Source organism: Mesorhizobium shangrilense (assembly GCF_040537815.1).
GTDB classification, from domain to species: Bacteria; Pseudomonadota; Alphaproteobacteria; order Rhizobiales; family Rhizobiaceae; genus Mesorhizobium; species Mesorhizobium shangrilense.
This window is the reverse complement of sequence record NZ_JBEWSZ010000001.1, coordinates 4,914,250-4,969,734: the sequence shown is the minus strand read 5'-3', so window position 1 is coordinate 4,969,734 and position 55,485 is coordinate 4,914,250. Positions and strand designations below refer to the sequence as shown.

The window sequence follows — 55,485 nt, the reverse complement described above, 5'->3', positions numbered from 1 at the left end:
GCTCAAGGCGCTGCGGGCCACGGAAGCCACGGCGAAACTCAATGACGCGGACAAGGCCAAGGTTTCGGATCTCGAAACCAAGGGCATCGAGCGCTGCAACGCCGACGACGACAAGCGCGCCGACGACTTTTTCGCACAGGCCATGAAGGTCATGGGCAAGTAAGCCCGCTCAATATCCTCGAAGACAGGACATCGGCCATGCTCTCATCCACCCAACGTATCGCACCCGCTCTCAACCGGGTGCCGAATGTCACCGTCGATTTCTGGCTGATCAAGCTCATGGCCGTGACCATGGGGGAAACGGCGGCGGACTACCTCGCTGTCAATCTTGGTCTTGGCCTGACAGTCACATCGCTGATCATGACCGGTGTCCTGATCGTCGCGCTCGTCCTTCAATTCGCCCAGAAGCGTTACATACCCTGGGCTTACTGGCTGGCTGTCGTATTGGTAAGTATCGTCGGCACCCTGATCACCGACAATCTCGTCGATAATTTCGGCGTACGCCTGCAGACCACGACGATCGTGTTCAGCGTCTTGCTCGCCGCCACATTCGCGCTCTGGTACGCCAGCGAAAGAACGCTGTCGATCCACACCATTTACACGACGAGACGCGAAATCTTCTACTGGCTGGCGATCCTCTTCACCTTCTCGCTGGGGACCGCCGCCGGCGATCTGGTCGCGGAAAGCTTCGACATGGGCTATCTGACCACCGGCCTTCTGTTTGGCGGCGTGATCGCGCTCATTGCCCTTGCCTACTATGTCCTCAAGATCAACGGCATCCTCGCCTTCTGGCTTGCCTATATCCTGACCCGGCCGCTTGGCGCCTCGTTCGGCGACCTGCTCTCGCAGCCGGTCGAGTATGGCGGCCTGGGCTGGGGAACGACTTTTACCAGCCTGGCCTTCCTTGGCTGCATTGCCGCACTTGTCCTCTACATGACGCTGAAGAAGGACGCCGACGAGATCGAGGACATCCTGCTTGAGGCCGATTGAGGCAAGGAGCGTCAAGACAGGGCGCCCCGGATATCCTAGGAACCTGTGTGTGCCGATGCTAGCATCACGTTTCGACAAGGCATCGGCAACGGACCGGAACGATCATGCGCCTTCTTCTCATTGAGGACGACCCGCGAACGGCCGACTACGTCATGAAAGGCCTGAGCGAGGCCGGTCATGTCTGTGATCTGCTGCGCAACGGGCATGATGCCCTGTTTGCCGCGACACGCGGGTCCTATGACGTGATCATAGCGGACCGGATGATCCCCGGCCTGGACGGCCTGTCCATGATCAAGGCGATCCGCGCCGCCGGCGTGCGCACGCCGACAATCTTCCTGACATCGATCGGCGGCGTCGACGACCGCGTTGAAGGACTTGAGGCGGGTGGCGACGACTATCTCGTCAAGCCATTCGCCTTTTCCGAACTGCTTGCCCGCATCAATGCGCTTGGCCGCCGTCCGGCGGCGCAGGAACAGAAGACCACGTTGCGGGTCGCCGACCTCGAGATGGATCTGATCATGCGCCGTGTCACCCGGCAGGGTCACGCCATCGAGCTTCAGCCACGCGAGTTCAGCCTGTTGGAGGTCCTGATGCGCGGCGAAGGACGGGTGATTACCCGCACCATGCTGCTGGAACGCGTCTGGGATTTCCACTTCGATCCCAAGACGAGCGTCGTCGAGACCCATATCAGCCGGCTGCGCACCAAGATCGACAAACCTTTCGAGGTCCCGCTCATCCATACCGTCCGCAACACCGGCTACAGCCTGCATGCACCGGTTTAGCCTGCTTCGCAGCACGCCATTCCGGCTTGCCTTGACGTTCGCATTCCTGTTCGTGCTTGCCTTCGTGCTGTCGGGCGCCATCGTCTACCAGATGATGAGTGCCGACCTTGCCGATCGTCTCGACGAATCAATCACCGAAACCTATTCGGTCGTTGCGGCGACTTACTCCGATGGCGACTTGGAAGATCTGATTTCCACGGTCGACAGCCATTCCAAGCTCAGCACGATCAAGGAACAGATCTTCTCCCTGACCGGGCCCGACGGCAATCACCTGGCCGGGAATTTTACCGCGGCCGGCCTTCCCGACGGTTTTTCCCTGTTCAGGGCGGCGATTCCGGGAGTACCTTCCGGTGTCCAGTATCGAGCCTATTCCGGCTCGGTCGGCGCAAACAACCTCACCGTCGCGTTCAGCCTTTCGGAAACCGAGGAGCTGGAGACGATCGTCCTGATGAGTTTCGGCTGGGGGACGCTCATCATCACCGGCCTCGCCGTGACCGGCGGCGCCCTGCTGGCGTCGCGCGTCCAGCGCCGCCTCGACGGCATCGCGTCGACCATGGTCGACGTTTCGCACGGCAAGCTCGACGCCCGCATCCCGCTGATCGGGAATGGTGACGACATCGACGTCGTGTCCGGCCAGGTCAATGCCGCGCTCGAACGACTGTCGGCGCTGGTCGACGGCATGAGGCAGGTGAGCACCAATATCGCCCATGATCTGAAGACGCCATTGAACCGTCTCCAGTTGATCCTGGATGTCGCCTCACAGAAAACCGCATCCGGCCAGGAGGTTTCGGACGATCTGGCGGAAGCGCAAGCCGAGGGCGCCCAGATCAACGAGACCTTCGACGCTTTGCTGCGCATCGCCCAGATCGAGGCTGGCGCGCGCAAGGCGCGCTTCACCGATCTGGATCTCAGCGCGGTGGTGGAAACGATCGCCGAGATCTACGCCGACGTGGCCGAGGACGACGGAAAGTCCTTGTCGGCAACGGTGCTTCCGGATTCTGAAAGCCAGATTCACGGCGACCGTGAGCTGCTGACGCAGCTGTTTGCCAATCTCGTTGAAAATGCCTTGCGGCACTGTCCCGAAGGCACTGCCATCGAACTGGCCGTGACCCTGCACGCTGACCATATTCTTGCGAAGGTCAGCGACAATGGGCCCGGAATTCCGGCCGAGGAGCACGACAAGGTGTTTCAACGGCTCTATCGGCTCGACGACAGCCGGACGACGCCCGGCAGCGGCCTTGGCCTCAGCCTTGTGCGGGCCATAGTCGATCTGCATGGGGCTACCGTCGCACTTGAGGATTGCCGTCCTGGACTGGCAGTAATCGTGAGTTTTCCAAGGGCCAGGTCATTGACCTGATAGATACGGTGGCCACGAGAAAAGCTTACAAATCCGTATGATCTTGGCGACATAGACGTAAGATTGCCGCTGCATATTGAATGCATTCTCTGTTCGACCAAAAAAGGCCGCACAAGATGCTGCGCACCCGTTACAGAATCTGCCACTGCCTGGCCGGGATCATTCTCGCAACCTGGTTAGGTATCGCCGGCCTGTTCGTTGCGGGCCTTGGAAGCCACCCGGTGCTCGCCGCCGAAGTTGCCGTCCAGGCCGAAAAGAACCCTCCCGGCGATATCCCCGACACGCAGGTCTTCATCGACTACACGTCGCCCGGAGGTTTTGCCTTGAAGGTTCCGGAAGGCTGGGCGCGATCGGACCGTGCCGACGGGGCAAGCTTCGTGGACAAGCTTGACGGCGTTGTCCTCTCCATCTCCAAGGCTGACGCTGCCCCGACTGTCGAGAGCACCAAGGCCGACTACGTTCAGAAACTGGAGGCTGCCGGACGAGCCGTCCGCGTGACCGCGGTCAAGGCCGTCAAGCTGCCGGCGGGTTCGGCGATCCGCATCGTCTATACGTCCAACTCCGAACCCAATGCCGTGACCAACAAGCAGGTTCGCCTGGAGAACGAGCGCTATCTCTATTTCAAGGATGGCAAGCTTGTCACGCTCGAGCTCTATGCGCCGAAGGGCGCGGACAATGTCGACCAATGGCAGCTGATGTCCAGCTCGTTTCGGTGGAAATGAGATGCATGCGCTGGACGCGCACGAGCTCTACCGGTTCTTTCACATCGGGGATGATGAGACAGCCGCGCTGCGCGGCGTCAGTTTCCATCTGGGCGCCGGCGAAATCGTAGCGCTGACAGGGCCGTCCGGAAGCGGCAAATCCACGCTGCTGTCCTGCGTAACCGGGCTGGATGAGCCCGACGGTGGCCATGTGGACGTGTCGGGGGTGCGGCTGACCAGACGGTCCGAAGCCGAGCGCACCCGTATTCGCGCGGGAAGTTTCGGCATCCTCCTCCAGTCCGGCAACCTGTTCGGACATCTGACCGTGGAGCAGAACCTCCGCTTGCAGATGCTTCTGGCGGAAAAAGAGGACAGGGAACGGATCGCGCCCCTGCTGGAGAGCGTAGGCCTTTTGCATCGCGCGGCGGCGTTCCCCAGCGAACTTTCCGGTGGCGAAACGGCGCGTGCCGGGCTTGCCGTGGCGCTGGCCGCCGACCCTCCCATCCTGGTTGCCGACGAGCCGACGGCGGAGGTCGATCGCGACACGGAATCACGGCTTATCGGGCATTTCGAGGCCCGGCGCGAGGCGGGCCTGGCGACACTGCTTGCAACGCACAGCAAGGCGCTGGCGCAAAGGGCCGACCGGGTGATCAGGCTTAAGGACGGGAGGATCGTCCGTGACTGACGCACTCGTCCTCGGCAAGGGCCTCGGCCGGGACTTTCATGACGGGACCGCCCAGCAGATCACCGTCCTGCGTGATGTCGACTGCGAGGTCGCCAAGGGTTCTCGCATCGCCCTCGTCGGACCGTCCGGCAGCGGCAAGACAACGCTCCTCCATATCCTTGGCGGATTGGACAAGCCGACGACCGGCGAGATCGAATGGCCGGGGCTCGGGTCTTTCGAGGAACTCAGGCCGCGCCAGATTGGCCTCGTGTTTCAAACACCCAGTCTGTTTCCTGCCCTCACCGCGGCCCAGAACGTCAGCCTGCCGCTGGTCCTGGCCGGCGGGGATGCCACCACCGATGGTACAGCAGCATCGCTGCTTGCATCGTTCGGCCTTGCCGAACTTGCCGACAAATTGCCGGAGGAATTGTCCGGCGGGCAAGCGCAGCGGATAGCGATGGCGCGGGCCTTGGTCATAGGACCAAAACTCGTCCTCGCCGACGAGCCGACCGGCCAGCTGGACAGCAAGACCGCGCATCTGTTCTTCGACACCGTGCTGCGGCACCTCGAGGGGACGGACGTGGCCCTGGTCGTGGCGACGCATGACGAGGCGGTGGCGGCTCGAATGGCGACGCGCTGGACCATGGATCACGGCAGGCTGCTCAAGGGACGCCCGGGGGGCATGGCGGCATGATGCTCTTGCTCTGGATGCGCGGCATACTGGCGCGCCGCCTGCTTCGTGTCATGGGCGCGATTGCCGGTGTGGCTTTGACAGTTGCCCTTCTCGCGGTTGTCGGGCTGTTTCTTGTCAATGCTGGTAACTCGATGACCGCACGCGCCATCTCGGCCGTGCCGATCGACTGGCAGGTCCAGCTGATCTCCGGATTCGATACGGCTCCAATCCGCAAGGCACTGGACGACGCGGCGCGGGTCAAGGCCGTCCATCAGGTCCACTATGCGGATGTCGCCGGCTTCGAAGCTCAGGCCGGCGGCACGACACAGACCACAGGACCCGGACAAGTCATCGCCTTCGACGATGGCTATTTGAATGACTTCCCGGCGGAAGTGCGCCAGCTTTCGGGCGGCATGGACGGCGTGCTGATCGCACAACAGACGGCGGCCAATCTCCACGTCAGCCCGGGCGACACCATCTCGGTCAATCGGATCGGCCAGCCCGCGGCGAACGTCAAGGTCGCCGGTGTCATCGACCTGCCCGATGCCGATTCGCTCTTCCAGGCAGTCGGGTTGCCGCCTCAGGCTGCCCCGCAGGCCCCGCCGGACAACGTGCTCATCCTGCCTCTGCAAGACTGGCAGCAATTGTTCGATCCCCAGCAGAAGACGCGTCCCGATACCACCCGGCTGCAATTGCACGTGCGCCTCGAACATGACGCGCTCCCGCCTGACCCGGTCTCGGCTTACACTTTCGTCACTCGCGCGGAGAACAATCTCGAGGCGCGGCTCGTGGGTCAGGCTCTGGTCGCCGACAATCTCGGCACTCGCCTCGGAGCGGTCCGCGAGGATGCACTCTATGCGTCCGTGCTGTTTCTGTTTCTTGGATTGCCCGGCATCGCGCTGGCCGTGGTGCTGACCTTTGCGGTGACATCGTCGGGTGCGACGCGGCGGCGGATGGAACAGGCGCTGCTTCGGATTCGTGGCGCCACGACGCGAATGGTCCTGTCGCTGTCCGCTACGGAGGCCGCCACTGCCGCGATCGGCGGCACCGTGCTCGGTATTGGCGCGGCCGTGCTTTTCGGGACCATGTTCTCGAGCCTGGCACCGAACGGCCTGACGCTGCTTCTGGTCGGCGCAACGGGGTTGCTCGTTGGTTTCGTCGCCTTTCTGGTTCCCGCCTGGCGGGACGCCCGCTGGGTCACCGTCAGCGCTGCGCGCCGAGCCGTCCCGCGGACGGGAAAGCCGCTCTGGCGGCGCTTGTGGCTCGATGTGTTGTTGCTCGTCGCCTCGGCGCTGTTCTTCTGGCAGTCGGCGAGCACCGGATATCAGATCGTGCTCGCCCCCGAAGGCGTGGCCGCAACATCCGTCGACTACAAGGCGTTTATCGCCCCCGCCCTGTTCTGGCTGGGCACGGCACTGCTGACCATGCGGCTGTCGGGCTCCGTCATCTCGCGGAACGGCCAGATCCTTCGCGCAATCATCGCGCCTGTCTGCGGACCTCTCACGTCCCTCGTTTCGGCCGCGTTGTCGCGGCAATCCGAGCGACTGACCATCGGCATCGCCATGACCGCGCTGGCCATCTCGTTCGCCACGTCGACCGCGATCTTCAACACCACCTACAATGCGCAGTCGCGCATCGATGCCGAATTGACCAACGGATCCGACGTCACCGTCCAAGGTACGTCGCAAAAGCCGGCCGGGACACATCTGGCGGTCCTGGCCACGCTGCCCGAAGCGGCGGCGGCGGAACCCATGCAGCATCGCTTCGCCTATGTCGGTGCCGACCTGCAGGATCTCTACGGCATCGATCCCGCTCGCATCGGCCGCGCCACGCATCTCTCGGATGCCTATTTCAGCGGCGGCAGCGCGGCCGGCATGCTGGATCGGCTCGCCGCGACACCTGATGGCGTCCTGGTGTCGCAAGAGACCGTGCAGGATTTCCAGCTTCAGCAAGGCGACACCATCAACCTGCGGCTTATGAATGCCGGGGATCACCAGTATCATCCGGTGGCCTTCAGGTTCGTCGGCGTGGCGCGTGAATTTCCGACCGCGCCAAAGGATTCCTTTCTCGTCGCCAACGCGGCCTATGTGGCCCGCATGACCGGATCAGACGCGTCTGAATACGTGCTCATGCGGGCAAGGAACGATCCGACGGCTCTCGCAAGACAGGCGGCCTCGACCCTGGCTGCCGAACCATCGCTGAAGATCACCGATATCGGCCAGGCCGCCCATCTCATCGGGTCGAGCCTGACCGCCGTCGACCTTGGCGGCCTGACGACGATCGAACTGGGCTTCTCCGTCGTCATGGCGGCGGCCGCTGCCGGTTTGATGCTGGCGCTGGGATTCATCGAGCGCCGCCGGAACTTCGCCATACTGAGCGCCATCGGCGCTAAACCCCGGCAACTGGCCGCGTTTTTGTGGAGCGAAGGCATCCTCATTCTTGCCGGCGGCCTGGTTTTCGGCCTCCTGTCGGGCGTCCTCACCGCTTGGATGCTGGTGAAGCTTCTGACCGGCGTCTTCGATCCCCCACCCGAAACACTCTCGATTCCCTGGGCTTATCTGGCCGTCGTGCTCTGCCTGGTGACCGCCTCCGTTATAGTCGCGGTCCTGTCCGCCAGGTCATCTTCCACGCATGATGCCGAGCACCTGCGGGATCTTTGATGTATCCCCGCACATTTACGCATTTGTAAAATCACGGCCAGCCTGCCGAAAACTCCGCGGCCTAAGCTCGACCCATCGTCCTCCAGGTGAGGGACATGATGCCGGGGCTCAAGGCGCCCGGGCACGAAACCACGCGGGAAACGAAAATGAAGAGATCAATCATCGCGGCCACAATGATGCTGGCAATGGCATCCTCAACCACTGCTTTCGCGAAGACGGCCACCGGCACCATCGCAAGCATCGACAAGAAGGGTGACTCGATCACCCTGTCGGACGGCAAGACCTTCACGCTTCCGGAAGGCATCGAAGCCGAAACACTCAAGGTCGGTGAGAGGGTGGTCGTCACCTATTCAACGAAGGCCGGCAAATTCGCGGCTTCGCGCATCCACCCTGCCCCGTGAGGGAGCCCCAGGCGACGCACCGAGAGGACTGATCCGCCTTCGGCGTCTCGCTGGAAACCTAACGCGTACGCCAGGTGATGGCGGAATTGGTGATGTAGTTCCACGCCGAGCCGACAGCGGCCGCGGCCAAGCCCGCCACCCACCAGCGCGACGGGCTGGTGTAGAGCAGCGCCGATACACCAACGCCCGCCACGACACCAAAACTGCACAGCGCCGCGAACATGACGTAGCCGGTCAGGAAGCGCCAGCCACGCCGGCGCTTGTCGCGATAGGTGAAGGCATTGTTCAGCGTGTAGTTGAACGCCATTGCGGTGAACATGGCGATGGTCTGGGCCATGGCGAAGGGCAGGCCGTCCGGCAAGAGCGCATGCAGGACGAACAGATGAACCAAAACGCCAAGCGAGCCGACCAGGCCGAAGGCGAGGAAGCGTGTCGAGATGAGGTCGCCCGACGCCTTGGCAATCAACAGACCCAGATATTCGGCCACGACCATGGAATCGAGTTTGCTCTGCCCGTGCAGGCGGGAACCGAACACATAGGGGATTTCCCGGATGCGCAGGGTCTTGGGCGAAGACGCGGCGATGTCCATCAGGATCTTGAAACCCTGTTGCGAAAGCCGTGGCGCAACCGTTTCGACGATATCCCGGCGCAGCATGAAGAACCCGCTCATCGGGTCGTTGATCGGCGTCTTCAGCAGCAATTGCGCAAGACGCGTCGCCAGCCGGCTGCCGCTCGAACGCAGCCGGCTCAATCCGCTGCCGGCGCTCCCCGCGTTTCCGTACCGGCTGGCGACAACCAGATCGGTTTCGCCGCCGCGCATGATCTCGAGCATCCTGGGCAGGCATTTCTCGTCATGCTGGAGGTCTCCGTCCATGATGGCGACGATGGGAGCTGAACTCGACAGCGCGCCCTCGAGGCAGGCGCCGGCGAGACCGCGCCGGCCGATGCGCCTGATGCCACGAACCCGGAAGTCGTGGGCGGCAATGTCGCGAATTGCCGTGATCGTTCCATCTTTCGAATCGTCATCGACAAAGACGACTTCCCATTCGATCCCCCGCAACGCCTCGTGCAGCCGGGCGACCAGCAATTCGATATTGGCGCGCTCGTTCAAGGTGGGCACGACAACGGTCAGCTCGACACCCTTGTTCTGGTTCGCCGCCATCGGAAGTTCCGGCTCGGATGGCGTATCGGCTGAACTGCCCGCCGGCCGGGAGATGGATGTCTTGTTCATGGCAAAGGCCTGCTGTCAGGTGACGCGGCACTGCCCTGAAGCGTCGGCTGTGAGGGGCTGGATCGTCTGATCGGCAGGATCAGGATCTCGAATATCGGAAAGCCCGCGACGCTCTGGGTGATGTGCCGGGCAGGACCGTTCGGAACGAAAAGCCTGCCGAGACTATCGCGGTATTCCTTTTCCCGCTCGGCCTCCTTGCCGAAATTCAAGGCCCCGACGAGGAACCCCGTGCTCCGGGCATCAAGGCGTTTGTCGTCCATGAACTGGAAGTGGCGCGGATCCCCCGGCAGTACCTCGATTGGGACGTCTGGTCCGAGCGCATGGGCGATCCGTGCCCCCTGCATCCAGTCGGCGACGACGACATAGGCGTCGGAGCCGCTGAGATCGCGGCTCTCAGCGTCATTGGTCAGCGCCGACCAGTCGACGAGCTGCCAGTTGATGTCGAACTTCGTTGCCCGTTCATGGAAAGGCCGGGTGAAGGCGCCCGTCGTGGTCTGCACCGCAAATCCCACGGCCAGAAGCGGAACGACGATTGCCGCGGTGGTGAACGACGCCCGCAGCAACCCGGGCCTGCGTTGCGCCAGCCGGCCGCACCATTGGCCCACGAGCGGAAAGGCAAACAGGAACCCGCTCATCGACCAGTGCGGCAAGGAGTGCGCGCTGAACAGCGCGGCCAGGGCGAAGAACGCCACCGGAAGCACCGCGATCAGGGTGAAGAAGCGATCGGCAACCGATGCATCTTTTCTGGCGGCCGACCACATGCACCAGATCGCAATGGGCCACGTCGCCGGCCAGACATAGGCGGCCTGGCCAAGCAGTGTAATCGCCAGGTTTCCCGGGTGCAGGAGGTGGCCTTCGGTGGCCAGACCCCTGCCGGACTGGAACGCCAGGGATACCCATCCATGATCCATGTTCCACAGCACGACCGGCAACAGGCCAAGGAGAGCGATGGCGCCGGCGACCCAGGGGCCGGGCGTCGCAAGTTCAGCCCGGCCGGGCTTCGTCGACAAAAGGATGAGCAGGGCGGAAACGCAGAAGAGCCCCGCCTGGTACTTCGACATCAGCGCAAGACCGAGCGCTACACCCGCGACGGTCCATCGCAGCAGCGCATGGCGAGGCGCCTTGCCAAGCAGCATGGGCGCGACGGCCCAGGCGCTCGCCAGCAGAAAGAAATTGAGAGGGCCATCCGGCACCACGAAATGGCCGGCGGAAATGAGGAAGAAGGGCGCAACCGTGTACCAGGCCACCGCCCAGAATGCGGCGACAGTGCCATAGGCCTGGCGGGTCAGGTCGTAGAGCAGCAGCGCCGACAGGGAGCCGAGCACCACATAGGGCAGCCGCACGAACAGCCGGCATTCGCATCCGGTGATATCCGCCATCAGGCGGCCAAGCGCGAAGCCGAGCGGAGGATGATCGAAATAGGAGAGCGAGTGGCTGCGCGACACCACCACCGCATAGGCCTCGTCGATCGACAGCGGGATGACCGCGGCAAGTCCGATCCGCAGGATCAGGAATGCACCCACCAGAAGCATCGTCTGCGAGGCCGGAGAGGCAGAAAGACCAGCCTTGGAAAACCAGCCGGCAATCGCCGACGGCTTCCTGAGCACGGCCAGATTCTGGGAAGCAGGCTGCATCGCCGCTACCAGACCCAAAGCATCTGCCAACGCTCGTCAGGCGCGGATCCATTTCGGGATATGGCAATCAGCAGAGAAGCAACGGTAAAAAGCACCATCGAAGTGGTGATCCATACCCATTTGCTGGTAACAACGGGGTGACTGCGGCGCGGCATGTGTGAACCCGGACCCTGAGCATTGCTGGAAGCTTTTTGATGATTCTACTTGGGGTCTCGACTTGAGCCGAATAGTTGCCTTGCCAAACAAAATGTCATGTTAAACATACCGGGGATTTGCCGAATTCTTACCGATTGGTAAGAGGCAATGTCGCGCAAATTATGGCGGATGGCACAGTTCTCGAACCGCTGGATGCCCGCCGGCATCAGCCAGCACATTTCTTGCGACAGCAGGATTGATCAGCGATCGATGCGCGTCGACAGGATGATCGACGACGATGTCCGCTCGACACCCTCCATGGCGCCGATCTGGTCGAGCAGCGAATCCAGGTCCTTGATCGAGGGTGCCGCGACGATGACGATCATATCGAAATTGCCGCTGACGGAATGAAGCGTTCTGACCGCAGCCAGGGATCGCAAGCTGCGGACCACCTTGTCGGCGAGCTTCGGCGTCACCGTAAGCAGCACATGCGCGCGCACCAGGCCCTGTTCGTAATCCGGTGACAGCCGGACGCCATAGCCGCTGATGACGCCACGCTGCTCCAGCCGTTCGATCCGGCTCTGCACCGTTGTGCGCGACACGCCGAGACGCCGCGCCAGTTCGGCCGTCGACGCCCGCGCGTTCTCACGCAGCAGGGAAAGCAGGGCCTGTTCCGCGTCGCTGAGCATTTCGACGAATCCTTTTGGCGGATTGCCTGGAGTTGAGTTTCGATTTGAACAATTCCACGCTTCCTTTCGACAGGCAAGCTGCGATTCTCAAGCATGTCGCCCAAAAGCGTGCCCACGGGCCAGACCCGAGGGCGCGCAGCGGTTTCGGGACAACGGCATGCACAAAACAAGCATCAATCAACATTCGGGCGAGGAATCGGTCATGAAGAAAATTGTTATCGTAGGCGCCGGCAAGATCGGTTCGACCATCGCCGAGATGCTCGCCGACACCGGCGACTATCATGTCACCCTGGTCGATCGCTCGGCCGCCCAGCTTGGTTCGGCCGAATTGCCGGCCTCTGTCGCAACGCTCGAACTCGACATCGAAGCACCCGGCGTTCTCGAAGCAGCGCTCGCCGGTAAATTCGCGGTGCTCAGCGCCGCCCCCTTCCACCTGACGACGCGCATCGCCGAGGCGGCGGCAAGTGCCGACGTGCACTATCTCGATCTCACCGAGGACGTCGTCTCGACCCGCCGGGTCAAGGAACTGGCGCGCTCGGGCAAAAGCGCCTTCATTCCGCAATGCGGGCTGGCGCCCGGCTTCATCTCGATCGTTGCCAACGACCTCGCCAGCCGCTTCGACACGCTGGAAAGCGTGCGCATGCGCGTCGGCGCCCTGCCGCAATACCCGTCGAATGCCTTGAACTACAATTTGACCTGGAGCACCGACGGCGTCATCAACGAATATTGCGAACCCTGCGAGGCCATCGTCGAAGGCGAACTGGTCGAGGTCCCGCCGCTGGAAGAGCGCGAGGAATTTTCGCTCGACGGCGTCACCTACGAGGCCTTCAACACCTCCGGCGGGCTGGGCACGCTGGCCGAGACGCTGAAGGGCAAGGTCCGCACGCTCAACTACCGCACGATCCGCTATCCCGGCCACGCCGCGATCATGAAGGCGCTGCTCAACGATCTCGGCCTGCGCCACCGACGCGACGTGCTGAAGGACATTTTCGAGAGCGCCCTGCCGGCAACGCTGCAGGACGTGGTCATCGTCTTCGTTACCGTCTCGGGCCGCAAGAACGGCCGCCTGCTGCAGGAAACCTACGCCAACAAGATCTATTCGAGGCGCGTCGGCCAGACCGTGCGCAGCGCCATCCAGATCACCACGGCATCCGGCATCTGCGCCGTTCTCGACATGCTGGCCGGCGGCAGCCTGCCGGCAACCGGCTTCGTCAGGCAGGAAGACATCGCGCTCGACGCCTTCCTCGCCAACCGCTTTGGCCGCGCCTACGCGCAGCACGAGATGGTGACCCGGCTGGCGAGCTGAGCGCCTAATCTCCCCCCTTGAGGGGGAGATGTCGCCGCAGGCGACAGAGGGGGTCGGTTCGACTAGATGCGACCTCCTTCCACACATGGAAGTTGGCGCTTCACGCGCGGCGACCCCCTCTGGCCTGCCGGCCATCTCCCCCTCAAGGGGGGAGATCACGCACTCCGAGGGCGGCACCTACCAAGACATCGTCACCGCCTCAAATATGCAGCGCGTGCCCGAGCGCCTTCAGCGCCGCTTCCTGGAAGCCCTCGCCTTGCGTCGGATGGGCATGGATGGTGCCGGCGATGTCCTCCAGCCGGGCACCCATTTCCAGCGCCAGCCCAAAAGCCGCCGACAGTTCCGACACGCCCTGCCCGACCGCCTGGATGCCGAGCACCAGATGGTTGTCCGCGCGGGCAACGACGCGAACGAATCCATCCTCGCCAAGCTTCGTCATGGCGCGGCCATTGGCGGCGAACGGGAACATCCCGATCTTGATCTCGCCGCCAAGACCTTTTGCCTCGTCCGGCGACAGGCCGGCGGTGAGCAGCTCCGGGTCGGTGAAGCACACCGCCGGGATCGCCCGCTTGTCCCAACTGCGCTTATGGCCGGCAACAATCTCGGCGACCATCTCGCCTTGCGCCATCGCCCGGTGCGCCAGCATCGGCTCGCCGGTGACGTCGCCAATGGCGAAGATGCCGCGCATCGAGGTGCGGCACTGGTCGTCGATGCGGATGAATTTGCCGGCCATGTCGAGGGCGATCTGGTCGAGCCCCCAGCCCTCGGTCACCGGCTTGCGTCCGACCGTGACCAGGATCCGGTCGGCCGCGACCTTGAGGCTCTTGCCGTCCGATGACTCGACCAGCAACGCGTCGCCCTTGCCCGCCTGTCCCTGGGACATCCCTTTGGCCTTGGCGCCCGTCATCACCTCGATACCGAGCGCGGCAAGCCGCTTGACGACAGGCCGGGTCAGTTCCGCATCATATTGCGCCAGCACGCGCGGCAGGGCCTCGACCACGGTCACCCTGGCGCCCATTTTTGCAAAGGCCATGCCGAGCTCCAGGCCGATATAGCCGCCGCCGACGACTGCAAGCTTCTTCGGCACTTCGCTCAGCGCCAGCGCCTCGGTGGAGGAAATCACCGCCCCCCCAAACGGCAGGAAAGGCAGCTCGACCGGTGCCGAACCGGTGGCAATGACGATCGTTTCGGCACGAATCACCTGAACGCCGGTCTCGGTCTCCACCTCGACGGTCTTGCCGTCGCGAAACGTCGCCCAGCCCTGCACGATCTTGACCTTGGCCTTCTTGAGCAACCCCGAAACGCCACTGTTAAGCCGGCTAACAATACCGTCTTTCCAGGCGATGGTCTTTGCGAGATCAAGCTCGGGCGCGCCTAGCGAAATGCCAAGCGGGCTCTTGCCGCTGGCCATAAGCGCGACCTTCTCGAACTCCTCGGCGGCATGGATCAGCGCCTTGGACGGGATGCAGCCGACATTGAGGCAGGTGCCGCCCGGTTTTCCAGCCTCGACGATCACCGTGTCGATGCCGAGCTGGCCGGCACGGATGGCGCAGACATAGCCACCGGGACCGGCGCCGATGACGAGCAGCTTGCAGGAGATTTCCTTCATAATGAGAGCGTCCTCCTGACGAGAGTTGCCGGTGACGCCCTCCCATGCAACTTCGCGCTGCCCCTCATCCGCCTGCCGGCACCTTCTCCCCGTGTAGTAACGGGGAGAAGGGAGATGGCCGCAACGCTGGCGCCGTCCTTGACAGGTTGGAGATTGGCAAAGCCGCAGATGACAGCGTCTTTCTCCCCGTCACTATACGGGGAGAAATGCCCGGCAGGGCAATGAGGGGCGGGGCGGCGCTCAAAGCGAAGCGACTGAGAAATATGCTGCGAAGCCATTACATTCCCCTTAGTCCACAAAGATCAGCGCCGGCGTTTCCAGCAGCGTCTTGATGCGCTGGATGAACACCGCCGCATCCCAGCCGTCGATGACGCGATGGTCGAAGCTCGACGACAGGTTCATCATCTTGCGCGGGATGAACTGGGTGCCATCCCACACCGGCCGCACCATCATCTTGTTGACGCCGATGATCGCCACTTCCGGATGATTGATCACCGGTGTCGTCACGACACCACCCATGGCGCCGAGCGACGTGATGGTGATGGTCGAGCCCGACAGCTCGTCGCGCGTTGCCGTACCCGACTTGGCAGCCTCGGCCAGCCTGACGACCTCGGCGCCACAGTCCCAGATATCGCGGGCTTCGGCATGCTTGACGACGGGCACCACCAGCCCCGACGGCGTCTGCGCGGCAATGCCGATATGGATGCCGCCATGCTGGTGGATGATGCCGGCATCGTCATCGAACAGTGAATTGAGGTTCGGCTGGTCGGCGATCGCCTTGACCATCGCCCGCATCAGGAACGGCAGCAGCGTCAGCTTCGGCCTCTCCGCGCCACCCCTGGCAGCGCGCTTTTCCTTGTTGAGAGCGGCGCGCAGATCCTCAAGCGCCGTGACATCGATCTCCTCGACATAGGTGATGTGCGGGATGCGCGACTTGGACAGCGTCATCTTCTCGGCGATCTTGCGCCGGAGCCCGACCACCTTGATGTCCTCTATCGCGTCGTTGCGGGCGAGGCCGGATGTCTTCGCAACCTGTGGACCGCGCGCCAGGAAAGTCTCGATGTCCTCATGGCCTATGCGGCCGGCTGGCCCGGTTCCCGCAACCTGCCTGAGATCGACGCCGGCTTCCTTCGCTCGCAGACGAACAGCCGGCGATGCCAGGGGTTTCTCGCCTTCCGGCCGCGGGGTACTGGAGATCGATGGTTGCTGCGGGCTTTTCGAAGCCGGAACAGGTTTCACGTCCACCGCGGCGGCCTTTGGCGAGGTTTTCACCGGTGGTGCGGCAGTCTCGGGCTTCGGTGTCGGGAGTTTCGCCGGCGGCTCGGCGGCCACGGCTTCCACATCACCGCCGCCCTGCGGCCTCACATTCCCCTCGCCCGCCACCTTCAACCGCACGATCGGCGAACCGATCGCCACCGTATCGCCGATCTCGGCGCCCAACCACAGGATTTCGCCATCGACTGGAGAAGGGATTTCGACTGTCGCCTTGTCGGTCATCACAGCGGCAAGCATGGTGTCCTCCCGGACAATGTCTCCGACCTTGACGTGCCATTCGACGAGCTCGGCCTCGGCGACGCCCTCGCCGACATCGGGCAGCTTGATGATGTGTTCGCCCATGTCAGGCCTCCCCCACTCTAGGCTTCCAATGTTTCGATGAGAGCGCGGCCCACCCGGGCGGGGCCTGGGAAATAATCCCACTCCTGCGCATGCGGATAGGGCGTGTCCCAGCCAGCGACGCGCGCCACCGGCGCCTCCAGATGATAAAAACAGTTTTCCTGCACCAGCGCCGACAGTTCCGCGCCGAACCCAGACGTCAGCGTCGCTTCATGCACGATCACGCAGCGCCCGGTTTTCTTGACCGACGTCACTATCGTGTCGAGGTCGAGCGGCAGCAATGTCCTGAGATCGATGATCTCGGCATCAATGCCGGTCTCCTCGACCGCTGCCTGCGCGACATAGACCATGGTGCCGTAGGCCAGCACGGTGACGGCCGAGCCGGCCCGTCGGATCGCGGCCTTGCCGAGCGGCACGGTGTAGTGTCCGTCGGCGACCTCGCCGAGTTCATGCTTCGACCATGGCGTCACCGGCCGGTCGTGATGGCCGTCGAAAGGACCGTTGTAGAGCCGCTTCGGCTCGAGGAAGATCACCGGATCCGGGTCTTCGATCGCTGCGATCAGCAGGCCCTTGGCGTCATGCGGGTTGGACGGCACAACGGTCTTCAGGCCGGACACATGGGTGAACAGCGCTTCCGGACTCTGGCTGTGCGTCTGCCCGCCAAAAATGCCGCCGCCGGTCGGCATCCGCACCACGATCGGGCAGGTGAAATCGCCGTTCGAGCGGTAGCGCAACCGTGCCGCTTCCTGGGTCAGCTGGTCGTAGGCAGGATACATGTAGTCGGCAAATTGAATTTCCACGCACGGTTTCAGCCCATAGGCGGCCATGCCGATGGCCGTGCCGACAATGCCGGATTCGTTGATCGGCGCATCGAAACAGCGGCTCTTGCCGTACTTCGCCTGCAAACCTTGCGTGCAACGAAAAACGCCGCCGAAGAAGCCGACATCCTCGCCGAACACGACGACTTGGCTGTCGCGCCCCATCGACACATCCATGGCGTCGCGGATCGCCTCGATCATGGTTCGTCTCGGCATGGTTCAGACTCCCGCCTGCTGACGCTGGCGCCGCAGATGCGGCGGCATTTCGGCGTAGAGGCCTTCGAACATGTCACGCGTCGACGGCTTGCCGCCGGCATGCAGCGTGCCGTGGCTTTCCGCTTCCTTCTGCGCGGTGATCACCTCGTCCAGGATTTCGGCTTCGGCCTGCGCATGTCGCTCGTCCGACCAGACACCGAGCCGAATGAGATGGTTCTTCAGTCTGACGATCGGGTCGCCGAGCGGCCAGGCGTCGGATTCGGTTTTGGGCCGGTAGGCCGAAGGATCGTCCGAGCTCGAATGCGCGCCGGCGCGATAGGTGACGTATTCGACCAGCGTCGGCCCGAGATTGCTACGCGCACGCTCCGCCGCCCATTTCGCCACTGCGTGCACGGCGAGATAATCGTTACCGTCGACGCGCAGCGACGGAATGCCGAAGCCCAGGCCGCGCGCGGCGAAAGTGCCCGAGCCGCCGCGGGCGATACCCTGGAAGGTGGAGATCGCCCATTGGTTGTTGACGACATTGAGCACGACCGGCGCCTTGTAGGTGGAAGCGAACACCAATGCCGAATGGAAGTCGGACTCGGCCGTCGAGCCGTCGCCGATCCAGGCCGCGGCGATCTTGGAATCGTTCGATATCGCCGAGGCCATCGCCCAGCCGACGGCCTGGATATACTGCGTCGCCAGATTGCCGGAGATCGAGAAGAAGCCGTGCTCCTTCGACGAATACATGATCGGCAGCTGCCGGCCCTTCAGCGGATCGGCCTCGTTGGAATAGATCTGGTTCATCATGGTGACCATCGGATAGCCGTCGGCGATCAACAGGCCGGCTTGGCGGTAGGTCGGAAAATTCATGTCGCCCGGCGACAGTGCCTTGCGGAAGGCGCAGCTCACCGCTTCTTCCCCCAGATGCTGCATGTAGAAGGATGTCTTGCCCTGCCGCTGAGCCATCTGCATGCGCGCGTCGAAGGTCCGCAGCGTCATCATGTGGCGAAGGCCGGCCAGCAGCTCATCCTGCGTGAGCAACCCGGCCCAGGGACCGACCGCTTCACCGCTGCGGTTCAGCACCCGGATGATAGAGAAAGCCATGTCGCGGATGGTGCGCGGATCGACATCGATCTCGGGGCGCGGCACCGAGCCGGCCTTGGGAATGGTCACATTGGAAAAGTCCGGGGTTCCGCCCGGCCGAACTTCCGGTTCCGGAACGTGAAACCGCAGCAGTCCAGCATCGGCCATGACCCTTCTCCTCCAAGGTTGCCTGGCGCGATATTCGCACATCCGCGCCGGAGGCAACATGACGATATGTCGGCGAAATTTCTTATCGATCTTCCGGGCCTGCGCGCAATTTGGCGAATGGTTATGCCTGATCTGCCGCAAGAGCATGCAATTCAGGTAGGTCGTGCAGAGCGCAGGTGCAACGCGGCCAGCGGGGGCTACTTTTAAGCAATCGACTTTGTTCACCCGGCGGCCCTCACGTGCTAGTCAGCCGGAATGGCACAGAAGAAAGCATTCGAGGTCGATTCATGGCTGGCGCGCCCGGACTCGCGCATTTCGATTGTCCTGCTCTATGGCCCCGATCGCGGGCTGGTCGCCGAGCGCGCCAAGGCTTTCGCCGCCAAGACCGGCCTGCCGCTGGATGATCCTTTCTCCGTGGTCAGGCTGGAAGGGTCGGAGGTCGACCAGGACCAGGGCCGCCTGCTCGATGAGGCCCGGACCGTGCCGATGTTTTCGGACCGGCGCCTGCTCTGGGTGCGCAATGCCAGCGGCCAGAAGGCGCTTGCCGAGGACGTGAAGGCGCTGACCGCCGAACCTCCTCGCGACGCCATCATCCTGATCGAGGCCGGTGATCTCAAGAAGGGCGTCGGTTTGCGCGCCATTGTCGAGGCGGCCGATAATGCCATGGCCTTGCCTTGCTATGCCGACGAGGCCAGGGATATCGATACCGTGATCGACGGCGAGCTGCAGAAGGCCGGCATGTCGATGACGCTCGAAGCGCGCCAGGCGCTGCGACGCAATCTGGGTGGCGACCGGCTGGCCTCGCGCGGCGAGATCGAGAAGCTCGTGCTCTACGCGCACGGCCAGAAGGAAATCGGCATCGACGACGTCAAGGCGACGTCGGGCGACGTGTCCGGCGCTTCTTTCGACGATGCCGTCGACGCCTTGCTGGAAGGCAAGATCGGCGACTTCGACAGCGCCTTCACCCGCCATTGCCTGTCCGGCGGCCATCCCTTCCTGGTGCTTTCCTCGGCGATGCGGCAATTGCAGTCGATCCAGGCCATGCGCGGCCAGATGGATTCAAGCGGACGCAACGCCGGGTCGGTCGTCGCCGCGGCCCGCCCGCCCGTGTTCTTCGCGCGACGGAAACTCGTGGAGAAGGCGCTTGAGCGCTGGAACAGCGATGCGCTCGGCCGAGCCCTGGCCCGTTTGCAGACAGCTGTTCTGCAGACCCGCCGGCGCCCCGATCTTGCAGTCGCGCTGGCGCGCCAGGCGCTGCTCGGCATTGCCATTGAGAGCAGCCGGCTGGCGCAAAGGTAAACGTCAGTCGACCAAAGAAGCCGGCTGGGCCGCTCCCTCCGTTCTCCCCTTGTGGGAGAAGGTGGATCGGCACACAGCGCCGAGACGGATGAGGGGTGTTGGAAGAAATGAGGCGTCGGTGTGCTCTGGAGCACCCCTCATCCGTCGCCTTCGGCGACACCTTCTCCCACAGGGGGAGAAGGGAGGGCCGTGCTACCTAGCGTTCCTGCTTCAAACGTCGGCAGAGCTCATCAAGTTGCTCCAATGTCCGGTAAGACACGCGAAGCACGCCTCCGCGTTCCTTGTGGTCGATGGCAACCATCATGCCGATTGTGTCGGACATCAGCTTTTCCAGAGCCAGCGTGTTGGCATCCTTCTGCACCGGCTCTTTCGGCTTTGGCGCGGTCGAAGCGCCAGCCGGCAGCTGCGCGAGCGCTTCGGCCTGACGCACCGACAGGCCCTCTTCGACGATACGCTTGGCGAGCCCCGCTGGATCCTCGGCCGTCACCAGCGTGCGGGCATGTCCCGCCGACAAGGCGCCGTCGACCAGCATGTCGCGGATCACGTCCGGCAGCTTCAAAAGCCTCAGCGTGTTGGCGACATGGCTGCGGCTCTTGCCGATGACCTGGCCGAGATCGGCCTGGGTGTAACCGTGGTCGTCTATGAGCTGCTGATAACCCAGCGCCTCTTCAACAGCATTGAGGTCCGTACGCTGTACGTTTTCAATGATGGCCAGTTCGAGCGCCGTGCGGTCGTTCACTTCGCGAATGATGACCGGAATCTCGGTCAGGCCGGCGCGCTGCGCCGCGCGCCAGCGCCGCTCGCCGGCGATGATCTCGTAGCGGCCCGCCTGCGTGGCCGATGGCCGAGCGACGACCGGCTGCACCACGCCGTGCTCGCGGATCGACTGGGCGAGGTCGGTCAGCTCGGCGTCACCAAAATGCCGCCGCGGGTTTTTCGGGTTCGGCGTCAGGAACTCGATCGGCACCTTGCCGTCGGCCGACATATGCTGCTTCTCCGGCGTGGCTGGCCGGTCGATCTCGCCGATCAGCGCCGCAAGTCCCCGTCCCAGTCTCTTTCTCGAAAGGTCTTCGCTCATCGTCATTCCAGATCGTTTCGGTATCGAATCGGCTTCTTGTTCTTGATGTTTACCATCTTCCCGAGGGCGGTTACCCGCCTCGGAAGATGGGATCAAGCGGCGCGCAGCTTGCGCTCCCGGCGTATCACCTCGGAGGCCAGTTGAAGATAGGCCTGGCTGCCGGAACATTTCAGATCGTAGAGAATCGCCGGCTTGCCATAGGATGGGGCCTCGGACACACGCACATTGCGCGGGATTATGGTTTCGTAAACCTTGTCGCCCATATGCGCCCGCACATCCTGCACAACCTGGTTGGCAAGATTGTTGCGGCCGTCATACATGGTCAGCACGATGCCCTGGATGGTCAGCTCCGGATTGATCGACCGGCGCACCTGTTCGACCGTCTCAAGCAACTGGCTGAGGCCTTCGAGCGCGAAGAACTCGCATTGCAGCGGCACCAGCACCGAATCGGCGGCCGCCATCGAATTGAGCGTCAGAAGGTTGAGCGACGGCGGGCAATCGATCAGCACATAGCCGAAATTGGCCGAACGAGCCGATGCGGCACGCAGCGCATTGCGCAGCCGCAAGACCCGATCCGGCGCCGACGCGATTTCCATTTCGATGCCAAGCAGATCGAGCGTCGACGGCACGATCGACAGGCCCGGCACCGCCGTCGGGATCGCAGCTGCCTCGAGTTCCAGCTCGCCTGTGAGCACGTCATAGGACGAGACGGTGCGGTCCTTGCGGTCGATGCCAAGGCCGGTGCTGGCATTGCCTTGCGGATCGAGGTCGACGATCAGCACCTTTTCGCCGATTGCCGCCAGCGCGGTAGCCAGATTGATAGCGGTGGTCGTCTTGCCGACACCGCCCTTCTGGTTGGCTACGGTGATGATTCGGGGGCCGTTCTTCATCATGGATCTATGCCAGAAATTCATTCTTGGGTCGCCACAAGCAGATCAGAGGGCAGATCAGACGGGTCTGAGATCGGACAATTCGAGGATGACGCCGTGAGGGTCGGTCATGCTTGGATGTTCTACCAGATCGAACGCCCAGCGGTGAGCGCTTTCTTCCACCTCGGCGCGGTAATCCCGGCCTTTGTGGAAAAGTCCGCGTGTTCCCGTGGTCAGCCAGGGCGAGGACAGGTCGAGCAAGGTCGAAAGCGAGGCAAGCGCGCGCGCCGTAACGATCTGCGGCGCCGCGACAAGCGCATAGCTGTCATCGATTCGCCGTGCGACGACGCGTGCCGGCAGATTGAATTGCCCGACGACGGATTGCAGAAACGACGCTTTTTTCCGGTTGCTTTCAACGAGATCGATGCTGGCACCATCCCGTTCGGCAAGCAGGAAGGCCATGACAAGGCCCGGAAATCCGCCGCCCGAACCGAGATCGACCCATCGCGTGGCCAGTGGTTCGATTTGCGCCAACTGGGCGCTGTCGAGGATGTGCCGCTCCCAGACATGGCTGAGCGTCGAAGGCGCAACGAGGTTTATGCTGCGGTTCCACTTCTGGAACATCGTTTCGAACGCCACCAGACGATCAAATGTTTCACGTGAAACCGTGCCTGCCGCCTCTTGCAGGCTCGCCCAGGATGCACTGCTCACGCAACAACTCTCCGTGCGGAACTCTCCGCATTGCGGACATGGGCGACAATGATGGCAAGTGCTGCCGGCGTCATGCCCTCCATGCGCTGCGCGTCGGCAATGGAGCGTGGACGCCTGACCTGCATTTTCTGCTTCAGCTCGTTCGACAGGCCGGGAACATCGGCGAACTCCAGTTCCTCGGGGATCAGGCGGCTCTCCTCGTGCCGTATCTGCGCGACATCCGCCTTCTGTCGATCGAGATAGACCGAATATTTCGCTTCCGTTTCTAGGCGCTCCGCCGTCTTGGCGTCGATGGCGTCGAATTCGGGGGCCACACGCGTGAGCCATGCGACATCCACACCCGGATAGGCCAGAAGTTCATAAGCGGAACGTCGCACGCCATCCTTATTGATCTCCAGCCCATGCCGCGCCGCCTCGTTCGGGGTCAGGCTGATGCCGAGAGCAAGGTCGCGCGCCTTGGCTAGATCGTTCATTACGGCTTCGAATCGAGCGGTTCGGTTTGACGAAGCGATTCCAAGCTTCACAGCCATTGGCGTTAGCCGTTCGTCGGCATTGTCGGCGCGCAGCGACAGCCGGAACTCCGCCCTTGATGTGAACATGCGATAAGGTTCGGCTATACCGCGACTGGTCAGGTCATCGACCATGACGCCGATATAGGCTTCGGTGCGACTGAGCACGATCTGGTCACTCGCGGACGCCCGGCGCGCAGCATTAAGTCCCGCGAGCAGCCCTTGCGCCGCGGCTTCTTCATACCCGGTGGTTCCGTTGATCTGTCCGGCCAGGAAAAGGCCGGTGACCCGTTTCGTCTCCAGCGTCGGCTGCAACTCGCGCGGGTCGACATGGTCATATTCGATGGCATAGCCGGGCTGCAACATCACGGCGCGTTCAAGTCCCGGAATGGTCTTGAGGATATCGAGCTGGACGTCTTCCGGCAGCGAGGTCGAAATGCCGTTGGGATAGACCGTATCGTCATCAAGACCTTCGGGCTCGAGGAAGATCTGATGCCCTTCCCTGTCGCCGAACTTGACGATCTTGTCCTCGATCGACGGGCAGTAGCGCGGCCCGACGCCTTCGATGGACCCGGAGTACATCGCGGAACGGCCGAGATTGGCGCGGATCAACTCGTGAGTCGCCGTGGTCGTCCGGGTGATGCCGCAATGGATCTGCGGATTTTCGATGCGGTCGGTCATCAGCGAGAACGGCACCGGATCTTCATCGGCCGCTTGGCTCTCCAGCGATGACCAATCGATGGTGCGGCCGTCGAGCCGAGGCGGCGTGCCGGTCTTGAGGCGTCCAAGCGCAAAGCCGGCCCGCGTCATCGTCGCGGACAAGCCGATGCTGGCCTGCTCGTTCATTCTGCCGGCGACGATCTTCTTCTCGCCAATGTGGATCAGCCCGCGCAGGAAGGTTCCCGTCGTCAGCACCACCGCGCCACAGCCGAGCCTTCGTCCGTCAGCCAGATGAGCAGCGATCAGGCGCCCGTCCTTGATCTCGAAGTCCAGGACTTCACCCTCGACAACATCGAGATTGTTCCGCTGCCGAATCATCTCCTGCATCGCCAAGCGATAAAGCTTCCTGTCCGCTTGAGTCCGCGGGCCCCGAACCGCCGGTCCCTTCCGTCGATTGAGCAGGCGGAACTGGATGCCTGCGGCATCGGCCACTCGGCCCATCAGACCATCCATGGCGTCGATCTCACGAACGAGGTGACCCTTGCCGAGACCGCCAATCGCGGGATTGCAGGACATCACGCCAATCGTCTCGAAGCGCAGCGTCACCAGCGCGGTTCTTGCGCCGGCACGCGCGGCAGCGCTGGCGGCCTCGCTACCAGCATGGCCTCCGCCCACCACAACGACATCGTAGTGATCGCTCATCTCATTGTCCCGGATTCGATTTCACCCGACACATGTCCCCAAGGCCTTGCGCTGTCAAGAAAACTCGGTGCACGTTTCACGTGAAACAGTCCTGCCACGCCGTTCTACCATGTTTCACGTGAGTCACAGGTCACCCCTGTTTCACGTGAGTCACCAAAGCGAGCATGCCTGCTGAGCCTGAATTGTTTCACGTGAGTCATTTCCCAATGCAGAACTGGGAAAAGATCACGTCCAGCATGTCCTCGACATCAACCGCTCCGACGATCCGGCCAAGCCGGTCCGCTGCCAGCCGCAGCTCCTCGGCCCGCAACTCTTGCACGGCAATGTCTCTCGCTATTGCTCGGGCCAGAAAGCTGCCCGTCTCTTTGAGCAGTTCGACATGCCTGAGGCGCGATGGCAAGATGTCCCCGGGCACGCCGATCTGGGCAGAAGCTCGATCCGCAATATGCTTCAGCAATTCGGCGATACCGCTTCCGTCCCTGGTCGAAATGGCGATCTCGTAGCGTTGGTCAGATCCGGCAGCTTGCGATCCGCCCAGAAGATCAAGTTTCGTGCCAACCTTCAGGATCGGGACTTCGACGGGCAGCCCCACGATGCCGACTGGATTGAGCATATCCTCCAGCAGGAGAACCAGATTCGCTCCCCCAGCCCTGTTCCTCGCCTTTTCGATGCCGATAGCCTCGATCTTTCCCGGCGTGTCGCGCAGGCCGGCAGTGTCGATCACCCTTATCCGAAGTCCCTCGACATCGAGCGTCACTTCGAGAATGTCCCGCGTCGTTCCTGGCTCATCCGTTACAATAGCGGCATCGCGCCGTGCCAGCGCGTTGAACAGACTCGACTTTCCCGCATTCGGCGCGCCGAGAATGACGACTTCGAACCCGTCTCGGATGATCTCGGCGGCACGGAACCCGGCGATGTGACGATCGATCTCTTCAATCATCACATTAACATCGGACCAGACCGTATCCGAAACGGAACCGGGCACATCGTCCTCATCGGCAAAGTCGATCTCGGCTTCGATCATGGCCCGCGCATGGATGAGCCGACGACGCCAGCCAAGATAGAGCTCGCTCTGGACGCCCTCGGCGTTGAGAACGGCGAAACGCCGCTGGGCTTCGGTCTCCGCATTGACCAGATCCGCCAGGGCCTCCGTCTCAACCAGATCAAGCTTGCCATTCAAAAAGGCGCGTCGGGTGAATTCCCCAGGCTCCGCATGCCTTACACCCTCGAAGCCAGTGATGGTTTCCAGTACCCTTGCCACCACGGCGCGCCCGCCATGGACCTGAAATTCCGCCACGTCGTCACCAGTAAAACTGTCCGGGCCGGGAAAAAACAGCACGAGACCGGTATCGAGCACGGTTTTATCCAGCGCCCTGAGTTTGCGCAAAGTCGCCAGACGGGCCTTGACCATGCTTCCGGCAATCGTTTCGACTACGAATCGAGTCCGTGGTCCCGAAATACGGATAATGGCCACGCCCGCCGGCAGGCGTCCGCTGGAAAGTGCGACAATCGTTTCCCCCGAAATCATTTGCCCACCCCGCCGAACCGCTCGGTCATTTTGCTTTGACGCAATTCCGGAAGGAAAACCGTTTCACACTTTTCCTGGAATTGCTTTAGCCTCATCGTTCCGATCATCCCTGCCGGATTGCCTCATTGTGATATTGCCTGCCAAGAACCTGCTTGCCGAAGAAGCCAGCCCCTATCTGCAGCAGCACAGCGGCAATCCGGTGCATTGGCGGGCATGGTCTCCGGCGTCGCTGGCCGAAGCAAGGACACTTAACCGGCCCATTCTGCTCTCGATCGGCTACGCCGCCTGCCACTGGTGCCACGTCATGGCACATGAAAGCTTCGAACATGACGGCGTGGCAGCGGTCATGAACCGTCTCTTCGTCAATATCAAGGTCGACCGCGAGGAACGGCCGGACATCGACCAGATCTACATGGCCGCCCTGTCCTCGATGGGCGAACAGGGCGGTTGGCCGCTGACCATGTTCCTCACTCCGGAGGGAAAGCCTTTCTGGGGCGGCACCTATTTTCCACGCGAGCCGCGCTATGGACGTCCGGGGTTCATCCAGGTCATGGAAGCCGTCGACAAGGCCTGGCGCGAAAAGAGGGAAAGCCTTGGCCAAAGCGCCGACGGCCTGACCGCTCATGTCGAGGCTCGGCTTGCCGGCATCCATGCAAAGGCCACGCTTGAGCGCGATACGCTCGCAAATCTCGCTGTGGGAATCGATGGGATGATCGACAGGGATCTCGGCGGCCTGCGCGGTGCGCCAAAATTCCCGAACGCGCCCTTCATGCTGACACTCTGGCTGTCCTGGCTGCGGGACGGGAACATTTCGCATCGCGACGCCGTCCTCGTCAGCCTGGAGCGGATGTTGGCCGGCGGCATATACGACCATATCGGCGGCGGGCTCAGCCGCTATTCGACCGATGCGGAGTGGCTGGTGCCGCATTTCGAAAAGATGCTCTATGACAACGCCCAGCTGATCCGGCTGTGCAACTGGGCCTATGCCGAGACCGGGAATGATTTGTTCCGGATACGAATCGAAGAAACCATCGACTGGCTGCTCCGCGAAATGCGTGTCGAAGGCGGCGCCTTTGCCGCAAGCCTCGATGCCGACAGCGACGGCGAGGAAGGGCTGTTCTACACGTGGGACCGAGCCGAGATCGAAGCCGTTCTCGGCGACGATTCCGCCTTGTTTTTCAAATACTTAACACTTTCCAAGCCGCACAGCTGGGAAGGAAAACCGATTGTCCACCAGTCTGCGTCCCAGCAAACCGAGAGCACGGCTGATCGCGAACGCCTTGGCCCGCTGAAAGACAGACTCCTTGCGGCTCGGGAAACGCGCGTAAGGCCCGGTCGCGACGGCAAGACGCTCACCGACTGGAACGGCCTGATGATTGCAGCGCTTGCCGAGGCCGGACGATCTCTCAACCGGCCGGACTGGGTCGCGGCCGCGAAGACAGCGTTTGCTCACATCGACGGCGCGAGCCAGGACGGCCGCCTGCCGCATTCTATGCTCGGCCTGCGCAAACTGTTTCCCGCCATGTCCAGCGATTACGCGGCAATGACCAACGCGGCGATTTCGCTTTACGAGGCCACCGGCAGGCCAAGCTATGTCGAGCGTGCCCACCACTTCGTCGAACAGCTCAACCAATGGCATGAGGATACCGGGAAAAGTGGCTACTATCTGACCGCCTCCGACAGCACCGACGTGCCGATTCGGATCAGGGGCGATGTCGACGAGGCCATTCCCTCGGCAACTGGCCAGATCATCGAAGCGCTGGTTCGCTTGTCTTCCGCCAGTGGCGAGATCGCCCTTCAGGAAAGAGCCTGGAACGTCGCTGAACATGCGGCCGGTCGCGTCGCGCGCCAGGCCTACGGCCAGGCAGGCATTGTCAACGCCTGCGCGCTGGCGATCGAACCAATGAAACTGGTGCTGGTCGACAACCCGGATGATTCAGGGCCGGATGATTCAGGGCTTGTTCCGGTAGCGAATCGGAATCCCGACCCACGTCGCGTCGATATCGTCGTGCCGATCGGTTCGGAAGCGAATCGACCGATATTGCCGGGTGGTATCTTGCCGCCAACCGACAAGTCCGGCGCCTGGCTTTGTACCGGACAGGTCTGCCTGCCTCAGATCATTGACCCCGAGGAACTCAAACGTCTGCTCCGCCGCGGGCACGCCAATGTTTTGCCATAACGGAACGGACCCGATTCAAATCCGCCGCCGACCACAAGAAAAAACCCCGGTCCGAAGATCGGACCGAGGCTTTCAAGAACGTTCGTGTTGCCTGAGCAGCCAACGCCATCAAACCGTGACGTCAGGCTGCCACCAATCCGATCAGGTGTTCATCGAATCGAAGAAGTCGGCGTTGGTCTTGGTCTGCTTGAGCTTGTCGATGAGGAACTCGATCGCATCGGTCGTTCCCATCGGCGCCAGGATGCGGCGCAGCACGAAGATCTTCTGCAGGTCCGCGCGCGCCACCAGCAAGTCTTCCTTGCGAGTGCCGGACTTGAGGATGTCCATGGCCGGATAGATGCGCTTGTCGGCAACCTTGCGGTCGAGCACGATTTCCGAATTGCCGGTGCCCTTGAACTCTTCGAAGATGACTTCGTCCATGCGGCTGCCGGTGTCGATCAGCGCGGTGGCGATGATGGTCAGAGAGCCGCCTTCCTCGATGTTGCGGGCAGCACCGAAGAAGCGCTTCGGCCGCTGCAGCGCATTGGCGTCGACACCGCCGGTCAGCACCTTGCCGGATGACGGCACCACGGTGTTGTAGGCGCGGCCAAGGCGGGTGATCGAATCCAGCAGGATAACGACGTCGCGGCCATGCTCGACCAGGCGCTTGGCCTTCTCGATGACCATTTCGGCGACCTGGACGTGACGCACCGCCGGCTCGTCGAAGGTCGAGGACACGACCTCCCCCTTCACCGAACGCTGCATGTCGGTCACTTCCTCGGGACGCTCGTCGATCAGAAGAACGATCAGATAGCATTCCGGATGATTGGTGGTGATCGAGTGGGCAATGTTCTGCAGCAGCACGGTCTTGCCGGTGCGCGGCTGCGCCACGATCAGAGCGCGCTGGCCCTTGCCGAGCGGTGCCACCAGGTCGATGACGCGCGCGGAGATGTCCTTGGAAGTAGGAACCTCCATTTCCATCTTCAGCCGCGAGGTCGGATAGAGCGGCGTCAGATTGTCGAAATGAATCTTATGGCGGATCTTTTCCGGATCGTCGAAATTGATCGTGTTGACCTTGAGCAGCGCGAAATAGCGCTCGCCCTCTTTCGGACTGCGGATCGGCCCTTCGACCGTGTCGCCGGTCTTCAGCGAAAAGCGCCGGATCTGCGACGGCGAAATGTAGATATCGTCGGGACCCGGCAGATAATTTGCATTGGCCGAACGCAGGAAGCCGAAACCGTCCTGCAGCACTTCGACGACACCGTCGCCGATGATCTCGACATCCTGTGCGGCCAGCTTCTTCAGGATCGCGAACATCAGTTCCTGCTTGCGCATGACGCTGGCGTTCTCGACCTCGAGCGATTCGGCATAAGCGATCAGCTCAGGCGGCTTCTTGTTCTTGAACTCTGCGAGTTTCATTTCCTGCATAGACGGACCTTGAATAGATGGAGTCTGGGTAAGCTTTGGGAAAAAATAGGCGGGATGCGATGAATGCCTGGCGCGGCCGAAAGCAATGAAGGGCGGCGCATGACGGGAAGGAAGGCCCGTCTTTTATCGTCGGTCCGCTGAAAGAGCAAGCTGCCTTTTGCGACCAGACGATGTCAGAACGGCTTGACGATCACCAGGATGACAATCGCTATCATCAGCAATGTGGGGATCTCGTTGACGATCCGCCAGTGCCGCGCCGGTTTTTCGTTGCGATCCCCAGCAAATTTGCGCACGGCGCCGGCCAGATAGCCATGGACCGCGGACAAGAGAAGCACCGCCGCGATCTTCGCGTGCAGCCAACCGCCGTGGAACGCAAAGCCCTTCCAGGCCAGCCACAGCCCGAACACCCAGGTGGCGATCATCGCCGGATTGATGATACCGCGCAGCAGACGGCGCTCCATCACCTTGAACGTTTCCGACTGCACGGAACCCTTCTCTGCATCGGCGTGATAGACCAGCAGCCGCGGCAGATACAGCATTCCCGCCATCCACGAGATGACCGCGATGACATGGATCGCCTTCGCCCACGGATAGAACCCGTCTGGAGCGAAGAAAAACAGCACCGCCGACAAAACGATCAGGACAGTTATCCCAATGACCATGCGTCTCATCGCCTGGCCGGTGCTCGTGTTGTTCATCTCGGCCATCAGCGTGTCGCGCTCCGTACCATCCTCACCATCGCCTCGACATGCGCGATCGGCGTTTCCGGCGTGATGCCGTGGCCTAGGTTGAAGATCAGCGGTCCATTCCCAAGCGACTTCAGGATCGCCTCGACCCCATCCGACAGGGCCCTGCCGCCAGCCACGAGGCGCAAGGGATCGAGATTGCCCTGGACGGCACCCGAGCGCTGCAAATCCCTCGCCGCCGTCAGGGGCACTGTCCAATCGATCCCAAGCCCCGTTACGCCGGTCTTCTCGCGATAGCTCTGGTAGCGAGCACCAGCGCCCTTCGGAAAGCCGATGATGGGGACACCGGGATAAACGGCTCGAACCTGCCTGACGATCTCCGCCACCGGCTCAACGCAAAACAGTTCGAAAGACGCATCGTCGAGCACGCCCGACCATGAATCGAAAATCTGCACCACGTCCGCGCCTGCCTCGATCTGGCGGATCAGATAGGCCGCGGAATGATCGGCGAGCACCTTGAGCAACTGGAGAAAGGCTGCAGGCTCGCGATAGGCGAAAAGCCGCGCCGGCGCCTGGTCCGGCGTTCCATGGCCGGCGATCATGTAGGTCGCCACGGTCCACGGCGCGCCACAGAAACCGATCAGCGTCGTTTCACCGGGCAGTTTTGTCCGCAATCGCCGCACGGTTTCATAAACCGGTTCGAGATTCACGTGAAACGTTTGGCCATCCAGAGCCGCGATTTCAGCCGGCGTGATCGGCGTCAGCAGCGGCCCGCGTCCCTCCTCGAAGCGGACATCGCGGCCAAGCGCATGGGGAACGACAAGGATATCGGAAAACAGGATCGAAGCATCGAAGCCGAAGCGCTCGATAGGCTGCAGCGTGACTTCCACGGCCAGGTCTGGGTTGTAGCAAAGATCGAGGAACGAACCGGCCTGTCTGCGCGTCTCGCGATACTCAGGCAGGTAACGCCCGGCCTGGCGCATCATCCAAAGAGGCGGTGGGAACACCGCTTCGCCTTTCAGGACGTCCAGCATGATCCGGTTTTCGGGCATCGAGCGCTCGCTTCTCCCTGCGTCCCTATAATCAAATATCTTATTTTAAAGAATCTTCTGATTCTAAGAGTCTGTTGGTTGTGGTGGTTGTCACCTGTCCCGCTTTGGCTCGAAAAAGGCCAGCCTCCATATTGTCGCGTATTTCCTTATCCCGCTGGGATGGATCTGGGGAAAGTCCGGCAATCCTCAACGAAGTCAATCTCTTATCGGCAGCGCTGGAGAAATGGTTTTGTGGACAAGGCCAGGCCTTTTGCACCCGTCCCCAAACTTGTCCCCAGCCGCTCGACGAAGCCGACAGAGCAACGAATTGTGGACAAACTGCCATCTGATACAGTCGCCTCCGACCGGCCTGCCTTTTCGCCCCCCTTTATCCACATCCGCCCACAGCCCCAGGTGAACCCTGTGAACAAACCCCAGAGCTTCTTTCATCTGCATCTGATTTCCGATGCGACCGGCGAAACGCTGCTTGCCGCCGGCCGCGCGGCGTCGGCGCAGTACAAGGATGCGCGCGCCATCGAGCACATCTATCCGCTCATCCGCACCGAAAAGCAGGTGGCGAAAGTGTTCGAGGACATTGAGGAAGAACCGGGCATCATCCTCTATACCGTCGTCGACCAAAAGCTCGCCCGCGGCATCGACGAGCGCTGCGCGACCATGGGCCTGCCCTGTGTTTCCGTGCTGGAGCCGGTGCTGACGGTCTTCCAATCCTATCTGGGGACGCCGGCCGGTCGCCGTGTCGGCGCCCAGCATGTTCTCGATGCCGAATATTTTCGCCGTATCGACGCGCTCAACTTCACCATGGAGCATGATGACGGCCAGCTGCCGGCCAATATGGATGATGCCGATATCGTGCTCATCGGCATTTCGCGCACGTCGAAGACGCCGACCAGCATCTATCTCGCCAATCGCGGCATCAAGACCGCCAACATTCCAATCGTGCTCGGCGTGCCCGTCCCCGAAAGCCTGGTCAATGCAAAGGTCCCCTTGATTGTCGGCCTGATCGCCACGGCGGAACGCATTTCGCATGTCCGCCAGAACCGCATCCTGGGCAACAGCAGCGACTACGAGCCAGGCGACTATGTCGACCGCGCCGCCATCACCGAGGAACTCGCCTATGCCCGCCAGATCTGCACGCGGCATGGCTGGCCGATGATCGACGTCAGCCGCCGCTCGATCGAGGAGACGGCGGCGGCCATCGTTGCCCTGCGGGGGAAGACGCGCTAGGCGTGTCGATATTCAGGTGATGCCGGCCTGACCTGAATCTCAACACGCCTAGACGAGTGTCGGAAGTCGGGTACGAAAAATGACCGAGAAAATCATCCTCGCCTCTAGCAGTCCGTTCCGCAGGACGATGCTCGTCAATGCCGGCATCGACGTCGAGGCGGTTCCCGCTGAAGTCGACGAGCGTGCGCTCGAAGCGCCCTTGCAAGGCAGCGGCGTCTCCCCGGAGGACGTTGCCCTAGTGCTGGCCGAGGCCAAGGCCACGGAAGTGAGCGAGCGCAGGCGCGGTGCGCTGGTGCTCGGCTGCGACCAGACGCTGTCGCTCGGCGACGAAGTTTTTCACAAGCCGGCCGACATGGAAGGCGCGCGCCGCCATCTCCTGGCGCTGTCGGGCAAGACCCATCAGCTCAACAGCGCCGCCGTGCTGGTTAGGGATGGCCAGGTGTTGTGGCGTCATGTCGCCATCGCCTCAATGACCATGCGCAAACTCGACCCCGGCTTTATCGGCCGCCATCTCGCCCGTGTCGGCGCCAAGGCGCTGGCCAGCGTCGGCGCCTACCAGATCGAAGGCGAAGGCATCCAGCTGTTCGAAAAGATCGAAGGCGATTACTTCACCATTGTAGGCCTGCCGCTTCTGCCGCTGCTGGCCGAACTGCGCACGCTCGGAGCGATCGATGGCTGAGGCGGCGAAGAAGGCCTTTGTCACCGGCCATCCGATCAAGCATTCGCGCTCGCCGAAGATCCACGGTCACTGGCTGGCCAAACATGGCATCGACGGCAGCTACCAGGCCATTGATGTCGCGCCGCAAGACTTTGCCGAGTTCCTGGCGACGCTTCAGGCAAGCGGTTATCGCGGCGGTAACGTCACCATCCCGCACAAGGAAGCGGCCTTCGCTCTGGTCGACCGCCGCGACCAGGCGGCGGAAGAGATCGGCGCCGTCAACACGCTCTGGTTCGAGGACGGCAAGCTCTGGGGCAGCAATACCGACGCGCATGGCTTTGCCGCCAATCTTGATGAATACGCGCCGGGCTGGGCGAAGAATGGCCCGGCGGTGGTGCTGGGCGCCGGCGGCGCATCCCGTGCTATCATCCATGCGTTGAAGTTGCGCGGGGTCAGCGACATCCGCATCGTCAACCGTACGCTGGCGCGGGCGCAAGACCTGCGGCATCGCTTTGGCGCTGGCATTTCAGCCCATGCCATGGAAGCGACCGACGAGCTGCTTGGCGATGCCGGCCTGCTGATCAACACCACCGCACTCGGCATGCATGGCAATGAAAGCCTGTCCGCCGATCCGACCCGACTGCCGCACCATGCCATCGTTACCGATATCGTCTACGTGCCGCTCGAAACGCCGCTTCTCGCCGCTGCCCGCGCGCGGGGTCTGCACACCGTCGACGGTCTCGGCATGTTGCTGCATCAGGCCGTGCCCGGCTTCGAACGCTGGTTCGGCAAGCGGCCACAGGTCACGGCCGAACTGCGTTCCCTCATCATTGCCGACCTGGTGCCGAAAGCATGATCATTCTCGGCCTCACCGGCTCGATCGGCATGGGCAAGTCGACGACGGCGAAGATGTTCGCCGAGGCCGGCGTGCCCGTTCATGATTCCGACGAGACGGTGCACCGCCTCTATGCCGGCAAGGCGGTGCCGCTGGTCGAGGCCGCCTTCCCCGGAACCACCACCTCCGGTTCGGTTGATCGCACCTTGCTGGCCAGGTATGTGCTGGGCGATGCCGCCGAGCTGAAAAAGCTGGAATCGATCGTCCATCCGCTGGTGCGCGCGGAAGCCGATGCCTTCCTGGCCCGCAGTGCAGCCGCCGGCGGGCCGATCGCCGTCCTCGATATCCCTCTGTTGTTCGAAACCGGCGGGCGCGATCGCGTCGACAAGGTGGTGGTCGTCACCGCGCCGGCCGAAATCCAGCGCGCGCGTGTGCTGGCGCGGCCGGGCATGACGGAGGAAAAGCTGGCGTCGATCCTGGCCAAGCAGGTCCCCGACGCTGACAAACGCAAGCTTGCCGATTTCGTCATCGATACCGGCAAGGGTTTGGACGCTGCCCGCGCGTCGGTGAAGGCGATCATCGCCGAACTCACAGGGGATAAGGCCGGCAGCGCCAGCGGCTGACCTTGCCGTTCGCACTTCGCGTCGCCATCATCAGCGAGAGCACGCTCCAGCAGACTGATTCGATGCGCGAGATCATTTTCGATACGGAAACCACCGGCCTTGATTCCCGCGAGGACCGGGTGATCGAACTGGGCGGCATCGAGCTGGTCAACCGCTTCCCGACCGGCAAGACCTTCCACCATTATATCAACCCGAAGGGTCGCGCGATCCACGCCGAAGCGCAGGCCGTGCATGGCATCAGCGCAGCGGATCTGCAGGGCAAGCCGACATTTGCCGAGATTGCCGAGGAATGGCTGGCCTTCGCTGACGGCGCCAAGCTGATCGCGCACAATGCCACCTTCGACATCGGCTTCCTCAACGTCGAATTGGGCCGGCTGGGTCACCCGGTCATCGACAATGGCCTTGTCGTCGACACGCTGGCGCTGGCGCGCCGCAAGCATCCGATGGGCCCCAATTCGCTCGACGCGCTCTGCCGGCGCTACGGCATCGACAACACAAGGCGCACCAAACACGGCGCCCTGCTTGATTCCGAATTGCTGGCCGAGGTCTATATCGAGCTGATCGGCGGCAAGCAGGCGGCGCTTGTCCTCGACAGTGCAACCGCACCGGCTCAGGGCGGCGAGAATGTACGCCAGATCGAGATCACCATCGGTGCGCGCCCGTCGCCCTTGCCGTCCCGCCTCACCGACGCCGACCGCGTCGCGCACGCCGGCCTGGTCGCGACGCTGGGCGAGAAGGCGCTGTGGTCGCGTATTCTCGGCAACTGAAATCTGTCCCAACAAAAAACCCGGCGCGAGGCCGGGTTTTTCAATTGATCCTGCCGTGGCTGCTTAGCTGACCTGGACCTTGGATGCGGCTGCCTGGTCCTCGGCCAGCTTCTGCTGGAACATCTGCGCGAAATCGATCGGGTCGAGCATCAGCGGCGGGAAGCCGCCATTGCGCGTTGCCTCGGCGATGATCTGTCGGGCGAACGGGAACAGGAGCCGCGGGCATTCGATGAACAGGATCGGCAGCATGTGTTCCTGCGGGAAGCCGCTGATGTTGAAGACGCCGCCATAGACCAGCTCGACGTTGAACAGCACTTCCTGGTCGAAGGAAGCCTTGGCGTTCAACGTCAGGTTGACGTCGAACTGCTTGTCGGACAGCGGATTGGCATTGACGTTGACGTTGATGGCGATGCCGGGAGCCTTGTCGCGGCCGCGCAGTGAATTCGGTGCGCCGGGGCTTTCGAAGGACAGGTCCTTCACATACTGGGCGAGCACGTTGAGCGAAGGCTGCTGCGTCGCGTTGCCGTTACCATTGGCCGCGCCGGTGGGCGCGTTTTCGTTGCTGGCCATAAGCCGTTGTCCTTTTGCCTGGGCAGCCGTGCTGACCGAATTGAAATCGGGCGTTCGCTACCATGGTCGGCATGACAAGACAAGGTTTGCCGCCTTGCCTCTCACGTCGTCATCCCAGGGTCTGCGCCGCGTCGTTCCGCCCCAGGATGACGAAGCGTGCGAAACGCTCTCCCCTAATCGTCCTTGAGGCGGCGCCAGGGGGAGTTGTGGTCGGGCCCGCGCTTGAGGTCGTCCTCGCGCGAATAATCGCCATCGTCGAGGTCGATGACCTGTTCGCGCCGCCGGCCACGAAAGCCGCCGGTGCTGAAATTGGTCGCCAGCACGATGCGGCCCTTGAACAGGCGCCAGGCAAGGTCGCGCACCGGCGGAACGAACAGCAGCAGGCCGAAAATGTCGGTGATGAAGCCGGGAATGATCAGGAGGATCGCCGCCAGCACGATCATGACGCCATGCGCCACCTGCCGGCTCGGATCATGCCCGGCATCCATCTCGGCCCGGACCCGCTTCATGACCCCGAAACCCTGGTGCCTCAGCAGCAAGGCACCGGCGACGCTCGAAGCCAGCACCAATCCGACCGTCGCAAGGGCGCCGATCTGGCGACCGACAACGACGAAGCCTGCGATTTCCAGGAGGGGGAGCACGAGGAAGAACAAAGGGAGGAACGAAATGCGCAAGTGGTGACCGATCGTTTCGATGTTTCGCTGCCTGCGGGCAATCGCCGCTGGCCCTGAGCCCTTTAGATAGGTATGCCTGCCTTTGATTTGAATGATTGCGCCTAGCGTTCTATATGGTTTGAATGTTGAACGCTATGCGACCGCGGCCATTGCTGGGCGAGCGGTCCGGCAAGGGCAGGGATTGATTGGCGGAAGATATGGGATTCTTCGACTTCGGCACCATCTTCTTTCTGATTGCGGCGGTGGTGATTTTTTTCCAGCTGCGCAATGTGCTGGGCCGTCGTACCGGCAATGAGCGGCCGCCCTTCGATCCCTATACGGCTGCCCGCAACGCTGCTGACAAGGATGCCGCCCAGAAACCCGAGAACGTCGTTTCGCTGCCGCGCAAGCGGCTGCCGGGAGAGCCGGCCGGCGACACCTATGCCGCGATCGACGCTTTCGCCAAGCCGGACACCGACCTCAACAAGGGTTTGCGCGCGATCAAGGACAACGACCCGACCTTCGAACCCAAAACCTTCGTCGATGGCGCCAAGATGGCCTATGAGATGATCGTGATGGCTTATGCCGACGGCGATCGCAAGACGCTGAAGAACCTGTTGTCACGCGAGGTCTATGACGGTTTCGTCGCGGCGATTGGCGAGCGCGAGGCCAAGTCGGAAAAGATCCAGTCCTCCTTTGTCGGCATCGACAAGGCCGACATCGTGTCGGCCGAGATGAAGGGTGGCGAGGCCCATGTCACGTTGCGCATCATCAGCGAGCTGATTTCGGCGACGCGCGACAAGGCGGGCGCGGTCATCGATGGCGATCCGGAGACCGTGGCCGAGGTCAAGGATGTCTGGACCTTCGCCCGCGACACGCGCTCGCGCGATCCGAACTGGAAGCTCGTCGCCACCGAGGAAGAAGACTGAACCAGCCACGTCGGCGAGGCTCCCGTGTCGTTGTCGACCCTCTTTTCGGAAAGATCGTTCGAGGATCTGCCGTGCTGGCGCGACGATGACCACCTTGCGGCGTTCACTGCGTTCCGTCGCTCGGCTTTCCACATCCTGGCAAAGCCCTATCGCTCCGGTGCGCTCGGCGTTGATTTCAGCGCCTTCTCCGAAGCTTACGACGAAGCCCGTACCATTTCGCCGCCGAATCGATTGCAGGCGCGAGCCTTCTTCGAGCGCTATTTCGTGCCGGCGACGATAACTGCCGAAGGCGGTGGCCCGGGCCTCGTCACCGGTTTCTATGAGCCGCAGGTCGAGGCTTCAGCGGTAAGAACGAAGCATTTTTCGGTACCGCTGCTGGCTCGCCCCGCCGATCTCGTCGATATCGACGACGCCAACCGGCCTGGGGGCCTGGATCCTTATCTGGCCTTCGGCCGCGAAACGCCCAACGGACCAATCGAATATTTCGATCGCGGCGAAATCGAGCGCGGCGCGGTGGCCGGCCAGCGCCTGGAGATCGCCTGGCTTGCCGACAAGGTCGATGCCTTCTTCGTCCATGTACAGGGTGCGGCGCGGTTGGAGATGACCGATGGCAGGCTTTGCCGTGTCACCTACGCGGCCAAGTCCGGCCAGCGCTTCACCGGTCCTGGCAAGATCCTCAGCGAGATCGGCGAGATTCCGCTGCAGGAGGTGACGATGCAGTCGATCCGCGCCTGGTTCAAGGCGCATCCGGACCGCGTCGACGAAATTCTCTGGCGCAACCGCTCCTACATTTTTTTCTGCGAGGCCGCGGTCGAGGACGTTTCGCTTGGCCCGATCGCCGCCGCCAAGGTGCCGCTGACGCCGGGCCGCTCCGTCGCCGTCGACCGGCTTCTCCATACATTCGGAACGCCATTCTATATCGATGCGCCGTCGCTGCTCGCCTTCGACGGGAAACCGTTCCGGCGCCTGATGATCGCGCAGGATACGGGTTCCGCCATCACCGGTCCCGCCCGGGGCGACTTGTTCGCCGGTTCGGGTGACGCGGCGGGCGAGATCGCCGGCGTCGTCCGTAACGCGGCCGATTTCCATGCGCTGATACCGCGCGCGCTCGTTTCGGGAGCGAATCGATGACGCGGCCCGTTGACAAGTTGAAGGAAGACGACCGGGTTCTGTGGAACCTGGTGGCACGAACGGCAAAACCCTTGAAGGGCCGCGCTGCCGTCGACATACCCTTGGCCGTAGAGGCCAAGCCGGTGCCGCCGCAACAGGTTCCGGCCATCGGCAATCCAGGCGTGGCCTCCAAACCGAAGACGCAGCATGTCTCCCATGCGCTCGACGAACCGACTTTGGACAAGCTTTCCAAGGGTCGGCTGCCGATCGAGGGCCGCGTCGACCTGCACGGCCTGACCCAGGAGGCCGCCTATTCGCTGCTGTTCTCGTTCCTGCACCGTGCCCATGCCGGCGGCGTCCGCTATGTGCTGGTCATCACCGGCAAAGGTTCCTCGTCGGGCGGGGATGGCGTGCTGCGCCGGACGGTCCCGGCATGGTTGTCGACCCCGGCTTTCCGGCCACTCGTCTCGAGCCACGATCATGCCGCGCGCAATCACGGCGGCTCCGGTGCGCTCTATGTGCGGCTGCGGCGCGTGCGTTCATGAGGGCGATGTCGTGACGCCCTTCGGCGAAAAACTGCGCGCGCTGCGACATGAGCGCGGTGTCAGCCAGAAGGACATGGCGGCGGCCATCGGCGTCAGCGCCGCCTATCTTTCAGCCCTGGAACACGGCCGGCGCGGCGCGCCAACCTGGACGCTGATCCAGAAGATCATCGGCTATTTCAATGTTATCTGGGACGAGGCAGAGGAACTCGCGCGGCTAGCCGAAGCCTCGCATCCGCGCGTCAAGCTCGACACGTCGGGCCTTACCCCGGCGGCGACGGAACTCGCCAACCTGCTGGCCGAGAATATCGAAAAACTGGGTGAAGCGGACCTTCACCGCATCACCGCGTCCATCCGCGCCGCGCTGGGCCGGCGATAAGTGCTGCCGACGGCGCCGGCCTATGTCTATTGCACCGCGCCGACCAGCACCTGTTGCCCGCCGCGGATCGAGACCCAGCGGCCGGTGTTGTCGATCGCTTGCCGCTTGAGGAAGCGGTAGCCTGTCTGGTCCCAGACCTTGACCTTGTCGTTCAGATTGTCGAGCACATAGTCGCCCTTGTCGGTGCGCACCGTCAGCACGGCGTGTCCCTCGCCGTCGGGCTTGCGCACCACGGTGATCAGCAGATTGGCAAGCGACACACCCATGCGGCCGAGTTCGCGGCGCTTTTCCAGGACATAGTCTTCGCAGTCGCCGACGCCGTTGTCCGGATAGGCCCAGACCTCGTCCTTGCCGTAGATGTCGAGGTCGCTCATCGGCTTGACAGCGGCGTTGACCTTGGCGGTGACGCTGGTCAGCTTGCGCAAGAGCGCACTGCTCATGGTCGCCGGTGCAAGACTGGCCGGGCGGATCGAGCATTCTCCGGGATGGGCCTTGCAGAAATCGTAATGGCCGACCGGCTGCGATGTAGGCCCGCCCGTGGCCATTGCCCCTTCAGCCACGGCGGGCGCCACCCAGTATACCGAGATTGCCATCCCGGCAGCCGCGTGTATCAGCAGCTTTCGCGCCATGGAAACCATTGTCCCCGCTCGCCCCTGTTTGTTAACGAAACGTTAAGGGCGATTTACAGTCCGTGTCAATTCAGACGTCGGTCCGATTGGTGGCATGGTTACTTGGCTGGGGATGACAGCAGCCGGTCGCGCAACAGCTCCATTCACGGAACTGCAACAACGTTCGACGCCAAGTCGAAGAAGACTTCGCTTACCTCTTGGCGGTGCGCACCAGCTTCGGCTTCACGGCAACGCGGTCCTGGCGGCCGTAACTGGTGATGAAATCGACGATGCGCGGCACGATTTCGGAACGGAAGCGCGAGCCGTTGAAGACACCGTAATGGCCGACGGCCGGCTGCATGTAGTGAGCCTTCTTGTCGGCGGGGATGTTGACGCAGAGATCCTGTGCCGCCTTGGTCTGGCCGAGGCCTGAAATGTCGTCGTTCTCACCCTCGACCGTGAACAGCGCCACGTTGCGGATCGCCGAAGGATCGATCTTCGTGCCGCGATGCGTCATCTCGCCCTTCGGCAAGGCCTGGCGCACAAACACGGTGTCGACGGTTTGCAGGTAGAATTCCGCCGTCAGATCCATCACCGCCAGATATTCGTCGTAGAAGTCGCGGTGCTTTTCGGCATTGTCGCCATCATGCTTCACAAGGTGCATGAAGAAGTCCTTGTGGGCGATGATGTGGCGATCGAGGTTCATGCTCATGAAGCCCGAAAGCTGCAGGAAGCCGGGATAGACCTCGCGGCCGAAGCCGGGCACCGGCCACGGCGCATTCATGATGACATTGTCGCGGAACCAGTCGATGCCCTTTTCCTGCGCCAGCAGGTTGACGGCAGTCGGGTTGCGGCGCGTGTCGATCGGCCCACCCATCAATGTCATCGTCGAGGGCACGAAGGGATCGCCCTTCGTCTCCATCAGGGCCACCGCCGCCAGCACCGGAACCGAGGGCTGGCACACCGCCATGACATGGGTATCGGGACCCAGCGCATGCAGCATGTCGATGACGTAGTCGATATAATCGTCGAGATCGAAGCTACCGTCCGACAGCGGCACCATGCGCGCATCGACCCAGTCGGTGATGTGCACGTCGGCATAGGGCAGCATCGCTTCGACGGTGCCGCGCAGCAGCGTTGCATAGTGGCCGGACATCGGCGCTACGATCAACAGCTTCGGATCCGCCCGGCGTCCTTCGGGAATAGAACGCTCGAAGCGGACCAGATTGCAGAAGGGCCGCGACCAGACGGTCTTTTCGACGACGTCGACGCTTTTCCAGTCGACCACGGTTTTCGTCAGACCGAAATGCGGCTTGCCGTAGCGGCGCGTGGTGCGTTCGAACAGTTCGGCTGTTGCCGCGACCGAGCGGCCCCAGGGCGTGTGCGAAAACGGATTGAGCGGATTGGTGTAGAGCATCCGCACCGCGTCGGCATAGAGCCGGGCCGGCTGCAAGGCCGCATGGTTCATTTCGTAGAGCTGGTAGAACATCGAGAACCCCGCTGCTGCGTGCGACCGAAGGGACGACGGGCAGCGCCGAGCCTTGAATGTCTCGCGGCGAAGTTAACAACTAATTGCTGCGACGCAATACGTTACGTCGGGTAATCACTGCTCGTTCTTTGGTCCAAGGCGTTGAGAATCCGCTTTGAACGGGGGCAGCCGGCTCATTGTGCAGCTGCGAAGTGTCCGGCCGAGGCCGGACACTCAAACCATCAGACACGCGCCATGCAAACGGCGGTCTGGCCCGAACTGATGAAACCCAGCTGATTGGCGGCGCCCTTCGACAGGTCGAGGACACGGCCCTTGATGAAGGGACCGCGGTCGTTGATGCGCACCACGACGCTGCGGCCATTGCTCTTGTTGGTGACCTTCAGCTTGGTGCCAAAGGGCAAGGTGCGGTGGGCGGCCGTCAGTGCCGAGGGGTTCATGCGCTCGCCGGATGCGGTCCTGGAGTGCAGTGAATACCAGGAGGCGCGGCCGCACTGGGCGGCGCCGGCTGAGGCGGATGCACCGCCGACCAACAGGCCAGCAGCTATCGTCACCGCGACAAGCGCGGTCTGGTTCGTTTTCTTCATCTTTGAGGAGGGGCTCCGTTTTTGACAGGCCAATCCGTTAGGTGGCGAATAAGGCATGAAATGCGGCAGTGATCTGGCGGTTCCGTGGCGAGGGCACACGTTTGGAGTCATGGGGAAACAGTCTGTCAGGGATTTTCCCCGAGAAAGTTACGAATCCTTGATGAGTTTCGCGCCGATATTCGGGATGTCTTCGGCCGGATCAGACGTTAATGTGCAAGTAGAGCCAAAGACGGATTGGCAGCTTCCTTTGGCTCTTTCATCGCGGTGCGCGCGCAGCTCACAATCGACTTGAGAAGGAGACTTCGGCAATGAGATTGATCAGAAATCTGCTGGCCTTGATTGTGCTTGCCATCGGCGCGCTCTGGGCGCTGCAGGGCATCGGCCTTGTCGGGGGAAGCTTCATGACCGGCCAGTCGCAATGGCTCTATATCGGCATCGTCACCATGGTGGTCGGCCTGGCGGGCCTGGCATGGGCGAACCGATAGGGAGAGGTGGCGCTGCGAAGCAGCGACGGAGTGGGGGAAGCCGCTCGTTAATCGCGCCGCCGCCGCAACCAACCCCGAATGCCCTGCTTACGACAGCCTATCCAAACAGCTGGTCCAGGATCTTGCCTTCCAGGTGGGCGAGCTCGGATGAACCGCGCCGGCGCGGCCGCGCCACCGGCACCTCCAGGTCCAAAGCGATCCTGCCATCACGGATCACCACAACCCGATCGGCCAGCGCGACAGCCTCGGCCACGTCATGCGTGACCAGCACCGCCGTGAATTTCTGCACGATCCAGATACGTTCCAGAAGCTGTTGCATCTCGATGCGGGTCAGGGCATCGAGCGCGCCCAGCGGTTCGTCGAGCGCCAGGATCTGTGGGTGGCCGACCAGGGCGCGCGCCAGTGCCACGCGCTGCTTCTGGCCACCGGACAGCACCGAAGGCCACTCATCGGCACGGTCGGCGAGGCCGACCTCGCCGAGAATGGCGAGCGCGCGGTCTCGCACCTCGGCCCCGGAGGCGATGCCCGTCAGGCCAACCTCCACATTTCCGACCACGCTGGCCCAGGGCAGCAGACGTGGCTCCTGGAACATGAAGCGCGTGCGGCTGTGCCCTTCTTCTTCCACGCCGAATGCCAGCGATCCGGCCGTGGGCCGGTCAAGTCCGGCCAGCAGCCGCAGCAATGTGCTCTTGCCGCAGCCGCTCTTGCCGATAACGGCGAGGAATTGCCCGACCGGCACCTCCAGATCGATGCCGTCCAGCACCACCTTGTCGCCAAAGCGCTTGCCCGCGCCCTTGAAGGCAAAGGCGCGCTTTCTTTCGACGGCCTGCGTCGGCGGCACTTGTGGCGCGGTGACGAATGAGCGGACGGCGGCGAGGCTGGCGGCAGGCATCGAAAACCCTCACACGTTCTGGAAGGCGGGATGCCAGCTCAGCGACAGCCGCTCGAGCAGGCGGGCAAGGCTGTCGGCGAGCTTGCCGAGCAGCGCGTAGATCACGATCGACAGCACCACGACATCGATCAGCAGGAATTCGCGCGCCTGCATGGCCATGTAGCCAAGGCCTGAACTGGCCGAGACGGTTTCGGCGACGATCAACGTCAGCCACATGATGCCCAGCGCATAGCGCAGGCCGACGAAGATCGCCGGCAGCGCGCCGGGCAGGATCACCCGGAAGAATAGCGCGCGGCGGTCCATGCCGTAAACGCGGCCCATCTCGACCAGCTGCGGGTCGACGCTCTGGATGCCGAGCAGCGTGTTGACGTAGATCGGAAAGAACACGCCGAGCGCCACCAGGAACAGTTTGGCTTCCTCGTCGATTCCGAACCACAGGATGACCAGCGGGATCAGTGCCAGATGCGGGATGTTGCGGATCATCTGTAGCGTGGTGTCGGTCAAGCCGCGGCTCAGCGCCGACAGTCCGTTGGCAAGGCCGAGCGCAAAGCCGATCGAGCCGCCTATGGCGAAACCGGCGAGCGCCCGCGTGGTGCTGACACCGATGTTGCGGATCAGTTCGCCGGACAGCGTCAACCGCCAGAAGGCCTCGGCGACGGCGCTGGGCGCTGGCAACACGTTCGGCGACATGACGCCCGCGCGCGACGCGATCTCCCATCCGGCGACGATCAGCACCGGCAACAGCCAGCCGATGCTGTTCCTGCCGAGGCGCGCGCTGAAGCTCATGACGACGCCTGCAGCCGATGGGCGCCGTGAAAGCCGACGGAGAATTCGTTGGCGATGTCCTCGCGCGTCCTTTGCCGTTTGGTGCCGAGCCCGAGTTTTGGAAACAGCAGCTCGGCGACGCGGTAGGCTTCCTCCAAATGCGGGTAGCCGGAGCCGATGATGGTGTCGATGCCGATCGCCTGATACTCGCGGATGCGCTCCGTGATCTGCTCGGGCGTGCCGACCAGGGCGGTGCCGGCGCCGCCGCGCACCAGGCCGACGCCGGCCCAAAGGTTGGGCGAGACGACCAGCCTGTCGCGGCGACCGCCATGCAGTTCGGCCATGCGGCGCTGGCCGACGGAGTCCATCTGGTTGAGGAAACGCGCCTGCGCATTCTCGATCTGGGCGTCGGTGACGTGGCGGATCAGCCGCTCGGCGGCGCGCCAGGCTTCGTCCTCGGTTTCGCGCACGATGAAATGCAGCCTGATGCCGAAACGCAGGCTACGGCCGCGCCGCGCCGCCTTCTGGCGCGCCGCGGCAATCTTCTCGGCGACCTGCGCCGGCGGCTCGCCCCAGGTCAGGTACATGTCGACCAGATCGGCGGCCAGTTCCTGCCCGGCATCGGACGATCCGCCGAAATAGAGCGGCGGCCGCTCCTGCAGCGGCGGAAGGTCGAGGCGGCCGTTCTCGACACGGTAATATTTGCCGTCGAAATTGACGCGTTCGCCGGATACCAGCGCGCGCCAGATGGTCAGGAATTCATGCGCCTGGGCATAGCGCTCGTCATGCGGCAGGAAGACGCCGTCGCCGGCGAGTTCCGTCGGGTTGCCGCCGACCACGACATTGAGCAGCAGGCGGCCGTTGCTCAGCCGGTCGAGGGCCGCGGTCTGCCGCGCGGCGAAGGTCGGCAGCGTCACGCCTGGCCTGAGCGCGACCAGGAATTTGAGCTTATCGGTCAGCGTCGCGAGCCCGGTGGCGGTGATCCAGGAATCCTCGCAATTCTGCCCGGTCGGCAACAGCACGCCGGGAAAACCGAGCCGGTCGACTGCCTGCGCGATCTCCTTGAAGTAGCCGAACTCGGGCGGGCGCTGCTGCTCCTCCGAGCCGAGATAGGAGCCGTCGCCATGCGTCGGGATGAACCAGAAGAAATCGAGCGGCGCGGTGTTGGCGGGCAGAGTCATGTCGGACCTCCTGGGATTCAGGCGCAAACGGCAAGGCGCGCCGGCGTTTCCGGCGCTGCCTGGTAAAGGATCAGTTGCCCGGTGCCGTCCACACGGCGTCGGAGATCCGGACCGCATTCGGGATCAGGCCGAGCTTGTAGAAGCGGTCGGCGGTTGCCTGCTGGCCGGCGATGATCTCGTCGGTGATCGGGAAGATGCCGAATTTGCTGCGGTTGGCGGCGATCGTCTGTGCGTCGAGCGGCACCCCGGTCACCTCATGCAGGGCGGCGGCCACCTTGTCGCGGTTCTGGTCAGCCCATTTCGCTGCTTCGCCGAGGGCGGCGATGGTCGAGGTGACGACCTCCGGATGCGCCTTGGCGAAATCCTTGTTGGCGATGAAATAGGTGTTCACCTTGAGCACGTCGCTGGAACGCGCCAGAACGCGCGGCTGATAACGCGTCTCGGCGATGGCGAAGAAGGGATCCCAGACGGCCCATGCATCGATCTGGTCGCTGGCGAAGGCGGCGGCCGCATCCGCCGGGCTGAGATAGACCGGTGTGATCTGATCGAAAGGAATGCCTGCCTTTTCCAGCGCCGCGACGAGCAGATTGTGCGCGCTGGTGCCTTTGCCGACGCCGACCCGTTTGCCCTTGAGGTCCGCGACCGACTGGACGGGCGACGCCGGCTTGACGAAGATCGCCTCGCCGTCGCCATTGGAGGGCAGCGCCGCCGCATAGACGATGTTGGCTCCGGCGGATTGGCCGAAGATCGGCGGTGCATCGCCGGTCCAGCCGACATTGACGGCGCCGACATTCAAGGCCTCCACCAGCGGCGGTCCGGCCGAGAATTCGACCCACTTCACCGTGATGCCCTGGTCGCTCAGCGCCTTCTCGATCACCTGCTGCTGCCTGGCGATCACCGGCAGCCCGGTTTTCTGGTAGCCGATGTTGAGCTGTTTCAGCTCCTGCGCCGTGGCGCCGTATGAAAGGCCGATGCTTGCGGCCAGCAGGCCGGCGCCGAAAGCACGTCGCGTCAGATTGAACATGATCCCACTCCTTCAATGCGGAACCAGCGCGGGAAATCTCCCGCCCGGCCGGAACCGGGATAAGGCTAGGTAGGTCTATAAATTTAGTAGAGAAACGATTTTGCTACTTGCCGGGGTCCTTTGGAATTGTTTTCCGCAAAGAGCCTAAGCGAGGCGCAAATCGGGACGGAGCGTCACTGAGACCAATATTGCCATGCCCAGTAGAAGCTCTCGTCGCGCGGCGGCAGGCGGTTGCGCTCGGCATCCCAATGCACTGGCGCCGGCGAGCGGGCCTCGCTGTCGGATGACGGTCTGTCGCTTGGCCTGGGCAGGCGAAGCCAGGCGCCCAGCTGGGCAAACAGCACTGCTGTGGAATGCGTCATTGCCATCTCTCCTGGTTCCGATCAGTCACGTCCCGCCCACGGGACGAGCACGCGCTCGATCCTGCGGATGGTGAATTCGAGCACGAAGGCGATGGCCGCGATCACCAGTATGCCCATCACCACCACGTCGGTGACGAGGAACTGGGCGGCTGACTGGATCATGAAGCCAAGCCCGCGCGTCGCGGCCACCAGTTCGGCGGCGACCAGTGTCGACCAGCCAGCGCCAAGCGCGATGCGCAAGCCCGTCAGGATCGCGGGCAGCGCACTGGGCAGGATGACAAGCCGGATCACCTGCACCCGCGTCGCACCGAGCGAACGGGCCGCATTGACGCGCTCCTGCGAGACGCCGCGAACGCCAGAGGCGGTCGACAGCGCCACCGGCGCCAGCATGGCGATGGCGATCACCAGGATCTTCGACGGCTCGCCGATGCCGAACCAGATGATGACCAGCGGCAGATAGGCGAGCGGCGGAATCGGCCGCAGGAATTCCAGCAGCGGATCGAAGATGCCGCGGCCGATCGTGCTGATGCCGATGGCCAGCCCGACGGGAACACCAACGACGATGGCCGCGATCAGCGCGGCAAACACCCGGCCCAGACTGGCGATGATATGCTGGGCGAGCGTCGCGTCGACGAAGCCGTCGCGGGCCACCACGATGAATTTGTTCCACACGGCAACGGGCGACGGCAGGAACACCGGCGACACCAGCTGCAGGCGGGCGGACAGCGCCCATATGGCCAGCACCGCCAGGATGGTGACGGCGCTGACCATGCGCGCCGAAACACCCCGGCGCGTCGGGCTTGGTCGCGACCATGGCACCGACAGGCCTTCGGCCTCATCGATCTTGTGGCTCGGCCGTTCCGTGTAGGAAGAAATGGTCATGCCGCCTCTCCCTCGAAGATCGCATCGGTCAACTCGCCGCGCGCCGCCGCGAAAGCCGGGTCGGCCTTGATCGCGCGAATGGCTTCGCCGGCCGCGTAACGCCGGCTGAAGCCGGGCTCGAAAGTCCGCACCACGCGACCCGGTCCGGGAGCCAGCACGACGATGCGGGTGGCGAGCACAAGTGCCTCCTCGATGCCATGCGTAACCATCAGCACGCCGACATGGCTTGCGGTCCAGAGGTCGAGCAACGTCGTCTGCATGCGCTCGCGCGTCAGGGCATCGAGCGCGCCAAGCGGTTCGTCGAGCAGCAGGAATTCGGGTTCGGCAGCCAGCGCCCGTGCGAGACCGACGCGCTGGCGCATGCCGCCGGAAAGCTCCCAGATGTGCTTGTCGCCGGCATCGGTGAGCTTCACCAGTGCCAGAAGCTCATCGGCGCGGCGTGCCCGCTCGCGTTGCGGGATGCCGCGCAGCCGCAGCGCGAAGGCGACGTTCTCGCGCGCCGTCAGCCAGGGAAACAACGCATCGTTCTGGAAGACCACGGCCCGGTCCGAGCCCGGCGAGGTGATCGGCTTGCCGTTGATGGCAGCACTCCCGCGCGCCGGCGCGACCAGGCCGGCGGCGACATTGAGCAGCGAGGTCTTTCCACAGCCCGAGCGGCCGACAAGCACGACGAAATCGCCCTTGGCGACATCGATCGACACCCGCTCCACGGCGGGGGCCGCCTGGCCCTCATAATGGACGGAAACTCTGTCAAGCACGAGATGCGGCATCAGGCCCTCGCAGAACATCGGATGGAAATCCACCTGCCCCGGACCACTCCTCGTCGGTGGGTCCGGGGCAGGCAGCACGCGGCGTCAGGGAAGAGAACCGCGCGCGTTCAGTTCGAGGCCAGCGCCTGGGTCACGTATTTCGACGAGACGTATTTCGAGTAATCGGGCAACACGGCGTCGATCTTGCCTTGTTCCTTGAGGAAGGCGGATGCGGCCTCGATCGCCTTGACCGTGCCGCCGCCCAGGAACTTGTCCGATGCCTGCTCCTCGAGCGTCGGGAAGACATAGCCCTTGAGCAACTGCGGCACCTCCTCCAGCTTGGCGCCGGTGACCTTGGCGATCTCCGCGGCTTGTGGCGATGACACCGACCACGCATCCGGCTTGGTGAGGTACTCGGCATAGGCTGCGCCCGTCACCTTGACGAAGTCGCGCACGGCTTCCGGATTCTTCTCGGCAAAGTCGGTCCGTACGATCCAGGCGTCGAAGGTCGGCGCACCCCATGCGGCGACCTGCGAGGAATCCAGTACGACCTTGCCCGTCGTCTTGATCTGGCCGAGCGCCGGGTCCCAGACATAGGCCGCGTCGATGTCGCCGCGCGCGAAGGCAGCCGCGATTTCCGGCGGCCGCAGATTGAGGATCTGCACCGACTTCGGGTCGACATTCTCGTGCTTCAGCGCGGCGAGCAGGCTGTAATGCGTCGTCGAGACGAAGGGCACGGCGACTTTCTTGCCGGCGAGATCGGCGACCTTCTCGACGCCGGCGCCATTGCGGGCGACAAGCGCTTCGGATTCGCCGATCAGGCCGACGACATAAATGGTCTGGATGGGAAGCTCGCGGCTGGCCGCCGCCGCCAGCGGGCTCGACCCGACATAGCCGATATCGACCGAGCCGGAAGCAACGGCGGCAATGACGTCGGCGCCGGAATCGAATTTCCGCCAGTCGATGACAGCCTTCGTCGCCTTTTCATAGGTACCGTCGGCTTGCGGCACTTTCGAGGGTTCGACGACCGTCTGGTAGCCGATGGTGATCTTGAGGTCCTGCGCTTCGGCCGGGCCGAGGAAGGCGGCACCGGCAAATGCCGCCGACGACAGGAGAATGATGCGTCGCGAAATGGTGGGCATGAAAGGCTCCGTGAAAACAGGGAAAACCGGATTGCCCATCCATAGTCGGTTAATTCTATCGCCGTTGTAGAGTTAAATCCTTCTAGTCGAAGCCGGGCCATTGGAAAAAAGTAACCTGTGGCGGGCATTCAAAGCGGATTCGGCGGCCGCCAAGGCGTCTTCGCCCGATCGCCGGCAGACCGGGTATACGCTACTCATGGAGATGCAATGCCTTTCTGCATCGCCGCCCCGACGTCCGCGATCGATGCCGTCGGCAATTTTCCATTCCGATGGCCGATCTGGCAAATTCCTGCCATTTTCCGCAAAGCAATTGAAAACGCTTTCCACGTGTTAGAGGGTAAGTATAGTATTCTTATCGACATAAGGGAATTGGAGAGGACGATGAGCAACAAGCACGCGATCTGCGATCGCCGCGGCACGCATCGGCCTCCGAGCTTACCAGTGCTGATGCAGGTAACCGATGCTCTCAGGGCCTTGGCGCCAAGCGATTGGGCGCTCCGCCGCATTTCTGTGTCCTGGATGGCACAAAGTCCGGTTAAAATGGCCACGACGGCCTGAAAACGAAGCAAAATCAACCTTTCTTGGCTTGTAGACAATGTCGCTAGAATTTATCTATGAAGGTGGGCTGGCCCTGGTGGCGATCCACCGGAGCACCCAGGATTTTGACGCGGATGGCCTTATGCCTTCGCATGACAGAGAAATTTTGATTTCATGCTCACAAAAAAGGGCAAGTACGGCCTCAAGGCGCTCGTTCATCTCGCGCAGCTGCCCGCCGGAGAGCTTGCTTTCGTCAACGACATTGCGGTGGCCAACAATATCCCGAAGAAATTCCTCGATGCCATCCTGGGCGAGTTGCGCAATGCCGGCTTCGTCCAGAGCCGCAAGGGCAAGGATGGCGGCTATCGCCTCGCCCGGCCGGCCGATGAAATCAAGGTCGGCCACGCCGTGCGCGTCCTCGACGGGCCGCTGGCCCCCATTCCCTGCGCCAGCCGCACCCAGTACCAGCGCTGTGAAGACTGCAATGAGGCGACATGCCAAGTCCGACACCTGATGCTGGAAGTGAGGCAGGCAATTGCCGAAGTGCTGGACAACCGCAGCCTCGCCGAGATGCGCGACATCGGGCTCGACGACCTTCCGGTCGCGAGGGGCATCGACGACCTTCCGGTCGCGGTGAAGGTCCAGGCCTGACGCTGGCGCTTCGCACACGGCTGGCATACGCATGACCGGGCGCGCGAACTCCATCATCATCGTCGGCGGCGGCGCCAGTGGCGTCGTGCTGGCCGCGCATCTGTTGAAATCGCCCAATCCCGATCTGCGTGTGACGCTGATCGAGAAACGCCCGCATTTCGGCCAGGGCATCGCCTATTCCACGCTGCTCTCGGCGCATGTGCTCAACGTCGCCGCGACAGGCATGAGCGCCTATGCCGATGATCCCGGCAATTTCTGGCGCTGGCTGCTGGAACGCGGCCTTGCTACGGCGGATCAGGCGCCGGTCTATGCGCCGCGCAGCGTCTATGCCCGCTACCTCGGCGAATTGCTCGACGATCTCGAGACGCGAGAGCAGCAGACCGGGCGGCTTCGACTGATCCGCGAGGAAAGCCGGTCGATCACGCCAACCACGTCCGGCGTCGAGGTGACCCTGGCCAACGGCACCAGCGTCGTCGCGCATCTGGCCATTCTGGCAACCGGCCATGACGAGATGCCAGCCCAGGGGCACGCCATAAGGATGGGGTCGGAAGCCGATACCGCGCTTCCCCCCGAAGCCAGCGTCATGGTGCTGGGCACGGGCCTGAGCATGGTCGACGCATTCCTGGCGCTCGAGCAGCGTGGCCATCGCGGCGACATCATCGCGGTGTCCAGGCGCGGCCTGCTGCCGTCGCCGCATCGCAAGGGCAACCCGATCAAGCTCGACGTCGCCGACATTCCCCTGGGCACCCAGCTTTCCTACTTCGTCGGATGGTTCCGCGACCTGATCCGGGAGAACCAGAAGGCAGGCAGGGACTGGCGCGACGTCGTCGACGGATTGCGGCCGTTCAACCAGAAGATCTGGCAGAATTGGCCCGCGTCCGCCAAGCGCCGCTTTGTCGAACACACCAAGGCCTGGTGGGATATCCACCGGCATCGCATGGCGCCGGAAGTCTACGCCCGGGTGACCGAAGCCGTGCAATCCGGCCGCATTCGGCTTGTCGCTGGCCGTGTGGTCGGCATAGAGGCTGATGACCAGTTCGCGGTACAGGTCCAGTCGCGCCACACCCAGCGCCTGGAAACATTCGAGGTGGCCCGCATCTACGATTGCAGCGGCATCGTCCGGGACATCTCGACCTCGTCGAACAGTGTGGTGCGCTCGCTGGTCGACCGTAGGCTGGCGCGGCCTGACCCCATGAGGATCGGTCTCGATGTGTCAGCCAATTGCGAAATCATTGCCGGCGACGGCGCGGTATCCAAAAAGATCCTCGCCGTCGGCCCGCTGACGCGCGGCACGTTCTTCGAGATCGACGCCATTCCGGACATTCGTGTTCAATGCGCCAGGCTGAGCAAGCAGCTGCTGGGCTAATTTAGAGTTGTTGCTGAGATCGGCGCTGCCCCGCGGCCTTGCAGCGATTTGCCCAAAACGCGATTCTGGAATTTCATTCCGCATCTGGCCGGTTGATTGGCACGATCTATCTTCTTTCCCGCGACAAACGGCTGGAAAAGAGGATAGGCTGCCGCTCTGCCCCGAGGCGGCTGCTTGACCATGGAGCATCGAGCATGAGCGAGCACAAGTCAGCCGCACCCGACAGCGCATTCACCCGCCTGCGTCCGCCCTACAAGTCGGTTCTCGACCTGATCGGCCAGACGCCGGTGGTCGAGCTGACCAAATTCGACACTGGAAGATGCCGGCTGTTCATCAAGCTCGAAAGCCAGAATCCCGGCGGGTCGATCAAGGATCGCATCGCGCTGTCGATGATTGCCGCCGCCGAGAGGGAGGGCAAGCTGCGGCGTGGCGGCACCATCGTCGAGGCGACGGCCGGCAATACCGGGCTCGGCCTCGCCCAGGTCGGCATCCCCAAGGGCTACCGCATTGTGCTGGTCGTGCCCGACAAGATGTCGCGCGAAAAAATCCAGCATCTGCGCGCGCTCGGCGCCGAGGTGCGTATGACCCGCTCCGATGTCGGCAAGGGCCATGCCGAATACTATCAGGACATGGCCGAGAAGATCGCGGCGGAAGTGCCCGGCGCCTTCTATGCCAACCAGTTCGCCAACCCGGCCAATCCGCTGGCGCATGAGACCACCACCGGTCCCGAGATATTCTCGCAGCTTGATGGCGACGTCGATGCGGTGGTCGTCGGCGTCGGCTCGGGCGGCACGCTGACCGGGCTTGGCCGCTACTTCGCCAAAGTGTCGCCCAAGACCGAAATGGTGCTGGCCGATCCCGTGGGCTCGGTGCTGGCGCCGCTGATCAAGACCGGCAAGATGGAAGAGGCCGGCAGCTGGACCGTGGAAGGCATCGGCGAGGATTTCGTGCCGCCCAATGCCGACCTGTCGCTGGTCAAGAAGGCCTATGCCATCCCCGACAAGCAGAGCATGCTGGCGGTGCGCGACCTCCTGTCGAAGGAAGGTATTCTCGCCGGCTCGTCCTCGGGCACGCTGCTGTCCGCCGCCCTGCGCTATTGCCGTGAGCAGACGGTGCCAAAGCGCGTCGTCACCTTCGTCTGCGACAGCGGCAACAAATATCTGTCAAAGGTGTTCGACGATTTCTGGCTGGCCGAGCAAGGCCTTGCCGAGCAGGAGCAGCATGGCGATCTGCGCGACCTGGTGATGCGCTCGCATCGCACCGGCGATACGGTATCCGTGGGTCCAGACGAAAGCCTGCTCAACGCCTATGGCCGCATGCGCCGCTCGGATGTCTCGCAATTGCCGGTGCTGGAAAATGGCAAGCTTATCGGCATCGTCGACGAAAGCGACATCCTGGCGAAGGTCGACGGCCCCCATGACGGCCGCTGGGAGCGCTTCAACGGCCCGGTGCGCACGGCGATGACCTCCAACCTACACACGCTGCAGGCCAGCCAGACGCTGGACGCGCTACTGCCGGTGTTCGACCGCAACGAGGTCGCCATCATCTTCGACGGCGACGAGTTCGTCGGCCTGATAACCCGCATCGACCTGATCAACCATTTGAGGCGCGCACGATGACCATCAACGTATCTGGCAAGAACCGCCTGGCCTTTTCCACCCGCACCATCCATGGCGGCCAGAGCCACGACCCGTTGACCGGCGCGGTGATGGTGCCGATCTATGCCACCTCGACCTATGCCCAGCAGTCGCCCGGCGTGCACAAGGGCTTTGAATATGCCCGCAGCCAGAACCCGACCCGCTTTGCCTTCGAACGCGCCGTGGCCGATCTCGAAAGCGGCACGGCAGCCTTCGCCTTCGCGTCCGGCCTGGCGGCGATCTCGACGGTGCTGGAGCTGCTCGATTCCGGCGCCCATATCGTCGCCACCGACGACATCTATGGCGGCTCCTTCCGCCTGATGGAGCGGGTACGAAAACGCTCGGCCAATCTGCAGGTCAGCTTTGTCGATTTCACCGACCTTGCCGCCGTCGAGGCGGCGATCCGACCGGACACGAAACTGCTCTGGGTCGAGACGCCGACCAACCCGCTGCTGCGCATCGTCGACCTCGAAGGTGTCGCCGCCCTTGCCAAGCGCAAGGGAGTGCTCACGGTCGCCGACAACACTTTCTGCAGCCCCTATATCCAGCGCCCACTGGAGCTCGGCATCGACATCGTCGTCCATTCGACGACGAAGTATCTCAACGGCCATTCCGACATGGTCGGCGGCGTCGCCGTGGTCGGCGACAACAAGGACCTCGCCGCCCAGCTGAAATTCCTGCAGAACGCCATCGGCGCCATTTCCGGCCCGTTCGACAGTTTTCTGGCGCTGCGTGGTTTGAAGACGCTGGCGCTGCGCATGGAGCGCCATTCCGCCAACGGCCTCAAGATCGCGCAGTGGTTGGAAACCCGCAAGGACGTGCGCCGCGTCATCTATCCCGGCCTCGCCAGCCACCCGCAGCACGCCATCGCCGTCCAGCAGATGCATGCCTTCGGCGGCATGATCACGGCCGTGCTCGATCGCGACCTCGCCGGCACGAAACGCTTCCTCGAGCGGACGCAGCTGTTCACCCTGGCCGAAAGCCTGGGTGGCGTGGAAAGCCTGATCGAGCATCCCGCGCTGATGACGCATGGGTCGATCCCGGCCGAGAAGCGGGCGGAGATCGGTATATCGGATGCGCTGGTGCGCTTGTCCGCGGGCATCGAGGACGGCGATGATCTGATTGCGGATCTGGAGCAGGCGCTGGGGGGATAGGGGACCGCGGCGTTCCCATTGGGCGAGCCAATCTCGAAAGCCAGCGCCGCCCCTCACCTGCCAGCCGGCATCCTCTCCCCGTAAACGGAGCGAGGGACGCTGTCGTCGCCGGTTTCGCCAATCGCCGGCGGCAGCGGTTGGCCCCTTTCGCCCCGTTTACGGGGAGAAATGCCCGGCAGGGCAATGAGGGACAGCGCTGACGTCTCATGGTAATGGACCGACCATCGGCGCTGTTGACCCCGGACGCCAATCGCCCGAATTGTAGCGCCCATGCCCACGTGCGAACCACCA

At 63.0% G+C, this 55,485-nt stretch carries 56 protein-coding genes (2 of these 56 cut by a window edge); 28 read left to right on the top strand and 28 right to left on the bottom strand.

The features are described from left to right. The 9 genes from ABVQ20_RS23955 to ABVQ20_RS23915 all read left to right on the top strand — a co-directional run. On the top strand, positions 1-163 hold the 3' portion of the coding sequence (locus ABVQ20_RS23955; RefSeq protein ID WP_354461943.1) for a hypothetical protein. 95 nt of this gene lie to the left of the window's left edge; only the last 163 of its 258 coding nucleotides appear in the window; its start codon lies off the left edge, out of view; it ends in the stop codon at positions 161-163. Positions 164-198: 35 nt separating this feature from the next. Next, positions 199-990, top strand: coding sequence for a COG4705 family protein (locus ABVQ20_RS23950; protein ID WP_354461942.1), 792 nt, complete (start codon positions 199-201; stop codon positions 988-990). Positions 991-1,094: 104 nt separating this feature from the next. Next, positions 1,095-1,772, top strand: a complete 678-nt coding sequence (locus tag ABVQ20_RS23945; protein WP_354461941.1) for a winged helix-turn-helix domain-containing protein — start codon at positions 1,095-1,097, stop codon at positions 1,770-1,772. After that, complete coding sequence (locus ABVQ20_RS23940) at positions 1,759-3,129, top strand: HAMP domain-containing sensor histidine kinase (protein ID WP_354461940.1); 1,371 nt, start codon at positions 1,759-1,761, stop codon at positions 3,127-3,129. Before ABVQ20_RS23945 ends, ABVQ20_RS23940 begins: the two co-directional genes overlap by 14 nt. A 116-nt stretch (positions 3,130-3,245) precedes the next feature. After that, the gene (locus tag ABVQ20_RS23935) at positions 3,246-3,851 is read left to right on the top strand and encodes a hypothetical protein (protein WP_354461939.1); all 606 of its coding nucleotides are present in this window, start codon (positions 3,246-3,248) and stop codon (positions 3,849-3,851) included. A gap of 1 nt (position 3,852) precedes the next feature. After that, positions 3,853-4,515, top strand: a complete 663-nt coding sequence (locus ABVQ20_RS23930; RefSeq protein ID WP_354461938.1) for an ABC transporter ATP-binding protein — start codon at positions 3,853-3,855, stop codon at positions 4,513-4,515. Beyond that, the gene (locus ABVQ20_RS23925) at positions 4,508-5,188 is read left to right on the top strand and encodes an ABC transporter ATP-binding protein (protein ID WP_354461937.1); all 681 of its coding nucleotides are present in this window, start codon (positions 4,508-4,510) and stop codon (positions 5,186-5,188) included. The genes ABVQ20_RS23930 and ABVQ20_RS23925 overlap by 8 nt, the downstream gene beginning before the upstream one ends. Beyond that, a complete protein-coding gene (locus tag ABVQ20_RS23920) occupies positions 5,185-7,827 on the top strand; it encodes an ABC transporter permease (RefSeq protein WP_354461936.1) in 2,643 nt (880 codons plus the stop codon). The genes ABVQ20_RS23925 and ABVQ20_RS23920 overlap by 4 nt, the downstream gene beginning before the upstream one ends. Positions 7,828-7,973: 146 nt before the next feature. Then, a complete protein-coding gene (locus ABVQ20_RS23915) occupies positions 7,974-8,228 on the top strand; it encodes a DUF1344 domain-containing protein (RefSeq protein WP_354461935.1) in 255 nt (84 codons plus the stop codon). 58 nt (positions 8,229-8,286) lie between these two features. Here ABVQ20_RS23915 and ABVQ20_RS23910 read toward each other — a convergent pair whose 3' ends face one another. The 3 genes from ABVQ20_RS23910 to ABVQ20_RS23900 form a co-directional block, all read right to left on the bottom strand. Further along, positions 8,287-9,459 carry a glycosyltransferase family 2 protein gene (locus ABVQ20_RS23910; protein ID WP_354461934.1) on the bottom strand — a complete coding sequence of 391 codons (1,173 nt, stop codon included), beginning with the start codon at positions 9,457-9,459 and terminating at the stop codon, positions 8,287-8,289. Then, entirely contained in the window at positions 9,456-11,093 is a 1,638-nt protein-coding gene (locus ABVQ20_RS23905) for an ArnT family glycosyltransferase (protein ID WP_354461933.1), read from the bottom strand. The genes ABVQ20_RS23910 and ABVQ20_RS23905 overlap by 4 nt, the downstream gene beginning before the upstream one ends. 395 nt (positions 11,094-11,488) lie before the next feature. Then, positions 11,489-11,917 (bottom strand): Lrp/AsnC family transcriptional regulator, encoded by a 429-nt coding sequence (locus ABVQ20_RS23900; protein ID WP_354461932.1) that lies wholly within the window; start codon positions 11,915-11,917, stop codon positions 11,489-11,491. Between the two features lie 202 nt (positions 11,918-12,119). Between ABVQ20_RS23900 and ABVQ20_RS23895 the strand changes: the two genes are divergently transcribed. After that, positions 12,120-13,223, top strand: coding sequence for a saccharopine dehydrogenase family protein (locus tag ABVQ20_RS23895; RefSeq protein WP_354461931.1), 1,104 nt, complete (start codon positions 12,120-12,122; stop codon positions 13,221-13,223). A 199-nt stretch (positions 13,224-13,422) separates the two neighbouring features. On the opposite strand, the gene lpdA is transcribed toward ABVQ20_RS23895, so the two are convergent. The 4 genes from lpdA to ABVQ20_RS23875 all read right to left on the bottom strand — a co-directional run bounded on the left by lpdA (position 13,423) and on the right by ABVQ20_RS23875 (position 18,716). Further along, positions 13,423-14,832, bottom strand: a complete 1,410-nt coding sequence (gene lpdA / locus ABVQ20_RS23890; protein ID WP_354461930.1) for a dihydrolipoyl dehydrogenase — start codon at positions 14,830-14,832, stop codon at positions 13,423-13,425. A gap of 288 nt (positions 14,833-15,120) precedes the next feature. Next, the gene (locus ABVQ20_RS23885) at positions 15,121-16,449 is read right to left on the bottom strand and encodes a dihydrolipoamide acetyltransferase family protein (RefSeq protein ID WP_354461929.1); all 1,329 of its coding nucleotides are present in this window, start codon (positions 16,447-16,449) and stop codon (positions 15,121-15,123) included. Between the two features lie 17 nt (positions 16,450-16,466). Continuing rightward, positions 16,467-17,480 (bottom strand): alpha-ketoacid dehydrogenase subunit beta, encoded by a 1,014-nt coding sequence (locus ABVQ20_RS23880; protein ID WP_354461928.1) that lies wholly within the window; start codon positions 17,478-17,480, stop codon positions 16,467-16,469. Positions 17,481-17,483: 3 nt separating this feature from the next. Continuing rightward, positions 17,484-18,716: a 3-methyl-2-oxobutanoate dehydrogenase (2-methylpropanoyl-transferring) subunit alpha gene (locus tag ABVQ20_RS23875; RefSeq protein ID WP_354461927.1), complete on the bottom strand. Its 1,233-nt coding sequence runs from the start codon at positions 18,714-18,716 to the stop codon at positions 17,484-17,486. Positions 18,717-18,971: 255 nt separating this feature from the next. Between ABVQ20_RS23875 and holA the strand changes: the two genes are divergently transcribed. Further along, entirely contained in the window at positions 18,972-20,015 is a 1,044-nt protein-coding gene (holA, locus tag ABVQ20_RS23870) for a DNA polymerase III subunit delta (RefSeq protein ID WP_354461926.1), read from the top strand. 196 nt (positions 20,016-20,211) lie between these two features. Here holA and ABVQ20_RS23865 read toward each other — a convergent pair whose 3' ends face one another. The 5 genes from ABVQ20_RS23865 to mnmE all read right to left on the bottom strand — a co-directional run bounded on the left by ABVQ20_RS23865 (position 20,212) and on the right by mnmE (position 26,072). Then, a complete protein-coding gene (locus tag ABVQ20_RS23865; protein ID WP_354461925.1) occupies positions 20,212-21,093 on the bottom strand; it encodes a ParB/RepB/Spo0J family partition protein in 882 nt (293 codons plus the stop codon). Positions 21,094-21,185: 92 nt separating this feature from the next. Next, positions 21,186-21,986 carry a ParA family protein gene (locus ABVQ20_RS23860; RefSeq protein ID WP_354461924.1) on the bottom strand — a complete coding sequence of 267 codons (801 nt, stop codon included), beginning with the start codon at positions 21,984-21,986 and terminating at the stop codon, positions 21,186-21,188. A gap of 54 nt (positions 21,987-22,040) precedes the next feature. Further along, positions 22,041-22,673 (bottom strand): 16S rRNA (guanine(527)-N(7))-methyltransferase RsmG, encoded by a 633-nt coding sequence (rsmG, locus tag ABVQ20_RS23855; RefSeq protein ID WP_354461923.1) that lies wholly within the window; start codon positions 22,671-22,673, stop codon positions 22,041-22,043. Further along, complete coding sequence (gene mnmG, locus ABVQ20_RS23850; RefSeq protein WP_354461922.1) at positions 22,670-24,544, bottom strand: tRNA uridine-5-carboxymethylaminomethyl(34) synthesis enzyme MnmG; 1,875 nt, start codon at positions 24,542-24,544, stop codon at positions 22,670-22,672. The genes rsmG and mnmG overlap by 4 nt, the downstream gene beginning before the upstream one ends. A gap of 196 nt (positions 24,545-24,740) precedes the next feature. Next, a complete protein-coding gene (gene mnmE / locus ABVQ20_RS23845; RefSeq protein WP_354461921.1) occupies positions 24,741-26,072 on the bottom strand; it encodes a tRNA uridine-5-carboxymethylaminomethyl(34) synthesis GTPase MnmE in 1,332 nt (443 codons plus the stop codon). A 127-nt stretch (positions 26,073-26,199) separates the two neighbouring features. Between mnmE and ABVQ20_RS23840 the strand changes: the two genes are divergently transcribed. Then, positions 26,200-28,251, top strand: coding sequence for a thioredoxin domain-containing protein (locus tag ABVQ20_RS23840; protein ID WP_354461920.1), 2,052 nt, complete (start codon positions 26,200-26,202; stop codon positions 28,249-28,251). A gap of 141 nt (positions 28,252-28,392) precedes the next feature. On the opposite strand, the gene rho is transcribed toward ABVQ20_RS23840, so the two are convergent. The 3 genes from rho to hemE form a co-directional block, all read right to left on the bottom strand. Further along, positions 28,393-29,658 (bottom strand): transcription termination factor Rho, encoded by a 1,266-nt coding sequence (rho, locus tag ABVQ20_RS23835; protein WP_354461919.1) that lies wholly within the window; start codon positions 29,656-29,658, stop codon positions 28,393-28,395. 173 nt (positions 29,659-29,831) lie between these two features. Then, positions 29,832-30,365 (bottom strand): protoporphyrinogen oxidase HemJ, encoded by a 534-nt coding sequence (gene hemJ / locus ABVQ20_RS23830; protein ID WP_354461918.1) that lies wholly within the window; start codon positions 30,363-30,365, stop codon positions 29,832-29,834. After that, positions 30,365-31,396 carry a uroporphyrinogen decarboxylase gene (hemE, locus tag ABVQ20_RS23825; protein WP_354461917.1) on the bottom strand — a complete coding sequence of 344 codons (1,032 nt, stop codon included), beginning with the start codon at positions 31,394-31,396 and terminating at the stop codon, positions 30,365-30,367. Before hemE ends, hemJ begins: the two co-directional genes overlap by 1 nt. A 309-nt stretch (positions 31,397-31,705) precedes the next feature. Between hemE and ABVQ20_RS23820 the strand changes: the two genes are divergently transcribed. From ABVQ20_RS23820 to dnaQ, 5 genes are all read left to right on the top strand, one after another. After that, entirely contained in the window at positions 31,706-32,620 is a 915-nt protein-coding gene (locus ABVQ20_RS23820; protein ID WP_435528400.1) for a pyruvate, water dikinase regulatory protein, read from the top strand. Between the two features lie 79 nt (positions 32,621-32,699). Further along, a complete protein-coding gene (locus ABVQ20_RS23815) occupies positions 32,700-33,299 on the top strand; it encodes a Maf-like protein (RefSeq protein WP_354461915.1) in 600 nt (199 codons plus the stop codon). Beyond that, positions 33,292-34,134 (top strand): shikimate dehydrogenase, encoded by an 843-nt coding sequence (locus ABVQ20_RS23810; protein ID WP_354461914.1) that lies wholly within the window; start codon positions 33,292-33,294, stop codon positions 34,132-34,134. The genes ABVQ20_RS23815 and ABVQ20_RS23810 overlap by 8 nt, the downstream gene beginning before the upstream one ends. Continuing rightward, the gene (coaE, locus tag ABVQ20_RS23805; protein WP_354461913.1) at positions 34,131-34,736 is read left to right on the top strand and encodes a dephospho-CoA kinase; all 606 of its coding nucleotides are present in this window, start codon (positions 34,131-34,133) and stop codon (positions 34,734-34,736) included. Before ABVQ20_RS23810 ends, coaE begins: the two co-directional genes overlap by 4 nt. 62 nt (positions 34,737-34,798) lie before the next feature. Continuing rightward, positions 34,799-35,503 (top strand): DNA polymerase III subunit epsilon, encoded by a 705-nt coding sequence (gene dnaQ, locus ABVQ20_RS23800; protein ID WP_354461912.1) that lies wholly within the window; start codon positions 34,799-34,801, stop codon positions 35,501-35,503. Positions 35,504-35,566: 63 nt separating this feature from the next. Here dnaQ and secB read toward each other — a convergent pair whose 3' ends face one another. Together secB and ABVQ20_RS23790 are read right to left on the bottom strand one after the other, a co-directional pair. After that, the gene (gene secB, locus ABVQ20_RS23795; RefSeq protein WP_354461911.1) at positions 35,567-36,073 is read right to left on the bottom strand and encodes a protein-export chaperone SecB; all 507 of its coding nucleotides are present in this window, start codon (positions 36,071-36,073) and stop codon (positions 35,567-35,569) included. A 173-nt stretch (positions 36,074-36,246) separates the two neighbouring features. Continuing rightward, complete coding sequence (locus ABVQ20_RS23790; RefSeq protein WP_354461910.1) at positions 36,247-36,747, bottom strand: FxsA family protein; 501 nt, start codon at positions 36,745-36,747, stop codon at positions 36,247-36,249. Between the two features lie 197 nt (positions 36,748-36,944). On the opposite strand from ABVQ20_RS23790, the gene ABVQ20_RS23785 reads away from it, so the two are divergent. The 4 genes from ABVQ20_RS23785 to ABVQ20_RS23770 are packed head-to-tail and all read left to right on the top strand — an operon-like array spanning position 36,945 to position 39,686. Further along, positions 36,945-37,655: a Tim44/TimA family putative adaptor protein gene (locus tag ABVQ20_RS23785; RefSeq protein WP_354461909.1), complete on the top strand. Its 711-nt coding sequence runs from the start codon at positions 36,945-36,947 to the stop codon at positions 37,653-37,655. 24 nt (positions 37,656-37,679) lie between these two features. After that, positions 37,680-38,786, top strand: a complete 1,107-nt coding sequence (gene mltA / locus ABVQ20_RS23780) for a murein transglycosylase A (protein WP_354461908.1) — start codon at positions 37,680-37,682, stop codon at positions 38,784-38,786. Beyond that, the gene (locus ABVQ20_RS23775) at positions 38,783-39,310 is read left to right on the top strand and encodes a Smr/MutS family protein (protein ID WP_354461907.1); all 528 of its coding nucleotides are present in this window, start codon (positions 38,783-38,785) and stop codon (positions 39,308-39,310) included. Before mltA ends, ABVQ20_RS23775 begins: the two co-directional genes overlap by 4 nt. Positions 39,311-39,320: 10 nt before the next feature. Next, positions 39,321-39,686 (top strand): helix-turn-helix domain-containing protein, encoded by a 366-nt coding sequence (locus ABVQ20_RS23770; protein WP_354461906.1) that lies wholly within the window; start codon positions 39,321-39,323, stop codon positions 39,684-39,686. 26 nt (positions 39,687-39,712) lie between these two features. Here the strand turns inward: ABVQ20_RS23770 and ABVQ20_RS23765 are convergent, their stop codons facing one another. The 3 genes from ABVQ20_RS23765 to ABVQ20_RS23755 form a co-directional block, all read right to left on the bottom strand. Then, positions 39,713-40,279: a transglutaminase-like cysteine peptidase gene (locus ABVQ20_RS23765; protein ID WP_435528399.1), complete on the bottom strand. Its 567-nt coding sequence runs from the start codon at positions 40,277-40,279 to the stop codon at positions 39,713-39,715. Positions 40,280-40,505: 226 nt separating this feature from the next. Next, complete coding sequence (locus ABVQ20_RS23760; RefSeq protein ID WP_354461904.1) at positions 40,506-41,783, bottom strand: polyhydroxyalkanoate depolymerase; 1,278 nt, start codon at positions 41,781-41,783, stop codon at positions 40,506-40,508. Positions 41,784-42,004: 221 nt separating this feature from the next. Beyond that, positions 42,005-42,367, bottom strand: coding sequence for a septal ring lytic transglycosylase RlpA family protein (locus tag ABVQ20_RS23755; RefSeq protein WP_354461903.1), 363 nt, complete (start codon positions 42,365-42,367; stop codon positions 42,005-42,007). A 308-nt stretch (positions 42,368-42,675) separates the two neighbouring features. Between ABVQ20_RS23755 and ABVQ20_RS23750 the strand changes: the two genes are divergently transcribed. Next, positions 42,676-42,852, top strand: a complete 177-nt coding sequence (locus tag ABVQ20_RS23750; protein WP_354461902.1) for a hypothetical protein — start codon at positions 42,676-42,678, stop codon at positions 42,850-42,852. A gap of 97 nt (positions 42,853-42,949) precedes the next feature. On the opposite strand, the gene ABVQ20_RS23745 is transcribed toward ABVQ20_RS23750, so the two are convergent. The 8 genes from ABVQ20_RS23745 to tauA form a co-directional block, all read right to left on the bottom strand. Beyond that, positions 42,950-43,744, bottom strand: a complete 795-nt coding sequence (locus tag ABVQ20_RS23745) for an ATP-binding cassette domain-containing protein (protein WP_354461901.1) — start codon at positions 43,742-43,744, stop codon at positions 42,950-42,952. A 9-nt stretch (positions 43,745-43,753) separates the two neighbouring features. Next, the gene (locus ABVQ20_RS23740; RefSeq protein ID WP_354461900.1) at positions 43,754-44,530 is read right to left on the bottom strand and encodes an ABC transporter permease subunit; all 777 of its coding nucleotides are present in this window, start codon (positions 44,528-44,530) and stop codon (positions 43,754-43,756) included. Then, the gene (gene ssuD, locus ABVQ20_RS23735) at positions 44,527-45,690 is read right to left on the bottom strand and encodes an FMNH2-dependent alkanesulfonate monooxygenase (protein ID WP_354461899.1); all 1,164 of its coding nucleotides are present in this window, start codon (positions 45,688-45,690) and stop codon (positions 44,527-44,529) included. The genes ABVQ20_RS23740 and ssuD overlap by 4 nt, the downstream gene beginning before the upstream one ends. A gap of 70 nt (positions 45,691-45,760) precedes the next feature. Continuing rightward, positions 45,761-46,714, bottom strand: a complete 954-nt coding sequence (locus ABVQ20_RS23730; protein WP_354461898.1) for a sulfonate ABC transporter substrate-binding protein — start codon at positions 46,712-46,714, stop codon at positions 45,761-45,763. Positions 46,715-46,887: 173 nt separating this feature from the next. Further along, positions 46,888-47,076 (bottom strand): hypothetical protein, encoded by a 189-nt coding sequence (locus ABVQ20_RS23725; protein WP_354461897.1) that lies wholly within the window; start codon positions 47,074-47,076, stop codon positions 46,888-46,890. A gap of 21 nt (positions 47,077-47,097) precedes the next feature. Continuing rightward, a complete protein-coding gene (locus tag ABVQ20_RS23720; protein WP_354461896.1) occupies positions 47,098-47,958 on the bottom strand; it encodes an ABC transporter permease subunit in 861 nt (286 codons plus the stop codon). After that, on the bottom strand, positions 47,955-48,728 hold the full coding sequence (locus tag ABVQ20_RS23715; protein WP_354462258.1) for a taurine ABC transporter ATP-binding protein: 774 nt from the start codon (positions 48,726-48,728) through the stop codon (positions 47,955-47,957). Before ABVQ20_RS23715 ends, ABVQ20_RS23720 begins: the two co-directional genes overlap by 4 nt. Before the next feature lie 107 nt (positions 48,729-48,835). Beyond that, positions 48,836-49,849 (bottom strand): taurine ABC transporter substrate-binding protein, encoded by a 1,014-nt coding sequence (gene tauA, locus ABVQ20_RS23710; RefSeq protein WP_354461895.1) that lies wholly within the window; start codon positions 49,847-49,849, stop codon positions 48,836-48,838. 207 nt (positions 49,850-50,056) lie between these two features. Between tauA and ABVQ20_RS23705 the strand changes: the two genes are divergently transcribed. The 6 genes from ABVQ20_RS23705 to ABVQ20_RS23680 form a co-directional block, all read left to right on the top strand. After that, the gene (locus ABVQ20_RS23705; RefSeq protein ID WP_354461894.1) at positions 50,057-50,407 is read left to right on the top strand and encodes a hypothetical protein; all 351 of its coding nucleotides are present in this window, start codon (positions 50,057-50,059) and stop codon (positions 50,405-50,407) included. 153 nt (positions 50,408-50,560) lie between these two features. Then, positions 50,561-51,037: an RrF2 family transcriptional regulator gene (locus tag ABVQ20_RS23700; RefSeq protein ID WP_354461893.1), complete on the top strand. Its 477-nt coding sequence runs from the start codon at positions 50,561-50,563 to the stop codon at positions 51,035-51,037. Positions 51,038-51,068: 31 nt separating this feature from the next. Continuing rightward, entirely contained in the window at positions 51,069-52,403 is a 1,335-nt protein-coding gene (locus tag ABVQ20_RS23695) for an FAD/NAD(P)-binding protein (RefSeq protein WP_354461892.1), read from the top strand. 194 nt (positions 52,404-52,597) lie between these two features. After that, the gene (locus ABVQ20_RS23690) at positions 52,598-54,022 is read left to right on the top strand and encodes a pyridoxal-phosphate dependent enzyme (RefSeq protein ID WP_354461891.1); all 1,425 of its coding nucleotides are present in this window, start codon (positions 52,598-52,600) and stop codon (positions 54,020-54,022) included. Continuing rightward, on the top strand, positions 54,019-55,194 hold the full coding sequence (locus ABVQ20_RS23685) for a trans-sulfuration enzyme family protein (RefSeq protein ID WP_354461890.1): 1,176 nt from the start codon (positions 54,019-54,021) through the stop codon (positions 55,192-55,194). Before ABVQ20_RS23690 ends, ABVQ20_RS23685 begins: the two co-directional genes overlap by 4 nt. Before the next feature lie 270 nt (positions 55,195-55,464). After that, positions 55,465-55,485 carry the 5' portion of a GlxA family transcriptional regulator gene (locus tag ABVQ20_RS23680; protein WP_354461889.1) on the top strand. It continues 951 nt past the right edge of the window, so only the first 21 of its 972 coding nucleotides appear in the window; its start codon is at positions 55,465-55,467; its stop codon lies beyond the right edge, outside the window.

Bases quoted from the DNA above. Each gene is read 5' to 3' on its own strand.
- ABVQ20_RS23950 (WP_354461942.1), top strand. From the start codon at position 199: ATGCTCTCATCCACCCAACGTATCGCACCCGCTCTCAACCGGGTGCCG.
- ABVQ20_RS23945 (WP_354461941.1), top strand. From the start codon at position 1,095: ATGCGCCTTCTTCTCATTGAGGACGACCCGCGAACGGCCGACTACGTC.
- ABVQ20_RS23940 (WP_354461940.1), top strand. From the start codon at position 1,759: ATGCACCGGTTTAGCCTGCTTCGCAGCACGCCATTCCGGCTTGCCTTG.
- ABVQ20_RS23935 (WP_354461939.1), top strand. From the start codon at position 3,246: ATGCTGCGCACCCGTTACAGAATCTGCCACTGCCTGGCCGGGATCATT.
- ABVQ20_RS23930 (WP_354461938.1), top strand. From the start codon at position 3,853: ATGCATGCGCTGGACGCGCACGAGCTCTACCGGTTCTTTCACATCGGG.
- ABVQ20_RS23920 (WP_354461936.1), top strand. From the start codon at position 5,185: ATGATGCTCTTGCTCTGGATGCGCGGCATACTGGCGCGCCGCCTGCTT.
- ABVQ20_RS23915 (WP_354461935.1), top strand. From the start codon at position 7,974: ATGAAGAGATCAATCATCGCGGCCACAATGATGCTGGCAATGGCATCC.
- ABVQ20_RS23910 (WP_354461934.1), bottom strand. From the start codon at position 9,459: ATGAACAAGACATCCATCTCCCGGCCGGCGGGCAGTTCAGCCGATACG.
- ABVQ20_RS23905 (WP_354461933.1), bottom strand. From the start codon at position 11,093: ATGCAGCCTGCTTCCCAGAATCTGGCCGTGCTCAGGAAGCCGTCGGCG.
- ABVQ20_RS23900 (WP_354461932.1), bottom strand. From the start codon at position 11,917: ATGCTCAGCGACGCGGAACAGGCCCTGCTTTCCCTGCTGCGTGAGAAC.
- ABVQ20_RS23895 (WP_354461931.1), top strand. From the start codon at position 12,120: ATGAAGAAAATTGTTATCGTAGGCGCCGGCAAGATCGGTTCGACCATC.
- lpdA (WP_354461930.1), bottom strand. From the start codon at position 14,832: ATGAAGGAAATCTCCTGCAAGCTGCTCGTCATCGGCGCCGGTCCCGGT.
- ABVQ20_RS23885 (WP_354461929.1), bottom strand. From the start codon at position 16,449: ATGGGCGAACACATCATCAAGCTGCCCGATGTCGGCGAGGGCGTCGCC.
- ABVQ20_RS23880 (WP_354461928.1), bottom strand. From the start codon at position 17,480: ATGCCGAGACGAACCATGATCGAGGCGATCCGCGACGCCATGGATGTG.
- ABVQ20_RS23875 (WP_354461927.1), bottom strand. From the start codon at position 18,716: ATGGCCGATGCTGGACTGCTGCGGTTTCACGTTCCGGAACCGGAAGTT.
- holA (WP_354461926.1), top strand. From the start codon at position 18,972: ATGGCACAGAAGAAAGCATTCGAGGTCGATTCATGGCTGGCGCGCCCG.
- ABVQ20_RS23865 (WP_354461925.1), bottom strand. From the start codon at position 21,093: ATGAGCGAAGACCTTTCGAGAAAGAGACTGGGACGGGGACTTGCGGCG.
- ABVQ20_RS23860 (WP_354461924.1), bottom strand. From the start codon at position 21,986: ATGATGAAGAACGGCCCCCGAATCATCACCGTAGCCAACCAGAAGGGC.
- mnmG (WP_354461922.1), bottom strand. From the start codon at position 24,544: ATGAGCGATCACTACGATGTCGTTGTGGTGGGCGGAGGCCATGCTGGT.
- mnmE (WP_354461921.1), bottom strand. From the start codon at position 26,072: ATGATTTCGGGGGAAACGATTGTCGCACTTTCCAGCGGACGCCTGCCG.
- rho (WP_354461919.1), bottom strand. From the start codon at position 29,658: ATGCAGGAAATGAAACTCGCAGAGTTCAAGAACAAGAAGCCGCCTGAG.
- hemJ (WP_354461918.1), bottom strand. From the start codon at position 30,365: ATGGCCGAGATGAACAACACGAGCACCGGCCAGGCGATGAGACGCATG.
- hemE (WP_354461917.1), bottom strand. From the start codon at position 31,396: ATGCCCGAAAACCGGATCATGCTGGACGTCCTGAAAGGCGAAGCGGTG.
- ABVQ20_RS23815 (WP_354461915.1), top strand. From the start codon at position 32,700: ATGACCGAGAAAATCATCCTCGCCTCTAGCAGTCCGTTCCGCAGGACG.
- ABVQ20_RS23810 (WP_354461914.1), top strand. From the start codon at position 33,292: ATGGCTGAGGCGGCGAAGAAGGCCTTTGTCACCGGCCATCCGATCAAG.
- coaE (WP_354461913.1), top strand. From the start codon at position 34,131: ATGATCATTCTCGGCCTCACCGGCTCGATCGGCATGGGCAAGTCGACG.
- dnaQ (WP_354461912.1), top strand. From the start codon at position 34,799: ATGCGCGAGATCATTTTCGATACGGAAACCACCGGCCTTGATTCCCGC.
- secB (WP_354461911.1), bottom strand. From the start codon at position 36,073: ATGGCCAGCAACGAAAACGCGCCCACCGGCGCGGCCAATGGTAACGGC.
- ABVQ20_RS23785 (WP_354461909.1), top strand. From the start codon at position 36,945: ATGGGATTCTTCGACTTCGGCACCATCTTCTTTCTGATTGCGGCGGTG.
- ABVQ20_RS23775 (WP_354461907.1), top strand. From the start codon at position 38,783: ATGACGCGGCCCGTTGACAAGTTGAAGGAAGACGACCGGGTTCTGTGG.
- ABVQ20_RS23765 (WP_435528399.1), bottom strand. From the start codon at position 40,279: ATGGCAATCTCGGTATACTGGGTGGCGCCCGCCGTGGCTGAAGGGGCA.
- ABVQ20_RS23760 (WP_354461904.1), bottom strand. From the start codon at position 41,783: ATGTTCTACCAGCTCTACGAAATGAACCATGCGGCCTTGCAGCCGGCC.
- ABVQ20_RS23755 (WP_354461903.1), bottom strand. From the start codon at position 42,367: ATGAAGAAAACGAACCAGACCGCGCTTGTCGCGGTGACGATAGCTGCT.
- ABVQ20_RS23750 (WP_354461902.1), top strand. From the start codon at position 42,676: ATGAGATTGATCAGAAATCTGCTGGCCTTGATTGTGCTTGCCATCGGC.
- ABVQ20_RS23745 (WP_354461901.1), bottom strand. From the start codon at position 43,744: ATGCCTGCCGCCAGCCTCGCCGCCGTCCGCTCATTCGTCACCGCGCCA.
- ABVQ20_RS23740 (WP_354461900.1), bottom strand. From the start codon at position 44,530: ATGAGCTTCAGCGCGCGCCTCGGCAGGAACAGCATCGGCTGGCTGTTG.
- ssuD (WP_354461899.1), bottom strand. From the start codon at position 45,690: ATGACTCTGCCCGCCAACACCGCGCCGCTCGATTTCTTCTGGTTCATC.
- ABVQ20_RS23730 (WP_354461898.1), bottom strand. From the start codon at position 46,714: ATGTTCAATCTGACGCGACGTGCTTTCGGCGCCGGCCTGCTGGCCGCA.
- ABVQ20_RS23725 (WP_354461897.1), bottom strand. From the start codon at position 47,076: ATGACGCATTCCACAGCAGTGCTGTTTGCCCAGCTGGGCGCCTGGCTT.
- ABVQ20_RS23720 (WP_354461896.1), bottom strand. From the start codon at position 47,958: ATGACCATTTCTTCCTACACGGAACGGCCGAGCCACAAGATCGATGAG.
- ABVQ20_RS23715 (WP_354462258.1), bottom strand. From the start codon at position 48,728: ATGCCGCATCTCGTGCTTGACAGAGTTTCCGTCCATTATGAGGGCCAG.
- tauA (WP_354461895.1), bottom strand. From the start codon at position 49,849: ATGCCCACCATTTCGCGACGCATCATTCTCCTGTCGTCGGCGGCATTT.
- ABVQ20_RS23705 (WP_354461894.1), top strand. From the start codon at position 50,057: ATGCCTTTCTGCATCGCCGCCCCGACGTCCGCGATCGATGCCGTCGGC.
- ABVQ20_RS23700 (WP_354461893.1), top strand. From the start codon at position 50,561: ATGCTCACAAAAAAGGGCAAGTACGGCCTCAAGGCGCTCGTTCATCTC.
- ABVQ20_RS23695 (WP_354461892.1), top strand. From the start codon at position 51,069: ATGACCGGGCGCGCGAACTCCATCATCATCGTCGGCGGCGGCGCCAGT.
- ABVQ20_RS23690 (WP_354461891.1), top strand. From the start codon at position 52,598: ATGAGCGAGCACAAGTCAGCCGCACCCGACAGCGCATTCACCCGCCTG.
- ABVQ20_RS23685 (WP_354461890.1), top strand. From the start codon at position 54,019: ATGACCATCAACGTATCTGGCAAGAACCGCCTGGCCTTTTCCACCCGC.